Source organism: Tistrella mobilis KA081020-065 (assembly GCF_000264455.2).
GTDB classification, from domain to species: domain Bacteria; phylum Pseudomonadota; class Alphaproteobacteria; order Tistrellales; family Tistrellaceae; genus Tistrella; species Tistrella mobilis.
In genome coordinates this window covers 280108-336630 of the sequence record NC_017956.1, presented here as the reverse complement: position 1 = coordinate 336630, position 56523 = coordinate 280108, and the positions used below count along the sequence as shown (strand labels likewise).

At 66.6% G+C, this 56523-nt stretch carries 54 protein-coding genes and 1 tRNA gene (2 of these 55 cut by a window edge); 32 read left to right on the top strand and 23 right to left on the bottom strand.

Features of this window, described 5'->3' with window-relative positions:
• Both TMO_RS01625 and TMO_RS01620 read right to left on the bottom strand, forming a co-directional pair.
• Window positions 1-285, bottom strand: partial view of a DMT family transporter gene (locus tag TMO_RS01625; protein ID WP_014743835.1) — the beginning only. 633 nt of this gene lie to the left of the window's left edge; only the first 285 of its 918 coding nucleotides appear in the window; it begins with the start codon at window positions 283-285; the stop codon falls past the left edge of the window.
• 5 nt (window positions 286-290) lie between these two features.
• Window positions 291-647: an accessory factor UbiK family protein gene (locus tag TMO_RS01620; protein WP_014743834.1), complete on the bottom strand. Its 357-nt coding sequence runs from the start codon at window positions 645-647 to the stop codon at window positions 291-293.
• A 367-nt stretch (window positions 648-1014) separates the two neighbouring features.
• On the opposite strand from TMO_RS01620, the gene lgt reads away from it, so the two are divergent.
• From lgt to ychF, 9 genes are all read left to right on the top strand, one after another.
• Window positions 1015-1833 (top strand): prolipoprotein diacylglyceryl transferase, encoded by an 819-nt coding sequence (lgt, locus tag TMO_RS01615; protein ID WP_014743833.1) that lies wholly within the window; start codon window positions 1015-1017, stop codon window positions 1831-1833.
• The gene (locus tag TMO_RS01610) at window positions 1830-3008 is read left to right on the top strand and encodes a class I SAM-dependent methyltransferase (protein ID WP_014743832.1); all 1179 of its coding nucleotides are present in this window, start codon (window positions 1830-1832) and stop codon (window positions 3006-3008) included. Before lgt ends, TMO_RS01610 begins: the two co-directional genes overlap by 4 nt.
• A gap of 23 nt (window positions 3009-3031) precedes the next feature.
• Window positions 3032-3850: a peptidoglycan editing factor PgeF gene (gene pgeF / locus TMO_RS01605; RefSeq protein WP_014743831.1), complete on the top strand. Its 819-nt coding sequence runs from the start codon at window positions 3032-3034 to the stop codon at window positions 3848-3850.
• 118 nt (window positions 3851-3968) lie between these two features.
• Entirely contained in the window at window positions 3969-5723 is a 1755-nt protein-coding gene (ade, locus tag TMO_RS01600; RefSeq protein ID WP_014743830.1) for an adenine deaminase, read from the top strand.
• Between the two features lie 224 nt (window positions 5724-5947).
• Window positions 5948-6442, top strand: coding sequence for a DUF2165 family protein (locus TMO_RS01595; protein ID WP_014743829.1), 495 nt, complete (start codon window positions 5948-5950; stop codon window positions 6440-6442).
• A 314-nt stretch (window positions 6443-6756) separates the two neighbouring features.
• Window positions 6757-7689: a ribose-phosphate pyrophosphokinase gene (locus tag TMO_RS01590; protein ID WP_041604782.1), complete on the top strand. Its 933-nt coding sequence runs from the start codon at window positions 6757-6759 to the stop codon at window positions 7687-7689.
• A 144-nt stretch (window positions 7690-7833) separates the two neighbouring features.
• Window positions 7834-8448: a 50S ribosomal protein L25/general stress protein Ctc gene (locus tag TMO_RS01585; protein WP_014743827.1), complete on the top strand. Its 615-nt coding sequence runs from the start codon at window positions 7834-7836 to the stop codon at window positions 8446-8448.
• Between the two features lie 5 nt (window positions 8449-8453).
• Window positions 8454-9104, top strand: a complete 651-nt coding sequence (gene pth / locus TMO_RS01580) for an aminoacyl-tRNA hydrolase (RefSeq protein WP_014743826.1) — start codon at window positions 8454-8456, stop codon at window positions 9102-9104.
• Window positions 9105-9108: 4 nt separating this feature from the next.
• The gene (gene ychF / locus TMO_RS01575) at window positions 9109-10209 is read left to right on the top strand and encodes a redox-regulated ATPase YchF (RefSeq protein WP_014743825.1); all 1101 of its coding nucleotides are present in this window, start codon (window positions 9109-9111) and stop codon (window positions 10207-10209) included.
• A gap of 92 nt (window positions 10210-10301) precedes the next feature.
• On the opposite strand, the gene TMO_RS01570 is transcribed toward ychF, so the two are convergent.
• On the bottom strand, window positions 10302-10817 hold the full coding sequence (locus tag TMO_RS01570) for a DUF1266 domain-containing protein (protein WP_014743824.1): 516 nt from the start codon (window positions 10815-10817) through the stop codon (window positions 10302-10304).
• A gap of 54 nt (window positions 10818-10871) precedes the next feature.
• Window positions 10872-12020, bottom strand: a complete 1149-nt coding sequence (locus TMO_RS01565) for a hypothetical protein (RefSeq protein ID WP_014743823.1) — start codon at window positions 12018-12020, stop codon at window positions 10872-10874.
• A 297-nt stretch (window positions 12021-12317) separates the two neighbouring features.
• Between TMO_RS01565 and TMO_RS01560 the strand changes: the two genes are divergently transcribed.
• Complete coding sequence (locus TMO_RS01560; RefSeq protein WP_014743822.1) at window positions 12318-13028, top strand: dienelactone hydrolase family protein; 711 nt, start codon at window positions 12318-12320, stop codon at window positions 13026-13028.
• A gap of 76 nt (window positions 13029-13104) precedes the next feature.
• On the opposite strand, the gene TMO_RS01555 is transcribed toward TMO_RS01560, so the two are convergent.
• The 4 genes from TMO_RS01555 to TMO_RS01540 form a co-directional block, all read right to left on the bottom strand.
• Complete coding sequence (locus TMO_RS01555) at window positions 13105-13968, bottom strand: VOC family protein (protein WP_014743821.1); 864 nt, start codon at window positions 13966-13968, stop codon at window positions 13105-13107.
• A gap of 181 nt (window positions 13969-14149) precedes the next feature.
• Window positions 14150-14992 (bottom strand): pyrroline-5-carboxylate reductase, encoded by an 843-nt coding sequence (gene proC, locus TMO_RS01550; RefSeq protein ID WP_014743820.1) that lies wholly within the window; start codon window positions 14990-14992, stop codon window positions 14150-14152.
• 6 nt (window positions 14993-14998) lie between these two features.
• Window positions 14999-15499, bottom strand: a complete 501-nt coding sequence (locus tag TMO_RS01545) for a YbjN domain-containing protein (RefSeq protein ID WP_014743819.1) — start codon at window positions 15497-15499, stop codon at window positions 14999-15001.
• A 429-nt stretch (window positions 15500-15928) separates the two neighbouring features.
• On the bottom strand, window positions 15929-16543 hold the full coding sequence (locus TMO_RS01540; RefSeq protein WP_014743818.1) for a pyridoxamine 5'-phosphate oxidase family protein: 615 nt from the start codon (window positions 16541-16543) through the stop codon (window positions 15929-15931).
• A gap of 144 nt (window positions 16544-16687) precedes the next feature.
• On the opposite strand from TMO_RS01540, the gene TMO_RS01535 reads away from it, so the two are divergent.
• The 14 genes from TMO_RS01535 (at window position 16688) to TMO_RS01470 (ending at window position 31460) form a co-directional block, all read left to right on the top strand.
• The gene (locus tag TMO_RS01535) at window positions 16688-17668 is read left to right on the top strand and encodes an NAD(P)-dependent oxidoreductase (RefSeq protein ID WP_014743817.1); all 981 of its coding nucleotides are present in this window, start codon (window positions 16688-16690) and stop codon (window positions 17666-17668) included.
• A 238-nt stretch (window positions 17669-17906) separates the two neighbouring features.
• Window positions 17907-19046, top strand: coding sequence for a P1 family peptidase (locus TMO_RS01530; RefSeq protein WP_014743816.1), 1140 nt, complete (start codon window positions 17907-17909; stop codon window positions 19044-19046).
• A 6-nt stretch (window positions 19047-19052) separates the two neighbouring features.
• A complete protein-coding gene (locus TMO_RS01525) occupies window positions 19053-20543 on the top strand; it encodes an ABC transporter substrate-binding protein (protein WP_014743815.1) in 1491 nt (496 codons plus the stop codon).
• A 112-nt stretch (window positions 20544-20655) separates the two neighbouring features.
• On the top strand, window positions 20656-21612 hold the full coding sequence (locus tag TMO_RS01520; protein WP_014743814.1) for an ABC transporter permease: 957 nt from the start codon (window positions 20656-20658) through the stop codon (window positions 21610-21612).
• A 16-nt stretch (window positions 21613-21628) separates the two neighbouring features.
• On the top strand, window positions 21629-22507 hold the full coding sequence (locus TMO_RS01515; RefSeq protein WP_014743813.1) for an ABC transporter permease: 879 nt from the start codon (window positions 21629-21631) through the stop codon (window positions 22505-22507).
• 71 nt (window positions 22508-22578) lie between these two features.
• Window positions 22579-23616 (top strand): ABC transporter ATP-binding protein, encoded by a 1038-nt coding sequence (locus TMO_RS01510; RefSeq protein WP_014743812.1) that lies wholly within the window; start codon window positions 22579-22581, stop codon window positions 23614-23616.
• Complete coding sequence (locus TMO_RS01505; RefSeq protein ID WP_014743811.1) at window positions 23613-24641, top strand: ABC transporter ATP-binding protein; 1029 nt, start codon at window positions 23613-23615, stop codon at window positions 24639-24641. The genes TMO_RS01510 and TMO_RS01505 overlap by 4 nt, the downstream gene beginning before the upstream one ends.
• Window positions 24642-24775: 134 nt before the next feature.
• Window positions 24776-24852, top strand: a tRNA-Arg gene (locus TMO_RS01500).
• Between the two features lie 364 nt (window positions 24853-25216).
• Window positions 25217-26557, top strand: coding sequence for a glutamine synthetase family protein (locus tag TMO_RS01495; protein ID WP_041604780.1), 1341 nt, complete (start codon window positions 25217-25219; stop codon window positions 26555-26557).
• 244 nt (window positions 26558-26801) lie between these two features.
• Window positions 26802-27941 carry a polyamine ABC transporter substrate-binding protein gene (locus tag TMO_RS01490; protein WP_014743809.1) on the top strand — a complete coding sequence of 380 codons (1140 nt, stop codon included), beginning with the start codon at window positions 26802-26804 and terminating at the stop codon, window positions 27939-27941.
• A gap of 154 nt (window positions 27942-28095) precedes the next feature.
• Window positions 28096-29253 (top strand): ABC transporter ATP-binding protein, encoded by a 1158-nt coding sequence (locus TMO_RS01485; protein WP_041605254.1) that lies wholly within the window; start codon window positions 28096-28098, stop codon window positions 29251-29253.
• 67 nt (window positions 29254-29320) lie between these two features.
• The gene (locus TMO_RS01480) at window positions 29321-30259 is read left to right on the top strand and encodes an ABC transporter permease subunit (RefSeq protein ID WP_014743807.1); all 939 of its coding nucleotides are present in this window, start codon (window positions 29321-29323) and stop codon (window positions 30257-30259) included.
• Window positions 30260-30277: 18 nt separating this feature from the next.
• Window positions 30278-31099, top strand: a complete 822-nt coding sequence (locus TMO_RS01475; RefSeq protein ID WP_014743806.1) for an ABC transporter permease subunit — start codon at window positions 30278-30280, stop codon at window positions 31097-31099.
• 145 nt (window positions 31100-31244) lie between these two features.
• Window positions 31245-31460, top strand: a complete 216-nt coding sequence (locus TMO_RS01470) for a hypothetical protein (RefSeq protein ID WP_041604779.1) — start codon at window positions 31245-31247, stop codon at window positions 31458-31460.
• Window positions 31461-31571: 111 nt separating this feature from the next.
• Here the strand turns inward: TMO_RS01470 and TMO_RS01465 are convergent, their stop codons facing one another.
• The gene (locus TMO_RS01465) at window positions 31572-32420 is read right to left on the bottom strand and encodes an enoyl-CoA hydratase-related protein (RefSeq protein ID WP_014743805.1); all 849 of its coding nucleotides are present in this window, start codon (window positions 32418-32420) and stop codon (window positions 31572-31574) included.
• Between the two features lie 247 nt (window positions 32421-32667).
• Here TMO_RS01465 and TMO_RS01460 point away from each other — a divergent pair, with 247 nt between their 5' ends.
• The 7 genes from TMO_RS01460 (at window position 32668) to TMO_RS30160 (ending at window position 39517) form a co-directional block, all read left to right on the top strand.
• The gene (locus TMO_RS01460) at window positions 32668-33708 is read left to right on the top strand and encodes a phosphotransferase family protein (protein ID WP_041604778.1); all 1041 of its coding nucleotides are present in this window, start codon (window positions 32668-32670) and stop codon (window positions 33706-33708) included.
• Window positions 33709-33789: 81 nt separating this feature from the next.
• Window positions 33790-34884 (top strand): TRAP transporter substrate-binding protein, encoded by a 1095-nt coding sequence (locus TMO_RS01455; RefSeq protein ID WP_145978047.1) that lies wholly within the window; start codon window positions 33790-33792, stop codon window positions 34882-34884.
• A gap of 102 nt (window positions 34885-34986) precedes the next feature.
• Complete coding sequence (locus TMO_RS01450; protein WP_014743802.1) at window positions 34987-36294, top strand: TRAP transporter large permease; 1308 nt, start codon at window positions 34987-34989, stop codon at window positions 36292-36294.
• A 5-nt stretch (window positions 36295-36299) separates the two neighbouring features.
• Window positions 36300-36848 (top strand): TRAP transporter small permease, encoded by a 549-nt coding sequence (locus TMO_RS01445; protein ID WP_014743801.1) that lies wholly within the window; start codon window positions 36300-36302, stop codon window positions 36846-36848.
• A gap of 111 nt (window positions 36849-36959) precedes the next feature.
• Entirely contained in the window at window positions 36960-37688 is a 729-nt protein-coding gene (locus TMO_RS32750) for a FadR/GntR family transcriptional regulator (RefSeq protein ID WP_014743800.1), read from the top strand.
• A gap of 149 nt (window positions 37689-37837) precedes the next feature.
• On the top strand, window positions 37838-38107 hold the full coding sequence (locus tag TMO_RS01435; RefSeq protein ID WP_014743799.1) for a hypothetical protein: 270 nt from the start codon (window positions 37838-37840) through the stop codon (window positions 38105-38107).
• A 108-nt stretch (window positions 38108-38215) separates the two neighbouring features.
• Window positions 38216-39517 (top strand): glycosyltransferase, encoded by a 1302-nt coding sequence (locus TMO_RS30160; RefSeq protein ID WP_187297802.1) that lies wholly within the window; start codon window positions 38216-38218, stop codon window positions 39515-39517.
• A gap of 55 nt (window positions 39518-39572) precedes the next feature.
• On the opposite strand, the gene TMO_RS01425 is transcribed toward TMO_RS30160, so the two are convergent.
• From TMO_RS01425 to TMO_RS01380, 10 genes are all read right to left on the bottom strand, one after another.
• The gene (locus TMO_RS01425) at window positions 39573-40874 is read right to left on the bottom strand and encodes a polysaccharide pyruvyl transferase family protein (RefSeq protein ID WP_051045284.1); all 1302 of its coding nucleotides are present in this window, start codon (window positions 40872-40874) and stop codon (window positions 39573-39575) included.
• A 2-nt stretch (window positions 40875-40876) separates the two neighbouring features.
• The gene (locus TMO_RS01420; protein WP_014743796.1) at window positions 40877-42343 is read right to left on the bottom strand and encodes a lipopolysaccharide biosynthesis protein; all 1467 of its coding nucleotides are present in this window, start codon (window positions 42341-42343) and stop codon (window positions 40877-40879) included.
• Window positions 42344-42866: 523 nt separating this feature from the next.
• Window positions 42867-44234: an aspartate aminotransferase family protein gene (locus TMO_RS01415; protein ID WP_014743795.1), complete on the bottom strand. Its 1368-nt coding sequence runs from the start codon at window positions 44232-44234 to the stop codon at window positions 42867-42869.
• Between the two features lie 55 nt (window positions 44235-44289).
• Entirely contained in the window at window positions 44290-45318 is a 1029-nt protein-coding gene (locus TMO_RS01410) for a histone deacetylase family protein (protein WP_014743794.1), read from the bottom strand.
• Window positions 45319-45357: 39 nt separating this feature from the next.
• Window positions 45358-46329, bottom strand: coding sequence for a 2-hydroxyacid dehydrogenase (locus TMO_RS01405; protein WP_014743793.1), 972 nt, complete (start codon window positions 46327-46329; stop codon window positions 45358-45360).
• On the bottom strand, window positions 46326-47981 hold the full coding sequence (locus TMO_RS01400) for an ABC transporter ATP-binding protein (protein WP_014743792.1): 1656 nt from the start codon (window positions 47979-47981) through the stop codon (window positions 46326-46328). The genes TMO_RS01405 and TMO_RS01400 overlap by 4 nt, the downstream gene beginning before the upstream one ends.
• An 11-nt stretch (window positions 47982-47992) precedes the next feature.
• Complete coding sequence (locus TMO_RS01395) at window positions 47993-48832, bottom strand: ABC transporter permease (protein ID WP_014743791.1); 840 nt, start codon at window positions 48830-48832, stop codon at window positions 47993-47995.
• A complete protein-coding gene (locus tag TMO_RS01390; RefSeq protein WP_014743790.1) occupies window positions 48829-49806 on the bottom strand; it encodes an ABC transporter permease in 978 nt (325 codons plus the stop codon). Before TMO_RS01390 ends, TMO_RS01395 begins: the two co-directional genes overlap by 4 nt.
• 121 nt (window positions 49807-49927) lie before the next feature.
• Entirely contained in the window at window positions 49928-51475 is a 1548-nt protein-coding gene (locus TMO_RS01385; protein WP_014743789.1) for an ABC transporter substrate-binding protein, read from the bottom strand.
• Window positions 51476-51621: 146 nt separating this feature from the next.
• Window positions 51622-52401, bottom strand: coding sequence for a class II aldolase/adducin family protein (locus tag TMO_RS01380; RefSeq protein ID WP_014743788.1), 780 nt, complete (start codon window positions 52399-52401; stop codon window positions 51622-51624).
• A gap of 179 nt (window positions 52402-52580) precedes the next feature.
• On the opposite strand from TMO_RS01380, the gene TMO_RS01375 reads away from it, so the two are divergent.
• Window positions 52581-53297, top strand: a complete 717-nt coding sequence (locus TMO_RS01375; RefSeq protein WP_014743787.1) for a GntR family transcriptional regulator — start codon at window positions 52581-52583, stop codon at window positions 53295-53297.
• Between the two features lie 31 nt (window positions 53298-53328).
• Here TMO_RS01375 and TMO_RS01370 read toward each other — a convergent pair whose 3' ends face one another.
• The 4 genes from TMO_RS01370 to proS all read right to left on the bottom strand — a co-directional run.
• Window positions 53329-53775 carry a MarR family winged helix-turn-helix transcriptional regulator gene (locus tag TMO_RS01370; RefSeq protein ID WP_014743786.1) on the bottom strand — a complete coding sequence of 149 codons (447 nt, stop codon included), beginning with the start codon at window positions 53773-53775 and terminating at the stop codon, window positions 53329-53331.
• Window positions 53776-54027: 252 nt separating this feature from the next.
• Window positions 54028-54453: a DUF983 domain-containing protein gene (locus TMO_RS01365; RefSeq protein WP_014743785.1), complete on the bottom strand. Its 426-nt coding sequence runs from the start codon at window positions 54451-54453 to the stop codon at window positions 54028-54030.
• A 147-nt stretch (window positions 54454-54600) separates the two neighbouring features.
• On the bottom strand, window positions 54601-55056 hold the full coding sequence (locus TMO_RS28930) for a PAS domain-containing protein (RefSeq protein WP_014743784.1): 456 nt from the start codon (window positions 55054-55056) through the stop codon (window positions 54601-54603).
• Window positions 55057-55265: 209 nt separating this feature from the next.
• Window positions 55266-56523 carry the 3' portion of a proline--tRNA ligase gene (gene proS, locus TMO_RS01355; RefSeq protein WP_014743783.1) on the bottom strand. It continues 266 nt past the right edge of the window, so 1258 of the gene's 1524 nt are visible here — the last part of the coding sequence; its start codon lies off the right edge, out of view; the stop codon is at window positions 55266-55268.

Sequence of the window (56523 nt, the reverse complement as noted above, 5' to 3'; positions counted from 1 at the left end):
GAGCGAGCTGATCCAGGTCGCGAAATGCAGCGCCAGAAAGGCGCCCGACACCACCGCAATCAGCAGATGGCGCCGGCCGAGCGTGCGGATCGCACTGCGATGACGCATGCCCATCAGCGGCAGGATCAGCAGGCTGGCGATGGCGAGACGGCCGGTGGCGATCACCAGGGCCGGCGCATCCGCCAGACGCGCGAAAATCGCCCCGGTCGACACCGCCAGCACCCCCACCCAGAGGGCGGCGGCGGCCATGCCGGAGCGGGCCGGCACCAGTCCGGTACCGGGCATCGCGGTCAAGAGGCCGACCGTTCGTCCGGGGCGTCAGCCTGGGGAGCATCGGCCTGGGGAGCATGGGCCTGGGGAGCATGGGCCTGAGGGGCATCTGCCTTGGGGGCATCGGCGACCGGGCCCGCCGCCGCTTCCAGCGCCGCAATCCGCGCCTCGAGTGCCGTGATCCGCTCGGCCTGGCCTTCGGCGAGTGCCCGCAACGCATCCGCCTCTTCGCGGGTCACGGCGCCCATCTCGGCCAGCATCCGCTCAACACGTGAGCGGACCAGCTGGTCCATTTCCTGGCGCAGACCGGCAAAGCCGCTCATGGCACCGCTGGCGACACGGGCCATGTCGTCGAAGAAGGGGTTATTGCTCTGCATCGGCGATCTCCCGGACGGCCGGTGGCCGAAGACAGGACCGGAAACCGGGCTTGCGCCCGGACGGCCCGGCCGGCGGACACGGACCTGGAGGACGTGTACATTGGCTTGCAGGACTGAGGGTCCGCGCCTTCCGGCGACACCCGACAGAACGGGCGACGCACGTGGTTCGGACCTTGCGGATCCATAACATGGTCACCGCTTCGTTAACAGTATCACATTCACATGCCCGGCCTGCAGTTATCGTCGGGTCTCGAAGATGTCACCACCCGCGTGACACACTCTCGGGCGGCACTGCTTGAGCGGCAGGGGCGCCCCCCTTAGACTGCCGCCGACACCCGATCCCGAACCTCCGCGAGGCCCGCTGCCGATGACCGGCCTGACCTTCCCCGACATCGATCCGGTTGCGATTGCCATCGGCCCGATCGCCATTCGCTGGTACGCCCTGGCCTATATCGCGGGTCTGCTGATCGGCTGGCGCTATGTTGTGGGCCTGACCCGGCGCCACGCCCTGGGCCTGGACGAACGGTCGATCGACGACCTGCTGGTCTGGGTCGCCTTCGGCGTCATCCTGGGCGGCCGGTTCGGGTACGTGCTGTTCTATCGCCCGGACTATTATGCCCAGCATCTGCTGGAGATCCCCATGGTGTGGAAGGGCGGAATGTCCTTCCATGGCGGGCTTCTGGGCGTGGCCGTCTCGCTGGCCCTGTTCGCCCGGACCAAGGGCGTCAATCCGCTGACCGTGGGCGATCTGGTGGCCGCGGCCGCGCCGATCGGCCTGTTCTTCGGCCGGATCGCCAACTTCATCAATGGCGAACTCTGGGGGCGCCCCACCGATGTGCCCTGGGGCATGATCTTCCCCATGGCCGGTCCGGAACCCCGCCATCCGAGCCAGATCTACGAAGCGCTGCTTGAAGGCCTGCTGCTGTTCGTCGTGCTGTGGTTCATTGCCCGCCGCCGGGAAACCTGGGCCCGCCCGGGCCTGCTGGCCGGCTATTTCCTGATGGGCTATGCCATCACCCGGTCGATCGCCGAGCTGTTCCGCATGCCCGATGCCTTCCTAGGCTTTCTGGCGGCGGGCCTCACCATGGGACAGCTGCTGTCCCTGCCCATGTTCCTGATCGGCGTCTATCTGGTGCTCCGCGCCCGCGGCCGGACCGACGCCGCGACCGGACCGGGCCGCGAATGACCGACGCCACCCCCCTCCCCCCTGCGGATACCCCGCTCGGCCGGATCATCGCCGGACGCATCGCCGTCGATGGGCCGATGACCCTCGGCACCTATATGGGCCTGGTGCTCGGCCATCCGCAGCACGGCTATTACACGACCCGCGAGCCCTTCGGGGCAGATGGCGACTTCGTCACGGCCCCCGAGATCAGCCAGATGTTCGGTGAACTGGTCGGGCTGTGGCTGGCGGTCGCCTGGGATGAAGCCGGCCAGCCGCCGGCGGTCACGCTCGCCGAACTCGGCCCCGGCCGCGGCACGCTGATGGCCGACGCGCTTCGGGCGATGAAGATGATGCCGGGGCTTCTGGATCGGGTGTCGCTGCATTTCGTGGAACAGAGCCCGCGCCTGCGTGAGGCCCAGGCCCAGGCGGTCGCCGATGCCGGCCTCTCCCGGCCGCCAGTCTGGCACGATACGGTCGACGGCCTGCCCGATGACCGGCCGCTGCTGCTGATCGCCAACGAGTTCTTCGATGCCCTGCCGGTCCGCCAGCTGGTCCGGCGCCCCGACGGCCTGTGGTCGGAACGGATGATCGACCTCGATCCCGACCGCCCGGGACGGTTCCGCTATGGCCTGTCGCCGGATCCAAGCCCGGCCGCAGCCCTGCTGACCCCGCGCATCGCCCGGGCCTCGCTGGCCGAGATCCCGGCCGGAGCGATCGCCGAGGTCCAGCCGGCATCGATTTCGATCGCCGGCACCATCGGCACCCGGCTTGCCGCGCTCGGCGGTGCGGCACTGATCGTCGATTACGGCCATGGCATCAGTGCCCCCGGCGACACCTTCCAGGCAGTGAAGGCGCATGCCCATGCCGACCCGCTGGAAGAACCGGGGCGCGCCGACCTGACCGTTCATGTCGATTTCGAGCGTCTGGCCGCGGCCGCGGCCGCCGGCGGCGCCCTGGCCCATGGCCCCGTCGATCAGGGCAGCTTTCTGGGCCGGCTCGGCATCGGTGCCCGTGCCGAACGCCTGGCCCGCGGTGCCCGTAACGGCGGCGAGCGCGCCCAGATCGCCACCGCCCTGAAGCGCCTGACGGCCCCGGAAGAGATGGGGCGCCTGTTCAAGGTGCTGGCCCTGACGCCACCCGGCCGGCCGGCACCGCCCGGCTTCGCACCGGTGCCCGGCTTCGACGCCGATCTTTAAGCCCCCCGCGAGGAGGCAACCTGATGCCCCAGTCCCTCATGCATGACCGGCCGCCCCATGACCGCCACGATCTGCTCGACCTGCCCGGCATCGCCCACGGCTTTTTCGGCCGGCAGGGCGGCGTCTCCACCGGCCTCTACACCAGCCTGAACTGCGGCCCGGGCAGCGCCGACGACCCGGCCGCCGTCGCGGAGAACCGCCGCCGCGTGGCTGCCGCGCTGACGCCCGCACCCCGGCACCTGCTGACCAACCACCAGGTCCATGGCCGCCGGGTGATCACGGTCGACGAAGACGGGCTGGCGCTTTATCCCGAAGCCGATCGCGGTGCCGAAGGCCGCCCCCATGCCGACGGCATGGTCACCCGGCTGCCGGGCATCGTCCTCGGCGCGCTTGCCGCCGATTGTGCGCCGGTGCTGTTCGCCGACGCCGAAGCCCGGGTGATCGGCGCCACCCATGCCGGCTGGAAGGGCGCGGTCGGCGGCGCCACCGACGCGACCATCGAGGCCATGGAGGCGCTGGGCGCCAGCCGCAGCCGCATCCGCGCCGTGATCGGCCCCTGCATCGCCGGCCCGAGCTACGAGGTGGGGCCGGAACTGCGCGACGCCGCCATGGCCGCCGATCCGGCCGCGGCCGGCTTCTTCAGCCCGGGACGCGACGACCGGCTGCATTTCGATCTGCCCGGCTATCTGCTCACCCGGCTGAGGCGGAACCGGATCACGGCGGACGCCATCGGTACCGACACCTATGGTGCCATCGACACCCTGTTCTCCTATCGTCGTACCACCCACCGGGGAGAGGCGGATTACGGCCGCCAGGTCTCGGCGATCGTGCTGCTCGATTGAGCCGCACGCGACGCACTGACGCTTGCAGCCCCTGCCCCGCCACACCAGATTCCACCGAACCCCGCGCGGCTCTTTCATGCGGTCGCAGGGATCCTGCACGCATCCGGAGGCAAAGCCGATGGCCAGCGCCACCCCCCGCGAGACCGGGGCCTCCCACGCCACCCGCGATCACACCAAGGCCGTCCTGAAGCGCCGGATCGATCAGGCCCTCGGTCGCGAGGCAGCCGATCTGGTGATCCGCGGCGGTCGGGTGCTGAACCTTGCGACCGGTGCGCTGGAGGTGGCCGACGTCGCCGTCGCCGGCGACATGATCGTCGGCGTCGGCCCCGGCTATCGCGGCCGACGCGAGGTCGACGCCCGCAACCGGGTGATCGTGCCGGGCTTCATCGACACTCATGTCCATGTCGAAAGCACGCTGGTGACACCGGCCGAATTCGACCGGCTGGCACTGGCCCGCGGCACCACCACCGCCATCTCGGACCCTCACGAGATCTGCAATGTGCTCGGCACCGAGGGGTTGCGCTACTTCCTGGATGCCAGCCTGCACACGGCCCTGGACCTCAGAGTGCAGCTTTCCTCCTGCGTGCCGGCGACGGGGCTCGAGACCTCGGGCGCCCGGCTGAGCGCCGATGATCTGGTCGCCTTCCGCGACCACCCCTCGGTGATCGGGCTTGCCGAGTTCATGAATGTGCCGGGCGTTCTGCATCTGGACGACGAGGTGCTGGACAAGCTGGCCGCCTTCGACGGCACCCATATCGACGGTCATGCTCCTCTGCTCTCGGGGCGCGACCTCGATGCCTATCTCGCCTGCGGCATCCGCAACTGCCACGAATGCACCAACCGTGCCGAGGCGCTGGAGAAGATCGGCAAGGGCATGCAGGTGCTGATCCGCGACGGCAGCGTCTCGAAGGACGTGGCCGCGCTGGCACCGCTGCTCGACTGGCGCAACTCCCCCTTCTTCGCCTTCTGCACCGACGACCGCAACCCGCTCGACATCGCCGAGGAGGGCCATCTCGATCATCTGATCCGGGCGGCGATCAAGGCAGGCGCACCGACAGGCGCCGTCTACCGCGCCGCCACCTGGTCGGCCGCCCAGGGCTTCGGGCTCAAGGACCGGGGGCTGGTCGCGCCGGGCAGGCGGGCCGATATCGTCGTGCTCGACGACCTGGAGCATTGCGCGGTCGCAACCGTCATCCGCAACGGCCGGGTGGTGGAAGACGGGATCTTCGATCATGGCGCCATGCCGGCGCCGGTGGGCTTCGGCTCGGTCCGGCTGCCGCCGGTCACCCCCGACATCTTCCGGGTGCCTGCCCAGGGGCCGGGGGCGCCGGTGATCGGCATCCGCCCGGGCAGCCTGATCACCGATCACCTGACCATGGCGCTGCCCTATGCGGGCGGCGAGCGGCGGGCGGATCCGTCGCGCGACCTGCTCAAGGTCGCGGTGCTCGCCCGCCACGGTACCAACCGCAATGTCGGCCGCGGCTTCGTCACCGGCTTCGGCTTCCCCGACGGCGCCATCGCATCCTCCGTCGGCCATGACAGCCATAATATCTGTGTGGTGGGGGCGGGCGATGCCGACATGGCGGTGGCGGTCAACCGGCTGATCGCCATGGGCGGCGGTTTCGTGGTGGTGCGCGATGGCCGGGTTCTGGCCGATCTTGCCCTGCCGGTCGCCGGGCTGATGAGCGATGCCGGCGCCGACCATGTCCGCGACCGGCTGGTGGCGCTGCGTGCGGCCGCCCGCGCCATCGGCTGCCGCCTGGCCGAACCCTTCCTGCAGCTCGCCTTCCTGCCGCTGCCGGTGATCCCGCATCTGAAGATCACCGATATGGGGCTGGTCGACGTCGACCGCTTCCGCCTGCTCGCCGCCTGACCTTCTCGCCGCCCGAACCGCCCGGCCGGCGCCTCACAAGAAACCGGCGCCCCACAAGAAAGCCGCACGCGTGCCCCATCTGATCATCTTCACCTTGGTGCTGCTTCTGGGCATGATGGCCAGTTGCATAATGATGTGAGGCGGACCCCGTTCCGGGACAGGGACCTCCGGTCAGGAGTGTCCGGACCGGGGGCAAACCGCCCGGTCCCAGGGAGCGAGCGTTCATGCCTGCTGCGTCGCGTGTGGCCAAGATCGTGATGGTGCTTGGCCTCTCGGCCTTCGCCTTCCTCGTCACCTTCAACAATCTGACCGACTACGGATCGAATTTCGCCTTCGTGTCTCACGTTCTGGCGATGGACGACACCTTCCCCGGCAATGCGCTGATGTGGCGGGCGATCACCGATCCGATCTTCTGGCATATCGGCTACTGGGCGATCATCGCCGGCGAAGGCATCACCGCGGCCCTGTTCGCCGTGGGCGGCATCGCCATGCTGCGCCGGGTCAACGGCACGGCCGGAGAATTCGGCCGCGCCAAGCGAATGGTCCATTTCGGCGCCGCCATGGGCTTTCTGGTCTGGTTCGTGGGCTTCATGGTGATCGGCGGCGAGTGGTTCGCCATGTGGCAATCATCTACCTGGAACGGCCAGGCACCGGCTTTCCGGTTCTACATCACGATCCTGGCGGTGGTGATCTATGTCGGCCAGCCCGACCCGGACTGACCGTACCCGGCGGCGGTACCGTGTCATTCCGGCCATGCATGCAGCGGGCGGGCACGCGCCCCCCGCCGCCTGCATGTTTACAGCTTCGAGACGCCTTGCTATTTTGCGCCCGCGCAAAGGCAGGCCCGGAGGACGTCGAACAACGTCTTGCGGTCGCTTGCCTTTTCTCGCACAGTTCGCACGGACGGCCGGCGCGACCAAAGGTTGAACCGACCATCGGCATGCAAAGCCCACGGGGATGATCCCACGGGCGGGACGTGCGTCCTCATCTTCCTCATCCGGACAGTCGGACAGATCATCGCGGGGCAGTGTCGATGAAGGTTATCGCTTGCAACAGCAACCGGCCGCTGGCCGAAGCCATCGCGACGTTCCTGAACCTTCCCCTGACCAAGGCGAATATCCGCCGGTTCTCCGACATGGAAGTGTTCGTCGAGATCCTGGAGAACGTCCGTGGCGAGGACGTGTTCGTCATCCAGTCGACCAGCCACCCGGCGAACGACAATCTGATGGAGCTGCTGGTGACGCTGGACGCGCTGAAGCGCGCCTCCGCCCGCCGGATCACCGCCGTCATCCCCTATTTCGGCTATGCCCGCCAGGATCGTAAGCCCGGTCCGCGCACGCCGATCTCGGCCAAGCTGGTCGCCAATCTGATCACCACCGCCGGCGCCGACCGCGTGCTGACGCTGGATCTGCATGCCGGCCAGATCCAGGGCTTCTTCGACATCCCGGTCGACAATCTCTATGCAGCACCGGTGATCGTGCGCGACATCCAGGAGAAGTCGGCCGGCCGCAACCTGATGGTGATCTCTCCCGACGTGGGCGGCGTGGTGCGCGCCCGTGCGGTCGCCAAGCGCATCGATGCCGATCTCGCCATCGTCGACAAGCGGCGCGAGCGCGCCGGCGTGTCCGAGGTGATGAACATCATCGGTGACGTCGAGGACCGGGACTGCATCCTGATCGACGACATCGTCGACAGCGCCGGCACGCTGTGCAACGCCGCTGCCGCCCTGATGGCGAACGGCGCCCGCTCGGTGAAGGCCTATGTCAGCCATGGCGTGCTCTCGGGCGGCGCCGTCGCCCGCGTCACCTCCTCGGCACTGGAAGAGCTGATCGTGACCGACTCGATCGCCGCCACCGAGGCGATGCGCGTGTCCCGCAACATTCGCAGCCTGAGCATCGCGCCGCTGATCGGCGAGGCGATGCGCCGGATTGCCGACGAAAGTTCCGTGTCCAGCCTGTTCGACTGACGTCCCGGACACCTGACGGTATCGAGGGCGGGCACCCCTGGAGGCCCGCCCTGCCGTATTTCCGGACCAAGGCATCAGCGAACCGGCATAACCCCCCGGCGGGCCGTACAGACAGGCACCGCCGGCCAGCAGGAGACCATCCTCATGACCACTCAGCCCGTGCTGAATGCGACGGCGCGTGACCGCGGCGGTAAGGGGGCCGCGCGTCAGGCCCGCCGTGACGGCCTCGTCCCCGGCGTGATCTACGGCGGCAAGCAGCCCGCCCAGATGGTGTCGTTCAACGCCCGCGAGTTCGGCCTGTTCTTCAACCGTACCCCGGACCTCGCCTCGACCGTGATCGAGGTGAAGCTGGACGGTGAGAGCATCCGCGTGCTGGCCCGCGACGTGCAGCTCCATCCGGTCACCGACGTGCCGCTGCATGTCGACCTGCTGCGCCTGACCGGCGATCACGAGATCCGCGTCGAAGTGGCCGTGCACTTCGTCAACGAGGCGACCTGCCCCGGCATCAAGAAGGGCGGCGTTCTGAACGTCGTCCGTCACGAGGTCGAGATGATCTGCGCCCCCGACGCGATCCCGCAGTCGATCACCGTCGACCTGGCGAACGCCCAGATCGGTGACAGCATCCACATCAGCGCCGTCGAGCTGCCGAAGGGCACCCGCCCGGCGATCAGCGATCGCGACTTCACCATCGCGACGATTGCGGCACCGGCCGGCCTCTCCGAGGACGCCGGTGAGGCCGAAGGCGACGAAGAGGCCTGACGATCATGTGGTTGCTGGTCGGTCTGGGCAATCCCGGCCCCGAATACGCCGGCAATCGCCACAATATCGGCTTCATGGCGGTGGACGAAATCGTCCGCCGCCATGGCTTCTCCCCCTGGCGCCGCAAGTTCCAGGGCGAGATTTCCGAAGGCCGCATCGGCCCCGAGCGCGCGATCGCGCTCAAGCCCCTCACCTACATGAACGAGAGCGGCCGTTCGGTCGCCGAGGCCGCCCGCTTCCACAAGATCGAGCCGGGCCGCATCGTCGTGTTCCACGACGAGCTTGACCTCGCCCCCTCGAAAATGCGGGTGAAGACCGGCGGCGGCCATGCCGGCCATAACGGCCTGCGCGACATCACCCGCCATATGGGGGCCGATTTCGTGCGCGTGCGGCTGGGCATCGGCCATCCGGGCGACAAGGCCCGGGTCCATGGCTGGGTGCTGGGCGATTTCGCCAAGGCCGAACAGGATTGGCTCCGCGATCTGACCGATGCGGTGGCGGTGCATCTGCCGCTGCTGCTGGCCGGCCGCGAGAGCGATTATATGAGCAAGGTTGCGGGTGCCGTCCGGCCGCCGAAACCGCTGAAGCCGGCAAAGCCGGCGAAGCCGGATGCCGCGGGTGCCCCGCCCGCGGGTGCGACCGGCGGCGAGGAGTAATCCCATGGGCTTCAAATGCGGCATCGTCGGCATGCCGAATATCGGCAAGTCGACCCTGTTCAACGCGCTGACCAGCACCGCGGCAGCGGAAGCGGCGAACTATCCGTTCTGCACCATCGAGCCGAATTCCGGCCGGGTGATGGTGCCGGATGCGCGCCTCGACAAGCTTGCCGCCATCGCCGGCTCGAAGCAGATCATCCCGACCCAGCTCGACTTCGTCGACATCGCAGGCCTGGTGCGCGGCGCCAGCCGGGGGGAAGGTCTGGGCAACCAGTTCCTGGCACATATCCGCGAGGTCGATGCCATCGCCCATGTGCTGCGCTGCTTCGAGGATGACGACATCACCCATGTCGAGGGTGGCGTCGATCCCTTGCGCGATGCCGAGACCATCGAGACCGAGCTGATGCTGGCCGATCTCGAAAGCCTTGAGAAGCGCATGGCCGGCATCGAGAAGCGCGCCAAGGGTGGCGACAAGGACGCCAAGGCCCAGATCGAGCTGATGGGCCGGGTGCTGACCGCTCTTCAGGATGGCCGCCCTGCCCGGACCGTGAAGATCGACGCCGAGGAGCGCCGTGCCTTCCAGCTGCTTCAGCTGCTGACCGCCAAGCCGGTGCTCTATGTCTGCAATGTCGACGAGAGCGCCGCCGCCGAGGGCAATGAGCTGTCGGCCCGGGTCTTCGCCCGCGCCGAGGCCGAGGGCGCCGCGGCCGTGGTGGTCTCCGCCAAGATCGAGAGCGAGGTCGCCATGCTCTCCGACGAGGCAGAGAAGCGCGATTTCCTCGAGGCGCTGGGGCTTGAGGAAACCGGCCTCACCCGGGTCATCCGCGCCGGATACAGCCTGCTTGATCTGCTGACCTTCTTCACGGTCGGCCCCAAGGAGGCCCGCGCCTGGACCGTCCGCAAGGGCGCCACCGCCCCGCAGGCCGCCGGCGTGATCCACACCGATTTCGAGCGCGGCTTCATCCGCGCCGAGACCATCGCCTTCGACGACTACATCACCTGCGGTGGTGAAAGCGAGGCCCGCGCCGCCGGCAAGCTGCGCATGGAGGGCAAGGAATACGTGGTCCGCGACGGCGACGTCTTCCACTTCCTGTTCAACGTCTGACGGCCCGTCCCGTCCGACCACCGCGCCTGACACGAAACGCCCGGCATGATGTCATGCCGGGCGTTTCACATAAGCGATGACGGAATGGTCGGTCACCAGTCCTTCTCGAGCGGCAGATCCCAGGGCAATCGGTTCCAGGGGCCGTCGGCGTCGGCGTTGAGCCCGGCTGCCGCCTTCTCGAAGACCGGTTGATCGGCGTCCGCACCACCCGACCACAAGGCCCGCCCCTCCAGATAGGCCGCCGCCATATCGGTCCACGAGCCATAGGCGCTCTGGATCTCGCGCGCGATCGGCAGCATCCGCATCCAGGCATCATCGGCATCGATCCAGCCGGCCATGTGGCCCCAGCGGATCAGCATCAATGCCCGGCCGAAGTCCCAGGCCATATGCCGGTCATGGGTGACGGCGCCGGGACCGGCTGCCTCCAGGAGCCGCAGCCGCCCCAACTCCTCGGCCGGGAAGTCGGGATCGGCCAGCTGATGCAGGAAGATCCGGAGTTGGACATAGAGCTCGAGCGCCCCCGGAACCTCGATCACGTCGCGCGTGAAGGCCGCACGCCAGGCGTCGAAGGCACCCACCCCCTCGTCGCCGAATTCCGCCCCGACCATCTCGCGTGCCCGCGCCCAATGGGGTTCGAGCTCCGCCGCATCGACCTCCGGATCTCAGAGCGGGCCCAGCATGGCGGTCTCCGCCAGCTCGACCACGGCAGGGTCGGTCTCGGGAGCACGGCGCAGCACGCCGCCCATCACCTGCAAGCCCTGGGGGCCATAGCGCAGGGCGATCAGGTCGGCGAGCGCCCGCCGCCGGGCGGCGGGATCACCCGCCAACCCGCTGTCGGTGAGGGCGTGGAGGGCCCGACCATAGCGTGCCCGCTCGCCCTCCGACAGCTCTGCGACACGGGCGGTGAAGCCGAAATCCTCGCGGTGCCCCCGGGTGATCAGGGACATGACTTCGCGGTCGACATCCTCGCCGCCCGAAATGCCCCAGCCCTCGCGCAGCAACGCCACGGCCTTGCGCCGGCCAAGCGCCCCGAGCGGCCCCGACACCTCTCCCAGCCGATCGACCGGGTGGCCGTTGGCGCGGGCGAAGATCGCGCCGGCGCCGATGATCCAGCCCTGGACCGGGGTCAAACGCCCCGGCGCTTTCGGAAGATCAGCGGAAAGGCCGGTCCCGGCACCGGTGGTCTGCCGGGGTGCAGAGGCGGGGCCTGCAGGCCGCGTGAAAGCTGCGGACCGCGTGAAAGGCAGCCGCCGTTCCAGCAGCTCGACCAGCCGCGCCCGGACGGCCTGCGCCGCCTCCATCTTCGCTGCCGGGAAATGCGCCAGGCGCCGGTTCAGATCCGGATGCTCCAGGCTGAGCGCCACCCCGTCGTCATCGGGCGTCAGCTCCAGCTGGGCGGGCAGGATCCGGTCGAAAGGCAAGCTTGCCCCGCCATGGATCACGGCCCGCTGCCGCAGATCGAAATGCGTGCCCGAGCGCGGCGCCGCCCAGAGGGCCAGGCAGAGCAGGACAAGCGCCAGGGCAAAGAAGCTCCAATCCGGCAGGGAAAGACCAAGGAGCGCCAGATCGTTGATCAGAAACAGCGAGACGACGCCGGCCACCAGGGACACCGCCGCCAGGATCACGATCACGGCGAGCATCCCGTCGCCATTGGCGCTGCCGAAGGTCAGCCTGACCGCCCGCCGGTCGTAGTCCAGCCGGCCGTCATCCATCGCCCGCGCGAAGCCCAGCAGTTCGGCCGCGACCTCGGCGATGCTCCGTTCGTGGCGGCCGCCCGATTGCGCGGCCGCCGTCATCGTCTGACTACCCATAAGTCCCGTGCTCCGACCAAGAGATCCCCTCTCAAAGGGTCCGGTCTCCACGGGTGCCGTCCGATCCATCATCGTCGACCGCCGGCCGTACAGATCTTCTGCGGCAAGCGGTGGTCTTCTTCCGAAGATCTCTCAAGGCATCATGACGGCAGAGGGGCAGCCGGTCATGCGACCAGACGGTGTCAATCCTGGTTGCGGCATACCCGTCTCTTCCGTTCCCCAACATCATGTCGTATCTGAGAGGAGGCTCCGGAGCGTCCCGGAGCCCTGCCGCAACATCGTCACGAGGTTTCGCACATGGGTGAGTTCATCCGTCTGGATGCCGCTACCGGCACGTCGATCTCGGCCTGGCATGCCACGCCCCGCCAGCCCGCGCGGGCCGGCCTGGTGGTCCTGCAGGAGATCTTCGGGGTGAATGCCCATATCCGGGGCGTGGTCGATCGCCTTGCCCTGCCGGGCTATGAGGTGGTGGCACCGGCTCTGTTCGACCGGGTCGCGCCGGATACCGAACTCGGCTATGGCCCCGAAGACCTGAAGCGCGGCATCGAGCTGAAGGGCCAGGTGCCCGACGACGAGGCCCTGACCTATGTCGCCGCCGCGGTGGATCGGCTGCGTGCCCGCCACGGCGCCGCCTTCCCCGTGGGCGTGGTCGGCTTCTGCTGGGGCGGCAGCCTCGCCTATCTGGCCGCCGCAAAGCTGTCGATCGACGCAGCCGTCAGCTATTACGGCGGCCAGGTGCCGAAATATCTGGACGAGGGCATCAAGCCGGTGGCGCCGCTTCTGGTCCATCTGGGCGGGCGCGACGGTCATATTCCGGCGGGCCCCACCGCCGATAAGCTGCGCGTGGCGGCACCCGGTGCCGAGATCTACGTCCACCCGCAGGCCGGCCACGGCTTCAATTGCGAGGCCCGCCCGGACTATCGACCGGAAGAGGCCCGCTATGCCATGGAAGTGACCCTGCGCTTCCTGGACCGCCGCCTGTCGGGGCCGCGCCGGCCGCCGATCTGAAGATCCCGCGCCTGAACCGACAAAGGGCGGCCTCGACGGGGCCGCCCCTTGTCATGTTCCGGCGCAGATCCGTCGGTCAGACGGAGGTAAATTCGATCAGCACGCCGCAGGCCTCTTCGGGGCCGACGATAAGATCGCCATTCTGCTCGCGATCGAAGGCCACCCCGTTCTCCTCGAGCACGGCCGCCGTACGGTCGCGATCGGCGACGCCGATCTGCAGCGCCACCAGGCCGTGATCATGGGCGCGGGGCTCGTCGTCGAGATCGGGATGCAGATTGGGCAGGTCGTAGGGCGTGGCGAACATCAGCACCCCCCGGCCGGTATGCACCGCGATCACGGTATCGGTGGGGGTGACCGCACCGCTGCCGAACAACCGGGAATAGGCCTCGGTCGCCGCGTTCACATCGTCGACCACGATGGTGGCCGACAGAATGCAGCGGGCGGTGTTGGGATGGGCCAGCCAGTCCGGGCGGCGCATCTTCTCGGGCGTCAGATGCTGGCAGAGGAAGGCCGGAATGCCCGGCGTGGCCCCGTCCGCCAGATGGACGTTGCGGAAGGCGAGTTCCACCGGGCCGCCATCCGGGCCGTTCTCGATCACCCGGCCCAGATTGCGCAGCGCATTTTCGGGCGCGACCAGCCCGGCCGCGCCCAGCAGGGCATGCGAGGCCTCGGCATCCGGGGTGGAGAACACCACGCCAAGTCCGCCCTCGCCCTTTTCAAGAAAACGATCCAGGCCGTTGGTGAAGGCGGCGGGGTCGATCAACCCCAGCAGTTCCAGATAGTCGTCGTCGAACATGACGCAGTAATTCGCCGTGCCCCAGCCGACATGGCGTCCGCGGTCGGTGACGGCAAAGCCAAGCCGCCGAAACCGCTCCCGTGCCGCTTCCAGGTCGGCGACACCGATGATGGCATGATCGATGCCGTTGATCGCGTGGGTCATCTCTCCGGCGCTCCGCTTTTGTGGGGCTTTGCCGATTAGTGACCCGAACCGGGCTGCGGGGCAAGACCCATGCGTGGGCCGGTCCGTCATGCGGCCCTGATTTCCCCACCTCGGGCGCACGAAAAAGGGCGGCCGCAGCCGCCCCCTCGTCTCTCAACCCGAGGTTCCCGACCCCGGATCGTCAGCCTGCCAGCTCCCGGCCGCGGTCGCGTGCGGCGGTGACCGCGCGCGCCATCAGCGGCGGCAGCCCCACCTGCCGGTCCATCAGCACCGACAGGGCCGCGGCGGTGGTGCCGGCCGGGCTGGTGACGGCTTCCCGCAATGCGGTCTCGGTCTCGGACGAGGCATCGGCCAGCGCTGCGGCGCCGATCACGGTCGCCCGCGCCAGCCGCCGGGCGGTTTCGTGGGGCAGCCCCACCTCTTCGCCGGCCAGGGTCATCGCCTCGATCATGTGGAAGACATAGGCCGGTCCGCTGCCCGAAACGGCGGTCACCGCATCGATCAGCCCTTCATCCTCGATCCAGACCACCTCACCCACGGCCGAAAGCAGTGTCTCGGCCAGGGCACGATCACCGCCCTCGGTCTCGGGGACCGCATAGCAGCCGGTGATGCCGCGACCAATTGCCGCAGGGGTGTTCGGCATCGCCCTGATCACCTTCCGCGGATGGCCGAGAAGGTCGCGCAGGGTCTGCACCGTCTTGCCGGCGGCGACCGAGACCACCAGGGTTTCAGGCCCGACCAGAGGGGCTGCAGGCGGCAGGGCCGCCTCGAAGTTCTGCGGCTTCACCGCCACCACCAGCACGTCGAAACCGCCATCGGGCATGGCCACCGCATCGGCATCGGCGGCAACGCGCACACCCCGGGCCTGCAGCCGGGCCCGGCCGTCGGCAGAGGGGTCGATCACGGTGATGCTATGCGGATCGCGGCCACGGGCGATCCAACCCTCGATCATCGCCCCGCCCATCCGGCCGGCGCCGATCACGAGAAGCTGACCGGCCGTCCCGGCTTCGGATGCGCTGGTCATCGGGAATCAGGCCTCGCCGACGGTTTCGAACATGGCGGCGGTGATGGCCTCGTCGGCCGTCTTGCCGCCCCAGATCACGAACTGGAAGGCGGGATAGGCGCGCTCGCATTCCGAGACCGCGATGTCCACCACCTCTTCCACATGCTCAGGGGTCAGCGGACCGCCGCGGACCAGCAGGGTGTGGCGGAACAGCGGCACCGATTCCTCGGTCCAGAGATCGAAATGGCCCAGCCACAGGCGCTCGTTCAGCTGCGCCAGCAGCGGGTAGATGTTCGCACGTCGGCCGGCCGGCACCTTCATGTCCAGTGCGCAGGACAGATGCAGCGCGGCAGTTTCCGGGCGCCAGGCGAACCAGAGGCGGAAGTCGCAGAACTTGCCGGTGATCTCGACGGCCATCTCGTCTTCGGTCTGGCGGTCGAACGGCCATTCGTTGGCGATGACGATCTGTTCAACGAGATCGAGAGGATTGGCCACGACGTCTTCGGCTTCCGCGATGATGAAAGACATGCTCGATCGCCTCCTTGGGCGGGCGGCTGCGGGCCGCGGATCCCGGCGGCGGTCTCGAGGGACACCGCCGCTGGCGCGAAGGTGGGGGCGAGAACACAACGACCTGCCGGACCTCCGCAGGAGCACGAGTTCATCGTCACTCCAGCGGTGCGGCGGCCTGCCGTCGGGTTCGAGGCGGCTACCACATCTTGTGGCGCAGACGGCGCAAACCGACTACGTCGGCAGCGTGCACGAAGCCCCGGTCAGCCGCAAGGCCCGTTGTTTAGCCATAATGGCGGGGCGGATGCAACGTCTTTCCGCAATGCACCCGCCGCGACCGGAAAATCCCGTGGGCTCAATACCCTGGCCGATGACGGGGCATCGGCTGGGGGACGCGAAAAATCTGCCGGAAAAATCGATCCCGTCCCCTGCCCGTCGGCCCCGGCCGGATCAATAGAGGGTGCGCGGCAGGCGAGTGACGGCCTCAGAATCGTAGCTGGCGGCGTCGAAATCCTGACGGGCCGCCTTCAGCATCTGCCCGGCGGTGGGCAGGGTTTCAGTGACCGGCCATGTTTCGGGGGTCCACAACCCGGACCTGATGAGCGCCCGCGCGCACTGGAAATAGACCGTGTCGATGGCGACCAGGATCACGGTGCGGGGCACGTGTCCGTCGACCGCAAAACTCTCGCACAGCGCCGGATCGGTCGAGATGCAGGCCCGGCCATTGATCCGCAGCGCCTCGCCCTTGCCGGGGATCAGGAACATCAGGGCGACACGGGGATCGCGGACGATGTTGCGCAGGCTGTCGATCCGGTTGTTGCCGCGCCGATCCGGGATGGCCAGCGTCCGGTCGTCCAGCACCCGCACGAAGCCGGCCGGGTCGCCGCGCGGCGAACAGTCGAGCCCCTCGGCCGCGACGGTGGCGAGGGCGAAGAACGGGGCCGCCTCGACGAAGGCGCGATAGGGCGCGGTCAACCCTGAGACTTCCTTGATCAGCGACGCCTCCACCGGGGTACCATAAAGTTCATCGAGTTCGGCTTCGGTGGTCACGACATGCCCGGTCATCGCATCCTCGGTTTCTGTCAGGGACGGCCGCCATCCGGGCCAGCGGATGAAGCCGTCGTTGAGCCCGGGGCCGAGCTTATACCATCATGCGGTGATCCGTCGCCCCGCGACATGTCACGCCCCCCTCCCTGCCGGAGCCAGCCGATGACCAGCGCCCCCGACCGCTTTGCCCCGCCCTCCCCGTCAGGAGACGGGACCGCCGATCACCCGCGACTGGATGGCCGGCGGATCGCCATGCTCGGTCTCGGACTGATGGGGCGGCCGATGGCGATCAATCTGGCGCGAGCAGGCGCCGATCTCAGTGTCTGGAACCGCAGCCCGGCCGCGGCGGATGAGGTCTCGGCAGCAACCGGTGCCCGTGCCGCCGCAAGCCCGGCCGAGGCGGCCGCCGGCGCCGACATCGCCATTATCTGCGTCACCGACACCGCGGCGGTCGAAGCCGTGCTGTTCGGCGCCGACGGCATCACGGCGGCCCATCCCGCACCGCGGGTGGTGATCGACATGGGCACCACCGACCCGCTGGCGACGCCCGATATCGGCCGCCGCCTGGCCGAAGGTTGCGGCGCCAGCCTGATCGATGCCCCGGTTTCCGGCGGCACCCGCGGCGCCGAAGCGGCGACGCTCTCGATCATGGCCGGCGGGGAAGATGCGGCCTTCGAGGCGGCCCTGCCGGTACTGCAGGTGCTGGGCAGCCGGATCACCCGCATCGGCGGCCCTGGCGCAGGCCAGGTCGCCAAGGCCGCGAACCAGGTGGTGGTCGGCGTGGTGATCCAGGCGGTGGCCGAAGCCCTGGCACTGGCCGAGGCAGCCGGCGTCGATCCGGCCCGGGTGCGCGAGGCGATGATCGGCGGCTTCGCCGACGGCACCATTCTGCGTCAGCACGGCGAACGCATGGTCGCGGGCAATCTGGTCCCGGGCGGCAAGTGCCGCATCCATCTGAAGGACATGGTGCAGGCCACCCGGCTGGGGGATGCCAATGGCCTGACCATGCCGGCCTCGACCCTGGTTCGCGATGCCTTCGCCCGGCTGGTCGAACAGGGCCGCGGCGAGCTTGATCACAGTGCCCTGCACCTGCTGCTCACCGATACGTTCCGCGCCTCTGGCGATGATGTCGCGGCACGATAGGCCACCAGAAATCCTCAAGACAATATCAGAAACGAAACATCCACGAGAAGAAACAAGATCAAATCTTTCCAAAGAGTTGACCGGGAAAAAATGTATCGCTAGGCTTCCCGACTTGATGAAGGGGGGAAACAATCGGACGAAGCCTGCCGACAGGCGGGCTTCACATGTCGGGACTTGCCATCGCCGCCGGTCCCGAAACCGTTCCGCCCTCTCGATTTTCAGGAGCGCTTCCCGAAACATGACCCAGTTCCGCCCCGGTCCGCTGAACGCGATCACCGACGTCCCCGGCATCAAGGTCGGACAGGCGCATGACGACCGGCTGTGGAGCGGCGTCACCGTGATCGTGCCGGACGAGCCGATGCTGGCGGCAGTGGATGTGCGCGGCGGCGGCCCCGGCACCCGCGAAACCGATGCCCTCAATTCGGCATCGATGGTGCAGAAGGTGCATGCGGTCGTCCTCTCGGGTGGGTCGGCCTACGGGCTGGATGCCGCCTCGGCGGTGATGTCGCGGCTGGCGGCCGAGGGGCGGGGCGTGAAGATCGGCGATGCGATCATCCCGATCGTGCCGTCGGCCATCCTGTTCGACCTGGTCAATGGCGGCGACAAGAACTGGGGTGCGGAGCCGCCCTATCGGGCGCTGGCCGGCCAGGCGATGGATGCGCTTGGCACGACCGTCGCCGAGGGTAATGCCGGTGCCGGTTACGGCGCCAAGGCGGGCGCCTACAAGGGTGGCCTCGGTACCGCATCGATCGTGACGGCCGAAGGCCACACGGTGGGGGCGCTGGTCGCCTGCAATGCGTTCGGCACCCCCGTCATCCCGGGCACGCCCTGCTTCTGGGCCTGGCCCCATGAGATCGACGACGAATTCGGCGGGCAGCCGCTGCATCAGCTGGCCAAGCCCTCCACCCACGACTTCACCTTCACCCCAGGGCGCCCAGGCGTGCCGGGAGAGGTGCTGGACACCACGGCTGCCGGGGAGAGGGCGGCCGGGGTGACGAAGATGCCGGCGGATCTGGACGGCGGCGACCCCGTCGCAGCCACCGCCGGCGGTAACACCACAATCGGCATCGTCGCCATCGATGCGGATCTGACCCGCGGAGAGGCGGAGCGCATCGCGATCATGGCCCAGGATGGCTATGCCCGCGCGGTGCGCCCGATGCACACGCCGTTCGACGGTGATACGATCTTCGTCCTCGCCACCGGCAAGCGACCGCTTGCAAATCCGGTGGTGGACGTCGCGCGGCTCGGCATGCACGCGGCCGACTGCGTCGCCCGTGCCCTGACCCGCGGCGTCTATGCGGCCGAGACGCTGGGACGCTATCCCGGCTATCGGTCCGTTCACGGGCATCGGCTCAATCGGGCCGCGCAGGGAGGCTGAAAAAACATGGGCACCATCAAGCCGTGGCTCGCCGCGGCGCTTCTTGGCACGGCGGTCGCCTTCGGGCCGGCCGCGGCCTTCGCCGCGAAAGACACCTTCTCGATCGGTGCGGTGCTGGAACCGCCGCATCTCGATCCGACCGCGGGTGCCGCGGCGGCGATCGACGAGGTCGTCTTCATCAACGTCTTCGAGGGTCTGGTCCGTCTGGACGAGGGCGGCCACATCCAGCCGCTGCTGGCCGAAAGCTGGACCATCTCGGATGACGGCCTGACCTATACCTTCAAGCTGCGCCAGGGCGTCAAATTCCACGACGGCACGAGCTTCGATTCGGCCGACGTGAAGTTCAGCTTCGAGCGGGCGATGGCGCCGAACAGCGTCAACGCGCAGAAGAGCCTGTTCGCGCCGATCACCGCGATCGAGACGCCGGATGCCTCGACGGTCGTGCTCAAGCTGTCGAAGCCGGCCGGTCAGATGCTGTTCAACCTGACCTGGGGCGACGCCGCGATCGTGGCACCCGAGAGTGCCGGCGAAGCCGAGAAGACCCGGCCGGTCGGCACCGGCCCGTTCAAGTTCAAGCAGTGGGTCAAGGGCGACCGGGTCGAACTGGTCCGCAATGACGATTACTGGGGCGACAAGGTCGCGCTGAAGGAAGCCACCATCAAGTTCATCGCCGATCCGGCCGCCGCGCTGCAGGCGATCCTGGCGGGCGACCTCGATGCCTTCTCGAACTTCCCGGCGCCCGAGAACCTGCCCCAGCTGGAGGCCGACCCGCGCTTCAAGGTCGCGATCGGCACCACCGAAGGCGAGACCATCCTGGCGATGAACAACGGCGTCAAGCCGTTCAACGACATCCGCGTGCGTCGCGCGGTGTCTCATGCCATCGACCGCCAGGCCGTGATCGACGGCCAGTTCGGCTATGGCACGCCGATCGGCAGCCACTTCTCGCCGAGCGCGCCGGGCTATGTCGACCTGACCGACCGCTACCCTTACGATCCGGCGAAGGCCAAGGCGCTGCTCACCGAAGCCGGCTATCCGGACGGCTTCAAGACCGCGCTGATGCTGCCGCCCCCGGGCTATGCCCGCCGCGGCGGCGAGATCATTGCGGCCATGCTGGCCGAGGTCGGCATCAAGGCCGAAATCGTACCGCTGGAATGGGCGCAGTGGCTGGACCAGGTGTTCAAGAACAAGGCTTACGGGATGACGATCGTCTCCCACACCGAGCCGATGGACATCGGGATCTATGCCCGCGACAACTACTACTTCAACTACAAGAATCCCGCGTTCAACGAGCTGATGGCAAAGCTCGACACGACCACCGACCAGGATGAGCGCATCAAACTCTATGGCGATGCGCAGCGGATGCTGGCAGAGGATGCGGTCAACGCCTTCCTGTTCGAGCTGCCGCAGTACGGCGTGTGGAACGCCAAGGTCGAAGGCCTGTGGACCAACCGTCCCTTCCAGGTCAACGACCTGACCAAGGTGCACTGGACCGAGTGACCGGTCTTCGCCCTGCGGCCGGACTGATCCGGCCGCAGGGCGGCCAGCACCGCCTGCCCGACGGCACCATCACTTCCAGACCGACACTTCCACCCGAGGACGCGCCGGCTCCATGGCCCTGTTCCTGTTCCGACGGCTGATCACACTGATGCTGACCCTGCTGGTCGCGGCAACGGTCGTGTTCGTCGTGCTCGAAATCCTGCCGGGCGATCCGGCCTCGGTCATGCTCGGCCTGAATGCCGAGCCCGACACGGTGGCGGCGCTGCGCGCACAGCTCGGGCTGGACCAGCCGCTCACCGACCGCTTCTTCGGCTGGCTGGGCGGCATGATCGTGGGCGATTTCGGCCGCTCCTATACCTATAGCGTGCCGGTGACCGAGCTGCTGGCCGATCGCGTCGCGATCACCGTGCCGCTCGCCCTGTTCGCGATCACGCTCTCCACCCTGATCGCCATCCCGCTCGGCGTGTTTGCCGCCCGCAACCACAATAAGCTGGGCGATGTGGGCGTGATGGGCTTCTCGCAGATCGGCGTGGCCGTGCCGAACTTCTGGTTCGCCCTGCTGCTGATCATCCTGTTCGCGGTCAATCTGGGCTGGACGCCCGCCGGCGGGTTCCCCGGCTGGGATGCCGGTATCGGTCCGGCGCTGGTCGCGCTGCTGCTGCCCGCCATCGCCCTCGCCCTGCCCCAGGCAGCCATCCTTGCGCGCATCACCCGGTCGTCGGTGCTGGAAGTGCTGCGCGAGGATTATGTGCGCACCGCCCGCGCCAAGGGGCTGGACCGGCGCGCGGCGCTCTGGCGCCATGCCGTGCCCAATGCGCTCATCCCCGTGGTCACCATTCTCGGCCTGCAGATTTCGTCGCTGCTCGCTGGCACGATCATCATCGAGAACGTCTTCGCCCTGCCGGGCGTCGGCCGGCTGATCTTTCAGGCGATCGCCCAGCGCGACCTGATCACGGTCAAGAGCCTGGTGGTGGTCATTGCCGCCGTGGTGGTGTTCGTGAACTTCCTGGTCGACCTGTCCTATGCCGCCCTCGACCCGCGTCTCCGGCGCGGCGGCGACATGCTCTGAGCCGGTGGAGGATCCCATGAGCCAGACCACCACCGTCACCATCCGCCGCCCCTCGGCCTCAGCCGAGATCTTCCGCCGGGCGCTGGCCAGCCGGAACTTCGTCGTGGGCGGCGTGATCACCCTGCTCTTCCTCGGCATCGCGGCGACCTCGCTGTTCTGGACGCCGCTCGATCCGACCAAGATGAATGTCCGCGCCCGTCTGCAGGCGCCGTCGGCGGCCAATCTCTTCGGCACCGACCAGTTCGGCCGCGACATCCTGTCGATGATCATGACCGGGGCGCAGAACTCGATCCTGGTCGGCGTGGTGGCGGTCGGCATCGGCCTGACCATCGGCACCGCGCTCGGCTGCCTCGCCGCCGCCCGGCGCGGCTGGATCGAAGAGCTGGTGATGCGCTTCAGCGACTTCGCCTTCGCCTTCCCGGCCCTGCTTTCCGCGGTGATGATCACCGCCCTGCTCGGCCCCGGCGCGGTGAACTCGATCCTGGCGATCGGCATCTTCAACGTGCCGGTCTTCGCCCGCATCACCCGTGGTGCCGCCCTCGCCGTCTGGTCGCGCGAATACGTCATGGCCGCGCGGCTCGCCGGCAAGGGGCCGGTGCGGATCACGCTGCACCATGTGCTGCCCAACATCCTGTCGATCATCATCGTGCAGGCGACCATCCAGTTCGCCCTCGCGATCCTGGCGGAAGCCGGCCTCAGCTATCTGGGCCTCGGCACCCAGCCGCCCACCCCCAGCTGGGGCCGGATGCTGAACGAGGCGCAGACCTTCATCTACATGGCGCCGCAGCTGGCGATCATCCCGGGTCTCGCCATCGTCTTCACCGTGCTTGGCCTGAACCTGCTGGGCGATGGTCTGCGCGACGTGCTCGACCCCAAGCTCCGGCGGGCCCGCTGATGCCAGGCTTCCGGTTCGCCACCCCCGCCCATCCGTCCAACCCCGCCCGTGCCTGAAGGACCGCCAGCCCCATGACCGCAACCGACGAGCCTCTGCTCTCGATCGCAGATCTCCGGGTGACGCTGCCCACGCCCGACGGCCCGGCGCCGATTCTGCGCGGCGTCAGCTTCGACGTCGCCGCCGGCCAGATGCTGGGCCTGGTGGGCGAAAGCGGCTCGGGCAAATCCATGACCGCGCTCGCCATCATGGGCCTGCTGCCCGACAAGGCGATGGTCGAAGGATCGATCCGGCTGGCCGGCGAGGAACTGACCCGGCTGTCGGAGCCCGAGCTCTGCAAGCGCCGCGGCCGCAACATGGCCATGATCTTCCAGGAGCCGATGACCGCGCTCAACCCGGTCAAGACCATCGGCCAGCAGGTCTCGGAAGGCATGCGCCTGCATCTCGGCATCGGCCGGGCCGAAGCCGACGGCCGCGCCCGGCGGCTGCTGGAACGGGTGGGGCTGAATGCGAAGCGCTTCCCGCTCGACCTCTACCCCCACCAGCTTTCGGGCGGGCAGCGCCAGCGCGTCATGATCGCGGCAGCCCTTGCCTGCGAGCCCAAGCTGCTGATCGCCGACGAGCCGACCACCGCGCTCGACGTCACCATCCAGGCCCAGATTCTGGATCTAGTGGTGGAGCTGGTCGAAGAGATGCGCATGGGGCTGGTGCTGATCACCCATGACCTGGGCGTCATCGCCGAGACGGTCGACAAGACCGCAGTGATGTATGCGGGCGCGATCGTCGAGGCCGCACCGACCGAGCCGCTCTTCGCGCAGATGGGCCATCCCTATACCCACGGCCTGTTCGCCGCCATTCCCCATGCCCACGGGCTGGAACATGCGGCCGATGGCGACGGTCCGGCCCATACCCGGCCGCGGCTGGCGACCATTCCCGGCACGGTGCCCGATCCGCGGCGCCTGCCGCCCGGCTGCGCCTTCGCCGGCCGCTGCCCGCGGTCGGATGCCGCCTGTGCCGGCGACATCCCCTGGGTGCCGCTTGCCCCCGATCACGGCGTCGCCTGCGTCCACCCGGTGGCCAAGGGTGAGCATATTCCGGAGTTCGCCGCATGATCGCCGCAGAGACTGCCTCCCGGCCCGCAGCCGATGCCGCCCGGACGCCCCTGCTGCGCATTCAGGGGCTGGTGCGCGAATACCGCCTGCCGCGCGAGCGGCTGACCCAGGCGCCGCCGGTGCTGCGGGCGCTTGACGGTGTCGATCTTGAGATGGCGCCGGGCGAAAGCGTCGGCATCGTGGGCGAGTCGGGCTGCGGCAAGTCGACCCTGGCCCGCACCGTGGTGGCGCTGGAAGCCCCGAGCGCCGGCAAGGTCTGGTTCGACGGCGACGACCTGTTCACGCTGAAAGGCCGCGACCTGCTGAAGCGGCGCCGCGACCTGCAGATGGTGTTCCAGGATCCCTATGGCTCGCTGGATCCGCGCCACAAGGTGGAGCGGATCATCGCCGAGCCGATGGAGGGGCTGCATGTCGGCACCCGGGGCGAGCGCGCCGGCCGGGTTGCCGAGGCGCTGGCCCAGGTGGGCCTGCGCCCGACCGATGCCGACCGCTACCCGCATGAGTTCTCGGGCGGCCAGCGCCAGCGCATCGCCATCGCCCGGGCCCTGATCACCCGGCCGAAGCTGATCGTGGCCGACGAGGCGGTCTCCGCACTCGACGTCTCGGTACAGTCGCAGGTGCTGAACCTGATGATGGACCTGCAGGCGGCCGTCGGCATGGGCTATCTGTTCATCAGCCATGATCTGGGCGTGGTCGGCCATGTCACCGACCGGGTGGCGGTGATGTATCTCGGCCGGATCGTCGAGACCGGGGCTACCGCCGAGATCTTCCGCGCGCCGGCCCACCCCTACACGCAGATGCTGCTGGGGGCGGTGCCGGTGCCCGATCCCGCCCGCAGCCGCAGGCGGCGCGCCCGCCAGACGGCGGATCAGGGTCCCGCTCTGCAGCCCCAGGCGGCCGGCCAGTCGAAGCCGGCCTGCGCCTTCATGCCCCGCTGCGCCCGCGCCACGGCCCGCTGCGGCACGGAACGCCCGGAGCTGAAGCCCGTGGCCGGGGGGCGCCTGGCCGCCTGTCATCACGTCTGACGCCGGCATGGCGGGGGGTTCAAGAAATCGCCACATTTCGCTTGCATTCCCCGCCGCCCCGCCTTAAGTTCCGCCCGTCCCGACGAGGTGGCCCGGACGATGCTCCGAACACCACCGAAGATGAGGACGGATACGCACCGGTAGCTCAGTTGGATAGAGCATCAGACTACGAATCTGGGGGTCGGGAGTTCGAATCTTCCCCGGTGCGCCATTCAGGGGACCAGCCGAGCAGGCTGGTCCCCTGTTTCTTTTGGGGCACCGGCTTTGCGGGCCCCTTGCCAGCCCGATCGCGGCCGGCTTATCCTTGACGGGTAACGTGTCGGTCCGCCAGGCCCACCGTCCGGACGCCCGGTCCAGTTCTTCTTCAGGTTTTTCCGGCCGCCCGGCCCCCTTACGCGCCCACCGCACCCGGCGGACAGGCCCCTCGCATCCACGTCCTCCCCGACGGCCGGTCCGATCCGGCTGCCCTTCGGCGGGAGCACGGTATGCGGCCGGATGACGGCGCCTTCGTGGGGAGGCGGGCGGCGCCGGTTGCATGGCACCGGATGCGGGGTTCTCTCAGCTTCGGGTGGTTCATGGACAGCCTTGCGGACTGGCTCAAAGCCAACGCGATCACCGAAATCGAATGCCTGGTGCCGGATCTGAGCGGGGTGGCCCGCGGCAAGATCCTGCCCGCCGACAAATTCGTCCGCAGCCTGACGAGCCACGGGCTCCGGCTGCCGGAACCGGTCTTCACCCAGACGGTCACCGGGGAATACCCCGACGAGGACATCACCGACGAGGCGATGCCCGATGTCTGGATGAAGCCCGACGAGAACTCCATCCGCAAGGTTCCCTGGTATGTCGACGCCACCGCCCAGGTGCTGTGCGACTGCTATTATCTCGACGGCCGCCCCTGCGACATCGCCCCACGCTACGTGCTGCGCCGGGTGCTTCAGCGCTTCGCCGACAAGGGCTGGGCCCCGGTGGTGGCGCCGGAGCTGGAATTCTTCCTGGTCAAGATCAACCACGACCCCGACTACCCGCTGGAGCCGCCGGTCGGCCGCAGCGGCCGGCCCGAGACCGGGCGCCAGGCCTTCGGTATCGATGCCGTCAACGAGTTCGATCCCCTGTTCGAAGAGATGTACGACTTCTGTGAAGCGCAGGAGATCGACATCGACACCCTGACCCACGAGGCGGGTGCCGCACAGATGGAGATCAACTTCAACCACGGCAACCCGCTGGAGCTGGCCGACCAGACCTTCCTGTTCAAGCGCACCGTCCGCGAGGCGGCGATCCGGCACAAGGTCTATGCGACCTTCATGGCGAAGCCCATGCAGCGCGAGCCGGGCAGCGCCATGCACATCCATCAGTCGCTGACCGATGTCGAAACCGGGCGGAACCTGTTCGTCGGTGAAGGCGGAGCCAGTTCGGAACTGCTCTACGGCTTCATTGCCGGCCTGCAGAAATACCTGCCGGCGGTGATGCCGCTGATCGCGCCCAATGTGAACAGCTACCGTCGGCTGATCCGCCATTCCGATGCGCCGATCAATGTCGACTGGGGCTACGAGAACCGGACCTGCGGCCTGCGCGTGCCGCATTCAGAGCCCGATGCCCGGCGGATCGAAAACCGGGTGCCGGGTGCTGATGCCAATCCCTATCTCGCCATCGCCGCCAGCCTGGCCTGCGGCTATCTGGGCATGATGGAGGGGCTGACGCCCACCGAACCGCTGCGCGGATCGGCCTATGTCCGTGCCCATGGCCTGCCCCGCCACCTGCCCGATGCGCTGTCGCAGCTGGCAGATTGCGATCCGCTGGTCGAGCTTCTGGGCGAACGCTTCGTGAAGGTGCTGATCGCCGTCAAGGAGGCCGAATACGACGCCTATTCCAGCGTGATCTCCTCGTGGGAACGGGAGTGCCTGCTGCTCAACGTCTGATCGTTCGTCATTGCAAGACGAATTTTTTCGGAAAACGTGACGAGCGGCGTCCCTCTTCCCCCGGCCGCGGTTGACCGCGGCGGGCGCCTTGTCGAAAAATGCCGGTCGGAGCGCGGTGTCCCGCCGTGCTCCGGCTCGCCCCGAAGTGCAGGCGGCGGCGGTCGTTCACGACGGCCCGCGGTCTGCCGTTGCGGAACCGAGCGCGGACAGACGCCCGCGCATGATAAGGATGAGGCGCCGCCCGATGACCAACCGACGCACCCGTCGCCCGACCACCGGATCTGCGGCCGTCACCGGCCTTGCCGCCGGTATCGCGCTTCTCGCCCTGGGCAGTGCCCAGGCCGCCGAAGAGAAGGTCCTGAACGTCTATAACTGGTCGGACTACGTGGCCGAGGATACGGTCCCGAATTTCGAGCAGCAGAGCGGCATCAAGGTCAATTACGACGTCTATGACACCCAGGACGTGCTGGAGTCGAAGCTGCTCGCCGGCCGTTCCGGTTACGACGTCGTGGGCCCGACGCTCGCGCCCTATGCGGCACGCCAGCTGAAGTCGGGGATCTATCAGAAGCTCGACAAGTCGAAGATTCCGAATTTCGGCAATCTCGACCCGAAGCTGATGGCGCGGGTGGCCAAATACGATCCGGGCAACGAGCATCTGGTGCCCTATATGTGGGGCACGACCGGCATCGGCTACAACGTCAAGATGGTCAAGGAACGGCTGGGCGAGAACGCTCCGCTCGACAGCTGGCGGCTGATCTTCGACCCGGAAGTGGTCTCGAAGCTGGCCGATTGCGGCGTCTCGGTGATGGACAGCCCGGACGAGACCTTCCCGGCCATGCTCAACTATCTCGGCCTCGATCCCGACGGTCATAAGGTCGAGGATGTGGACAAGGTGGCCGAGGCCTACATGAAGATCCGGCCTCATATCCGCAAATTCCACAACAGCCAGTACATCAACGACCTGGCCAATGGCGAGGTCTGCGTGGCCATGGGGTATTCGGGCGACATCCTTCAGGCACGCGACCGCGCCCAGGAAGCCGATAACGGCAACGAGATCGTCTATGTGATCCCGAGCGAGGGCGCCCAGCTCTGGTTCGACATGCTGGCGATCCCGGCCGATGCGCCGCACCCCGAGAACGCCCACACCTTCATCAACTACATCCTCGAGCCCAAGGTGACGGCGGCGATTTCGGACTATGTCGCCTATGCCAACGCCAATGCCAAGGCGACCCCGCTGGTCTCGGAAGACGTGCGCAACGACCCCGGGATCTATCCCTCGGAAGAGACGATGAACCGGCTGTGGGTGGTGACCCCGCACGACCTGAAATACGAGCGGGCCCGCACCCGCGCCTGGACCCGGATCCGCAGCGGCAGCGAAGGCTGAGCTTTCATGATCGATCGGGGCGGTCGTCTTGTCCGACAGGGTCGAGGCGGTCGCCCCGTTCGCGTTCCGGCAGTGACGGCCCGGCCCGGACATGGGGATGTCGGTCCGGGTCGGGCAGATCCCGCAGCTTGCGGAGGGAATGTTCCCGATGACCATGGAACAGCGCGAGCGGGCCACGCGCCCCGCCCGGCCGGCCCCGTCCCAGCCCTGGGCGGATGACGATGCCGTGCCCTATGTGCGGATCGTCGGCGTCACCAAACGCTTCGGCGATTTCGTCGCGGTCGACGACCTGTCGCTCGACATCTATCGCGGCGAGTTCTTCTCGCTGCTCGGCGGCTCCGGCTGCGGCAAGACCACGCTGCTGCGCATGCTGGCCGGTTTCGAAACGCCGACCGCGGGACAGATCCTGATCGACGGCGTCGACGTCGCCCAGGTGCCGCCCTATCAGCGGCCGGTGAACATGATGTTCCAGTCCTACGCCCTGTTCCCCCACATGACCGTGGAGCAGAACGTGGCGTTCGGGCTGAAGCAGGAAGGGCTGCCCAAGGCGGAGATCCGCGAGCGGGTGGCCGACGTCCTGACGCTGGTCCAGATGCAGGACTTCATGCGCCGCAAGCCCGACCAGCTGTCGGGCGGCCAGCGCCAGCGGGTGGCCCTGGCGCGCAGCCTGGTCAAGCGGCCGAAGCTGCTGCTGCTCGACGAGCCTCTGGGCGCGCTCGACAAGAAGCTCAGGGAACGCACCCAGCTGGAGCTGGTCAATATTCAGGAATCGGTCGGCGTCACCTTCGTCATGGTCACCCACGACCAGGAAGAAGCGATGACGATGTCGAGCCGGATCGGCGTGATGCGCTCGGGCCGGATCGACCAGATCGGCACCCCCAACGAGATCTACGAGTACCCGACCAGCCGTTTCGTCGCCGACTTCATCGGCTCGGTCACGATGTTCGAAGGCTACATCGCCGAAGAACACTCCGACGGCGCGGTGATCGACAGCGAGGAGACCGGCGGCCGGATTCAGGTCGCACACGGGGTGTCTGCGACCGAGAACCAGACGCTCTGGGTGGCCATCCGCCCCGAGAAGGTCCGGCTCAGCCTGACCGCCCCCACCGATACGCCCAATGTGTACAAGGGCGTGGTGCAGGACATCGTCTATCTGGGCGATGTGTCGACCTATCACGTGCGCCTGGCGAGCGGGAAGATGGTGCTGGCCACCACCCACAACATGCTGCGCCTGGCCGAGCCCGAGATCTCGTGGGATGACGAGGTCTACATCTCCTGGCATCCCGGCAATGCCGTGGTGCTGATGGCCTGACGGCCGCCCCTGCCCGGGGCGCACCGCCCGTCTCCTTGCTTCTTCCCGAGCCGAAGGGACCGACCGGATGGCCGATCTCGAAACGCCCGCAGCAACGCCCGATGCCGGCCGTCGCCTGCGCCTGCCGATGCCCGGCAAGGGCATCGTGGTGGCGATGCCCTATGTCTGGCTGCTCGCCTTCTTCCTGCTGCCCTTCGTCATCATCCTGAAGATCAGCCTCGCCGAGGCGATCATCGGCCAGCCGCCCTACACGCCGCTGCTGGAATGGGTCGACGATCTGGCGCTGACCATCACGGTCAATCTCGGCAACTACGCCTATCTGCTCGACGATCCGCTCTATATCCACGCCTATCTGAACAGCGCGGAACTGGCGGCGGTCTCGACCATCGTTTCGCTGCTGCTCGGCTATCCGCTGGCCTATGCGATCGCCCGCAGCGACCAGAAGATCCGACCGCTGCTGCTGCTGCTGATCGTGCTGCCGTTCTGGACCTCGTTCCTGATCCGGGTCTATGCCTGGATCGGACTGCTGCAGAGCAACGGCCTGATCAACAACGCCCTGATGTGGGCGGGCGTGATCAGCGAGCCGCTGCCGCTGATCAACAACAACTTCGCTGTGGTGATCGGCATCGTCTACAGCTACCTGCCCTTCATGGTGCTGCCGCTTTATGCCACGCTCGAAAAGATGGACCTCAGCCTTCTGGAAGCGGCGGCGGATCTGGGATGCCGGCCGGTGAAGGCGTTTTTCGCCATCACCCTGCCGCTTTCCATGCCGGGCGTGATCGCCGGCGCCATGCTGGTCTTCATCCCGGCGATGGGCGAGTTCGTCATCCCCGACCTGCTGGGCGGGCCGGACACGGTGATGATCGGCCGGGTGCTGTGGAACGAATTCTTCCAGAACCGCGACTGGCCGGTGGCCTCCGCGGTCGCCATCGCCATGCTGCTGCTGCTGGTGGTGCCGATCATGATCTTCCAGAACGTACAGGCGCGCGGCGCCGGGCGCGGGTAAGGGGAGCGACAGAGCATCATGGCCACCCGTTTTCCCTGGTTCCGCCTCACCTCGCTTCTGGTCGGCTTCCTGTTTCTCTATGTGCCGATCCTGCTGCTGATCGTCTATTCCTTCAACGAGTCGCGCCTGGTCACCGTCTGGGCCGGGTTCTCGCCCAAATGGTATGGCGAGCTGCTGCGTGACGATGCCATCCTGAACGCGGCCTGGGTCAGCTTCCGGATCGCCGCCATCTCCGCCACGCTGGCCCTGATCCTGGGGACGATGGCCGCCGTGGCGCTGGTGCGCTTCGGCCGGTTCCGGGGCCGGACCCTGTTCTCGGGCATGATCAGCGCGCCGCTGGTGATGCCCGAGGTGATCACCGGCCTGTCGCTGCTGCTGCTGTTCGTGACGCTCGAACAGATGATCGGCTGGCCGGCGGGCCGCGGGGTGATGACCATCATCATCGCCCATGTCACCTTCTCCACCGCCTATGTCGCGGTCATCGTCCAGTCACGGCTGGCGAGCTTCGACATCAGCCTGGAAGAGGCGGCGCTGGATCTGGGCGCCCATCCGGCCAAGGTGTTCTTCGTGATCACCCTGCCGATCATCGCCCCAGCACTGGTGGCGGGCTGGCTTTTGTCCTTCACCCTGTCGCTCGATGATCTGGTGATCGCAAGCTTCGTCTCAGGCCCTGCCTCCAGCACCCTGCCGATGGTCATCTTCTCGAGCGTGCGCCTGGGCGTCAGCCCCAAGATCAATGCCCTTGCCACCATCCTGGTGGTGCTGGTGACGATCGCTGTGATCGTCGCCGCACGGATGATGCGCAAATCGGGCGGTCTGGCGCAGTCGGCCCAGAATTAAGGGGGCCAGGGGAAGACGATCGAGGGCTGTGGGGCGCGCAGGGCAGCCGCGCGCCAGGGGCTGGCGGAATCTTGCCGGCCCCCTCTGCACAAGCGGGCGTTTGTGCGCTATCTTCCTCTCATCGTCAACCACCAAAAGGTGTCTCGTGCGTCTTGCACATTTGTTTGCCCTGCCCGGCGGGTTCGAAGGCCGCGCGCTGATGGCGCAGCCGCTTCCCCGGTCCGAGTCGGTCGAGAGCCGTCTGCGGGGCAACGCCATGGGATCGCGCAACATGCGGCCGGTGAACCGGCTGCTCGGTCCCGCCACCCTGGGAGCCACTGCCTCGTCCTGGACGCGGCGCCGGCGCACCAGCGAGGTCTGATCGTCGCGTCTGCGACGCTCGGTAGGCAAAGGGGGCTGCCCGGGAAGGGGGGGCCCCCTTTTCGATTTCAGGGTTCAGTTTCAGGTCTTCAGTTTCAGAACCTACCCTGCCTCAAGCCTTGAGATCGGGCCACCAGGCGGTCATGTAGGGCGCATCGGCCAGCCCGTCGCCGAAGCGCGGTGCCCGGCGCTCCTTGAAGCTGTCGACGCCCTCGCGCACATCGTCGCTCGCCATCCGGGCCGCGACCGCCCGGCTCTCCAGCGCGTGCGCGATCTCAGGATGATCCGCCCCCATCATCCGCCACAGCAACTGGCGGTTCAGCGCCACCGAGACCGGGGCGCAGTTCTCCGCGATGTCCAGCGCCAGCGCCCGTGCCCGCGGCAACAGGTCTTCGGCGGCCAGAAGCTCATGGACCAGCCCACGCGCCAGGGCTTCAGAGGCCGGGAAGGTTCGCCCGGTCAGCATCCAGTCCTGGGCGGTCTGCATGCCCACCAGTCGGGGCAGGAACCAACTGGAACAGCTCTCGGCACAAATGCCCCGCCGGGTAAAGGGAAAGGCGAATTTCGCCGTCGCCGCCGCCAGCCGGATGTCCATCGCCAGGGTGAACGTAGCTCCGAAGCCCGCCGCGGCCCCGTTGATCGCCGCAATCACCGGCTTGCGCATCCGGAACAGCCGCAGCACGGTCACGCCGCCCACATCCGCAGGCACCCCATCCCCCGTCGCCGGATCGCCGCCGGCCGGCAGGCGAAAGCCGTCCGAGATGTCGGTGCCGGCGCAGAAGGCCCGGCCGGTGCCGGTCACGATCACCGCACGCACGGCATCGTCCCGATCCGCTGCATCCAGCGCGGCCTGCAGCTCCAGATGGGTCTCGTTCCGCGCCGCGTTCATCACCTCCGGACGCGCGAAGCTGATCGTCGCGACCGGGCCGTCCACCGCATAGGCGATGTCCTCGAAGACCATGGGCTTCCTCCTTCGGGCCGGATTCTGTGCGGCCTCGATTCGTCTGTTTGTCGGACAATCCGATTGACAGAAGGATATCCCTCCTCCTAGCTATAGTTCAACGACGATGTCGCGCCGGTCAGGCGCAACGCCGCTCCCGACACCTCCCGTCCAGATGGTCCCTCGCTCAGGCCCCTCGAGGCCCGCGATGGAACCGCTCTCGCATGACCGCCGGCATGTCCGGCCGACGTCCGGACCCGTTTCCGCCATGACCTCCAGCACCACGTCCTCTGCCGATATCGACACCCGGGCCCTGGCCGCCTATCTGGCGGCACGGGTCGACGGCGCCGGCCCCGCCGTCAGCCTCACCCGGCTCGGCGGCGGCCAGTCCAACCCGACCTATTTCCTCGACACCGGCAGCCGGCGTCTGGTGCTGCGCAAGCGGCCGGCGGGCACGCTGCTGCCGTCGGCCCATGCGGTCGATCGGGAATACCGGGTGCAGGCCGCGCTGGCCGATACCGGTGTCGCGGTGCCGCGCATGGTCCATTTCTGCGACGATCCTGCCGTCATCGGCACCCAATTCTATGTGATGGAGCGGGTCGACGGCCGCGTGCTGCACGATAACAGCCTGCCCGGCATCCCGATCGGTGAGCGCAGGTCGTATTTCGATGCCCTCGCCCGCATGCTGGCCGCCATCCACGCGGTCGATGTGAATGCAGCCGGCCTTGGCAGTTACGGCCGCAGCGGCGGCTTCGCCGCCCGCCAGATCGCCCGCTGGACCAAGCAGTGGCAGCTCTCGGCCACCGCCGCCGATCCGGCGATGGAGCGGCTGATCGACTGGCTGCCCCGCAATCTGCCCGAGGATGACCGCACCACCCTGGTCCATGGCGATTTCCGCCTGGGCAATGTGATGTTCCACCCGACCGAGCCCCGCATCGTGGCGGTGCTCGACTGGGAGCTGTCGACCCTGGGCCACCCTCTCGCCGATCTCGCCCACAGCTGCATCTACACCTGGATGATGCGGCCGGAAGAATACGGCCGGGGCCTCGCCGGGCTCGACCGCGCAGCGCTGGGCCTGCCCGAGATGGACGCCTTCTGCCGGGCCTATTTCGAAGCCTCGGGCCAGGCCGGCCCGCTCACCCGCTTCCATCTGGTGCTCGCCCTGTTCCGCAATGCGGTGATCTTCGAAGGCATCGCCGCCCGTGCCCGCCAGGGCAATGCGGCATCCGATGACGCCGCCGAAGTCGGCCGGCTGGCGCCGGCCCTGGCTGCAAGGGGTGTGGCCCTCATCGAAGAGGCCACCGCCTGACAGCCGCATCGCCGCCATCCGGCGACCCGACAGATGAAGATCCGGACGCCTGACGATCCGGACGCCAAGGGAGGACTGCCCATGAACCGCTTCGCCGTGACCGCCCTCGCCGGCTGTCTCTCCGTCGCCGCCACCGGTGCCCAGGCCGGCGCCGATCTGATCATGGCGTCATCGCTGCCCCAGGTGCATTTCTGGGTCGGCAAGCACATGGACCTCTTCGCCGACGCGATCGAAGAGCGGAGCCATGGCGACATCGCCTTCACCCGCTTCTACGCCGGTGAACTCACCTCGGTCGGCCGTGAACTCGATGCGCTGCAGGGCGGCGCCATCGACGTGGCGGCCCCCCTGCTCGCCCCCTATCACGAGGGCGCCTTCCCGCTCTCCGACGTCACCCAGCTGCCGACGGTCGGCACCAGCTCCGTCACCCAGACCAAGGCCTTCCTGGCGCTGATGGACAGCAAGACCGAACTGGTCGACGGCAAGACCTTCTACGACTACGAAATCGCCGCCAAAGGCATCCATGCCTGGCCGGTCGGCACCACGGCGGCCTATGCGATCAGCTTCGCCAACAAGACGCCCAAATCGGCCGCAGACCTGAAGGGCATGCCGCTCCGCGCCGGCTCCGCCCTGCACACCATTTTCCTGAGCGAGCTTGGCGCCACGCCCGTCACCATGCCGTCTTCGGCCTCCTATGAAGCGCTGTCGCGCGGCACGGTCGAAGGCACCATCCTGTCGATCGGCGACTGGCGGTCCTATTCGCTGCAGGATGTGCTGACCTATACCGTCACCGGCGTCGCCGTCGGCCATTGGGGCAGCTATCTCGCCATCTCGGACACCGGCTGGACCGGGCTTTCCGCCGATGAGCAGAAGCTCTGGGCCGATACGGCGCGCGAGATCGCGCTGCGCAATGCCGAGCTGATCGAGGCGCAGGACACCGAAGTGCGCGAAGCGGCCGCCGCCAAGGGGTCGACTTTCGCCGATCTCTCGACCATCGCCCCCGATCTCAAGGCCGCCATCGAAACCGCCTCGACCGCGACCTGGCGGCGCTGGGTGGAGCAGACCGAGGCCGCCGGCCATCCGGGCCTCGCCACCGCCCGCCTCTGGGCGAAGCTGGTTCAGGACCAGGGCGGCAAGCTGCCCGAGGGCGTGGCCGCCTATCTCGAAAAGGGGGCCTGATCCGCTGGCCGGCCGGACCCGCTAGCGGGCCCGGCCCTCCCCCTCCCCTCTCCCGCCGGCAACACCGGCGGGCCTGAAGGTCTCGTGCAAGGCCCGGATCCCATGTCCCACGACATCATCCTGCTGATCGTCGCCGGCTGGTTCGTCTTTTTCCTGCTGCTCGGCCAGCATGTCGCCACGGTCCTGCTGGGGACCGGCATCGTCGGCATCCTGCTCTGGACCGGCCCGCGGGTGCTGAACGGCGTGCTCGGCCAGGACGTGTTCTACACGGCGTCGAACTATTCGCTGTCGATCATCCCGCTCTACCTGCTGATGGCCCAGCTGCTGCTCCGCGGCGGGCTGGTGCTCGACCTGTTCCGCGTCGGCCATCGCATGGCCGGCTACCGGCGCTTTCCGCTCGGCGTCGCCACGCTGGTGATCGGCGGGCTGCTGGGCGCGGTCTCGGGTTCGGGGGCCGCCTCCGCCGCCTCGCTCGCGACCCTCTCGGCCCCGGAACTGGAACGTGTCGGCTACAGCCGCCGTTTCGCGATCGGCCTTGCGGCGGTGGCGGGTTCGCTCTCGGCGGTCATTCCGCCCAGCCTGATCGTGATCATCTACGGCGCCATCACCTCGGTGCCGATCGGCGCCCTGTTCATCGGTCTGCTCGGCCCCGGGCTGCTGTGCATGCTGGTCTATATCGGCTGCCTCGCGCTGTTCGAGGAACTGCGCCCGGAAGGTGCCGCCCCCGGCGCCCGCCCCGATCAGCCCTCCGAACTGGAGCGGGGCGCACTCGGGGCCTCGCTGTTCATGATGGCCCTGATGCTGGTGGTGTTCGGCGGGATCTATACCGGCATCATCACCGTGGGTGAGGCGGGGGCCGTCGGCGCCTTCACCGCCCTGGTCGGTCTCACCCTCATGCGCCGGATCGGCTGGCGCGATCTGGCGGCGGCCCTGGCCGACAGTGTCAAGATCTCGGCCATGCTGATGCTGATCGTGATCGGGGCTCAGATCTTCGCCCGCTTCCTGGCCTTCTCGCGCCTGCCCCGCGATCTGCTGGCGCTCGCCGAGCCGCTGGTCGGCTCGCCCGGCCTGCTGGTCGCGGTATTGATGGCGGTGCTGTTCATCGCCGGCATGATCCTGGAGAGCGCCGCGGTGATCCTGCTGATCGTGCCGATCGTGCTGCCGATGCTGGAGGCCGCCGGTATCGACCTGCTCTGGTTCGGCGTGCTGGCCAGCTTCATGATCGCCCTCGGCCTGCTGACGCCCCCGGTCGGCCTTTCGGCCTATGCCGCCGCGGCGGCACAACGTCATCCGGTGGCAGAAGTCTTCCGCCCGGCCGGCAAATTCGCGCTCGCCTCGGCCGTGATCGTCATCGGCGCCACGATCCTCTTCCCCGGGATCGTCACCTGGCTGCCCGGCAACCTTCGGTGAGACCCATGACCAGACTTCACGGCCTGCTCGGCCGCTTCGAATGGGGGCTGGCCTCGATCGGCGCCGGGCTCTGCCTGTTCGCGGTGATGATCCTGACCGTGCTCAGCGTCTTCGGCCGCTATGCCCTGCATACGGATCTCGTGCCGGGCGCCTATAACATCATCGAACGCATGCTCTTTCCGCTGATGGTGTTCTGGGCCCTGCCGCTCGCCCATCGTGACGGGATCTTCCCCCGGCTGGAGGTGATTGCGACCACCCTGCCCCGGCGGGCCGGATCGGCAGTCGCGATCCTGATGCTGGTGGTCGAGCTTGCCATCTTCCTGTTCCTGTTCTGGTACCTCGCCCAGTATGCGGCCACCGGCCTCAGGACCGGGCGGACCATGCAGCTGGGATCGGATTTCTTTCCGGTCTGGCCGTTCATCATGATGGTGCCGCTGGCGCTCGGGCTGATGGCGATCGAGATGGTCTGGCAGATCGCCCTGCATGTCCGCCATTTCGCGACCGGCACGCCGCTGCCTGCGGCAGAGGCCGACCCCACCGCCGGCGGGCAATAGCCCCGCCGGGCGGTTTATGGGTAAATTGCGGAACCGGAACGGCTTTCCCCCGCCCGGCGGTTCGGTTACACCGATGCGGCGCGTTTTCACCCCGGATGCTGGACGGTCGTCATGCTCGAGATCGCGAAACTGAAGATCCCGCCGGCCTATCAGGTCGTCTCGAAGGAGCTCCAGCGCCTCATCGTCGACGGCCGGCTGAAGCCGGGCGAACAATTGCCCAGCGAAACCGAACTCGCCACCCGTTTCGGCGTCAACCGCTCCACCATCCGCGAGGGAATCCGGCAGCTGGAAAGCGAAGGGCTGCTCCGGCGGGAGGGCCGCAAGCGGCTGGTGATCGCCATACCGGGGCAGGAGGACATCTCGCCCCGGATGGAACGCGCGCTGCTGATGCATGACGTGAAGTTCAAGGAACTCTGGGAAGTCGCCCGGGTTCTGGAACCGCTCGCCGCCTCGCTCGCCGCCGCCCGGATCACCGATGCACAGATCGACGCGCTGGAGGTGAACCTGGATGCCACCGCCCATCTGGTGGCGGCGGGGGAGCCGACCGACGGTGTCGATACCGAGTTCCATACCATGCTGGCCGAATTCTCGGGCAACCGCGCGCTGATGCTGTCGCGCGAGCCGATCGGCCAGCTGCTGTTCCGACCCTATGTCGAACTCGGCAAACAGGTGAAGCAGGCCCCCCGCCGCAATCTCGAGGCCCACCGGGCGATCGTGGCCGCCCTGAAACTCAGGGATGCCGACGAGGCATCGACCTGGATGGCCCGCCATATCGAGGATCTGCGCCGCGGCTGGCTGCTCTCGGGCCGGGCGATCGAGGACCGCATCGAAGAACGTTGAGAGGCGGAACATCGACAGACCGGCCGACATGTCGACGAGGGCTTGCCCTTTGACATGTCGCCCGCGAACATCACCTGAAAGGGGAACGGCACCGCCGGACGAACCGCGTCCCGGCACGGATGCCGTCACCACAGGGGATCGATCCGCGGATGGCCGTCTATCTGGTGACCTATGAACTCCGCGCCGAAGGGCAGAGCTACGACCGCCTGCACAAGGCGCTCGCCTCGGTGGCCCATGCCCATGCGCTGGAAGATGCCTGGCTGATCGACCTCGAGGCCTCGGCCGAAATGGTCCGCGGCTGGCTTGCCCAGTATATGGACGACGAACTCGACCGGCTGATGGTGGTCGAGGTGAAGGGGGATCTGGCCGCCCTCAATCTGGGGCGCGGGGCAGAGGCGTGGCTGCAGAAGCGGGTTTGACAACCCGCCATACGTCCAGCCGGAGGGCATGTGGACAGCAGGATGTGGCCGCCGCTACAGTGGGCGCCGCCAGCCCTCGTCCCGCACCGTCGAAAGCGTTATGAACGTATGACCCGTCCGCTGGATCACATGACTGCGGCCAACGCAACATCCGCCGAGCGCGAAACACTTCCACTCAAAAAAGTGAAAGTACTCTATGTCGTGTCCGAGATGCCCATCCCGGCCACGAGCGGCGGAAAGATGGCCCTCACCAATCATTTGCGTGAAGTTGCCACCGATGCCCGGCTCGAAGTCACCGTCCTTGCGATCGATGTTGGCCTGCAGGGGCTGGGCACGATTGAATGGCAGAAGGAAATGGGCATCCAGTCAATCGAGTTCGAGCGCTCGCTGCCCCGGCTGCAAAGCATCCCGGCTATTCTGAAGGCCATAAAGCAGGTCTTGTTCTCTTCTCTGCCAAGAGATCTTGAGCTAAGAGCCAATCCAAAGGCTCTTTCTTTCGTGTCAAATGCCCTTAAAAATCGCACCTTTGACGTAATCGTCATCGATCACTATGGTGGCGTCCCGCTTATCGACGGACTCGAACACGACGTTCCCGTGCTGTATATCGCGCATAATGTCGAACATACAATTACCCGCCAAAAAGTCGATATGACGGGCCGATTCAATCCCCTACGTTATCTCCACTATTGGGAGCATCGCAAAGCCAAGCAAGCGGAGCTGCGCTTGATCAAACAATCAGATCGTATTCTCTGTATCGCCACTACGGATATTCCTGAACTGCGCCGGCTCAAGGGCTCCGATACGGAGAAGGTCAGTGCACTCCCCGAATTCCTCCCGCGCGCGCCAATCCGATGGAAATACTCAGGGACACATTCTCTACTTTTTGTCGGGTCATCCGGTTATTTTCCCAATCATGAAGCGATCCTCTGGCTGGTACAGGAGCTCGCCCCCCGACTCACGACACTAATTCCATCACTCCGAATCATCCTTTGCGGTACATCACAGCCCGATATCGCTGCGGAACGGCACCCCAATGTCCACTATCAAGGCTTCGTGTCGGAGGAAAGGCTGCAGCAGCTTCATCTCGAATGCGACGCATTCATCTGCCCGATCGAACTGGGATCCGGGGTCAAAATGAAAGTGCTTGCTGCACTCGCCCACGCTATGCCAGTGCTCACAACACAGAATGGTGCTGCCGGCCTGCCCTGGATGCCCCAGGATGCAATCTTTGATCGCAGCGACGCCGTGGCGGCTGCAGCCATGATCGCCGGTATGCTGCAAAATCCTGAGGCTCTTGCAGATCTGGCGCAGCGACAGTTCACCGCCTATGAAGACCAACTCCGTCGGCGGGAGGGACTGCTCGCCCACACCATCATTGAGATGGCCCACAAAGATCAGCCCGCAGCCTGATGTCATCACAGCACGCGGTGCTCGAACCAGCATCGCGTGCTGTGGATCAGGCTGTCTAAAGGATCGACGAAAAATTGTCACGGGAGAGGTCTTTTACGGCCCCTGCCCGGCTCTCAACGATCGCCGTGACCTGATCGATTTCATCGACGAAACGAGTCAGCGCCGCTTCAAAGCTGCCCGGTGTGAGATAGCGCTGAGGGGACAACAACATCCAATCGGGCAGGCCGAAATGTCGGTAAAGCCCCTCGAACTTGTCCTGGTAAGTCACGCTGACCGTCGGCGTCCCCTGCCCAAGGCTGCCGATGGCAAGATGCATGCGGCCAGTGACAATGCCGTCCAGGATACCAGCCAGCCCCTTCAGATCCGCGGCCAGATGCATCCCCTCCAGGTAACGTACCCGTTCCCCCAGTCTTCCGCTGATCGCATTGCGGATCGGCTCCAGGCAACGCGCATCACCGAGCTCACCACGATAGTCGTGCGGGAGCAGGAACCACGAAACCGGCCGCTTTGCAGCGACGGCAAGCAATGCCTCCGCTCCGACCCGAACAATCTCGTTCACCTGCTCCGGTGTCGCATTGCGAATCAGCATAGGATGGAGATTGACGCCGATCACTCTGTCGCCGGCAGCCCGCCTCGCAGCAATCCAGTCCGCCTCAGCCTGTGCCGGTTCTGATGGAACGAGCATGAACGCAGAATCCGCGACGAGACGAGCCGGATGCGAGGAAAAACGCCGAAACCGCTCGAGTGAAATCTCGTCCCGCAGGCAGACCTGAACATCAGAATGCATGCGGTCGAACGCCTCGCTGAGTCCCGGATGAGGCGCATTGTTGAAACTGAATCCGAGAATTGTGGCAGGGATCCCGCATCGGCAAGCGAGGTCCATCACCGCTGCAATTCTTGCAGGGACAATCGGACTGTAATAGCCGTCCATAACATCAGCCCCCAAGGCAAAGGCTGCATCGATATCGCCGGCATTCAGGATCTTGACGATTTCTCCCATAAAATCTGGCGCACCCCAGATATCGAGCGGAACCAGCCCTCGCGAGCGAGCAGTGGCAGCGGCGGCTGCCCCCTGGATGACAATAACGATCTCCACCGTCGGACTGACGGACCGACACATGCTGCCGATGGCGGAGATCATTGCATCGTCTCCGAGAGCGCCGATCAGGGTTTCCGTGTCGCTCGGCACAACCAGTACCCTGCGTACAGGACGCTGAACGTCCCGCTGCACCACTCTCGCCGTTGCCTTATCCCAGTCGGAAAGGGTGGCTTCAAACCTGGAGGCAGTTCTCGCCGCCGAAAGTCTCTTCATCAACGGCGTTGGAATGAGACTCTTGACGAGGGCCTTCACCGACATGACTACCTCGAATTCATTCTGTTGCGCACGAAGGTCACAATGGTTTTTACCTGCCTGTACCCCAGGCTGCAACTTATCATGCCATACACAGCGAAATAAGACGCCCCGAGAACGATTCCCATCAGAAATACGGAGTCAATACTTGAAGACAGGTGATCACGAAGCGCATCTACAGCAAGATCCGCCGCCACACAGCCCAGCACCGCCGGCGCCGCGTTCAGGATGACCCTGAGGATCGGGACTTTCAGTTCGCGCGCGGTAAGCCCAAACGAAAAGGGCGTCCCCAAAAACTGCGAAAAGGCCCAGATCATTGCCACATCGGCGACCCCGGCGCTCGGAATGGTCAGAAGAGCGATTGGCGCGGCCAGGTTCTTGATCGCTGACACATACATTACCAGCGACGGCCGCCCCATGGCGCTCAGAAAGGGGCCGTTCATGAACTGGCTGCATTGCACTGCACCCAAGATCATCAGCGGTCGCATAATATCCTCGACCCCCTCCCATTTCGCGCCAAACAGAATCAACGAAATCTCCGGCGAGAGAGCCGCCACGAAGCAGAACACCGGCGCAAACAGGAAATTGGAAATCACAATGGTTTTGAGGTACAGCTCGGCCATCTTGGCCCGGTTATGGGCAATTGTGGACAGCACAGCGAGAGAGGCATCACTCAGCGCCCCTTGCAAAAGCTGCATCATGATCTGATAAACGCGGGCGCCGACAGCATAAAGACCGAATATGGCCACCCCATAGCGGCCGATAACAAAGAACTCGACAAATCTCTGGGCCAGAAAATCGAAGACCCGCATCGTGACGACAGAGAACCCAAAGCGGGCGAGTTCCCGGAATGCCTTGAAGTCGAGCGTAAACGTCGGCTTCCAAACTGGCATTGACCAAAGCCAGATCAGACTGACCAGAATGGTGACATACATCTGCACAACAAGCGCCCAAATGCCAAACCCGGCCAGGACGGTAGCGATAGATGCAGCTCCCGCTATGATATTCGCGACAAACACGCGGAAGGCGAGTGCCTTGAAACGAAGCTGTTTACGATAATTGTATTCCTGAAATTGAGAAAGAGTCGTCAGGGGTGCAATGAAACAGATCGTGGCTAGAACGATCTCAACGCCCTCTACGTTAAGCCAACCGCTCACGATCTCTGCATTCATCGAGACCACAAACGCCAGAGTCAGCGACATGAATAGAGAGAAAAAAAATGGCAAATTGACGTCAGTGTGCTTCATGTTCCGGCGCTGGACGATGGCTTCACCGAAGCCAAAATCCGAAACCATCGCAATAAAAAGCAAAACTATATTCGCCGCAGAGACAACGCCAAAGTCGTGTGGCGTCAGGAGTCGCGCAAGTACGACGAACAAGGCGAACGTAAAGAATCGTCCCCCCCAATTCTGAGCCATCGACCATCCGACACTGCGAGTGGCAGTCTTGCCAATTCCTTCCACAGGCTCAGTCATGCGGATATCCACTGTGTCTCGATCGCATCTTCCGGCAGCGCCCCGGTTGGCGTCCGCTCATTTCCGTCCTGTCAGGGCGCAAGCGGAGCATCGCTAGATAGCATGATCGCGCCGTGAAATGCGACATGTCTCGGCCCCCTGCCGCATTGCAGCGCGACATGGAATACGACACACAACGGAACGACTCATCAAGTTCCTGCACATGATGTCGAAAATATGCGCCAGGCTACACATGGCCGATCAGAGATAGATCACCTCCCTCGGCGAGATCAGGGGGCCGCGGTACCGGGCTCCGCCACGGAAACGCCGGCATCGGCCTGGCCAGAAATCGCGGCCCCGCGCCTACCCGAGGCTGAAAGCCGCTCCCTATGCCTTCGGCCGGAAGTGCGCCCCATCTTTTGGGCTGCAAGGCGCTTCACCCGCAGTCAGACGGATGAAACAGCTCGCTCTCAATGGGAAACGCCCGGCTGTCGCATTCTCGACTGCCGGGCGTGTCCCGTTTCCTCTTTTTCCGTCAAGCGGATCAGAGGACCTCGGCCGCCACGTCGTTCAGCACGGCCTCGAAGCGATCGGCGATCATGTCGACCTCTTCGGCCTTGATGATCAGCGGCGGGCAGAAGGCGATGGCGTCGAGCATGTTGCGCACGATCACGCCACGCGCCTGCAGGGCGGCCGCAACCTTGCCGCCGAGCGCGCCGGGGGCCTCCAGCGCGGTCTTCGCCTCCTTGTTGGTCACCAGTTCGACCGCCGCGATCAGGCCGACGCCGCGGACCTCGCCGACCAGCGGATGACCTTCGAGGGCATGGAAGCGACCGCGCAGGCGCTCACCCATCTCGCGAGCATTGGCGACCAGATCGCGCTCTTCGATGATCTTCAGGTTCTCGAGTGCCACGGCCGAGGCGACCGGATGACCGCCGGCGGTGAAGCCGTGGCCGAGCACGCCGATGCGGTGGCTCTCGTCAGCGATCGGCCCGTAGACCTTCTCGTTGATCATGAAGGCCGAGATCGGCAGATAGGACGAGGACAGCTGCTTCGACATGGTCATGATGTCGGGGCGCATGTCGTAGGTCTGGCTGCCGAACATGTTGCCCGTCCGGCCGAAGCCGCAGATCACCTCGTCGGCGATCAGCAGGATATCGTATTTCGCCAGAACCGCCTGGATCTTCTCCCAATAGGTCGCGGGCGGCACGACCACGCCGCCGGCGCCCATCACCGGCTCGCCGATGAAGGCCATGATGGTTTCCGGCCCCTCGGCCAGGATCATCGCCTCCAGCTCTTCGGCGCGGCGGGTGGCGAAATCCTCTTCGCTCTCGCCCGGGTTCGCGTCCTTCCAGTGATGCGGCGAGCCGGTATGCAGCACGTTCGCGATCGGCAGATCGAAGGAGCGGTGATTGTTGGGCAGACCGGTCAGGCTCGCCGAGGCGATGGTGACGCCGTGATAGCCGCGGACCCGGCTGATGATCTTCTTGCGCTGCGGCTGGCCCATGGAATTCGAGCGGTACCAGAGCAGCTTCAGGATGGTGTCGTTCGCCTCGGAGCCCGAATTGGTGAAGAACACCTTGCTCATCGGCACGGGGGCGAGCGAGATCAGCTTCTCGGCCAGATCGATCACCGGGCCGTTGGACTTGTAGCTGAAGGTGTGGGCGAAGGGGAGCTTCGCCATCTGGCGCGCGGCGGCATCGGCCAGCCGCTTCTCGCTGAAGCCCAGCGCCACGCTCCACAGCCCCGCCATCGCTTCGATGTAGCGGTTGCCGTGGATGTCCTCGACGAAGACCCCGTCACCCTTCTCCAGGACCACCGAGCCGGTCTCTTCATGCCGGCGGGCATCGGTATAGGAATGGAGGTGGTAGGCGATGTCGCGGGCTTCCGGCGAGTTCGGACTGTAGGCCATGATCCGGCTCCTGGGGTGGGATCGGGGGGGAACTGTCGATGAAACGATACGCCGGTCAGCCCAGCGCCGCATCACAGGCGTTGAGGAAGACGACGGCATTGTTCGAAAGCGAGGGGCCCAGATAGCCGCCTTCCTGCACCAGCACGGTGGGCAGGCCCATGCGGGTGATCTTGGTTGCCGTCGCGGCAAAGCCCTCGGCCGTGCAGCGGACCACCGAAAGCGGGTCGTCATGGGCCATGTCGAAGCCGAGCGAGACCACCAGCGCCTCGGCCCCGTAGTCCCGGATCGCCTCCAGCGCCCGATCGACCGCCGCCCCGATCTCGGCATCGCCCGATCCCGGTGCCAGGGTCAGGTTCAGATTGGCACCCGCGCCCTCGCCGCGGCCGGTCTCGTCGGGATAGCCGACGTAATAGGGCACGTAATCGGTGGGATCGACATGGATCGAGGCGAAGAACACGTCGCCGCGCTCGTAGAAGATGTCCTGGGTGCCGTTGCCGGCATGGGTGTCGACATCGATGATCGCCACCTTGCCGAACCGGCGCCGGAGATGATGGGCGGCCGCGGCGGCATTGTTGAAGAAGCAGAAGCCGTTGCTCGCATCCCACGAGGCATGATGGCCGGGCGGGCGCGACAGGCCATAGACCATGCGCTCGCCCGCCATCACCCGCTCGGCAGCGTCCAGCGCCGACTGGGCCGACCAGTAGATCGCCTCCCAGGTGCCCTCGGTCACGGGGCAGGCCGTGTCGGTGGAATAGTAGCCGAGCTGGCCGATCACGCCTTCGGGCCGGCGTGCATCACGCCGTGTGGTGTGATAATTGGGCACGGCCGGGTTGGTGCTCCCGGTCGCCTCCACCCACCGCGCCCAGGCGGTGCGGAAGAAATCGACATAGCCCTGATCATGAACGGCATAGAGCGAGTCCAGGCCGTGATCCGCCGGCGTCACGATCTCGTGGCCGGCACCGGCCAGCGCGTCGCGCAGCAGGATCGCGCGCAGCGGCTGCTCGGGATGGGGAATGAAGGCACCACGGCGGAAATACTGCTCCGGCGCATGGGCGGTCTGGCGGGGGTCGAAGACGACTTTCATGAGGCACACGTCCCGAAAGGAGTGCAGGAACCGGAGCGATCAGTATCCGGCGCCGCGATCGACCGAGGTCTCGACCGGCAACCCCCGGTCCAGACGCTCCGCCGCCGCGGCGATGTGACGGGCAAGCGCCCCGGCATCCGGCTCGCTCGCTTCATGCGGCGTGATCAGAATGCGCGGATCGCGCCAGAAGGGGTGATCGGCCGGCAGCGGCTCGACCTGGAAGACATCGAGCGAGGCCGCCGACAACTGCCCGGCATCCAGCGCCGCCAGCAGATCGGCCTCGATCAGCTGTTCGCCGCGACCAAGCTGGATCAACACGGCCCCGGCCGGCAGTTTCGCGAAGAAATCCGCCGCCAGCAGGCTGCGGGTGTCCTCGGTCAAAGGCAGCAGGTTGATCACCATATCCGCCGCAGGCAGCAGGCGATCGAGCGCATCGGGCCCGGCCTCCACGGTCACGCCATGGGGCACCAGGGCGGGATCCGGCGCCCGGCGGGCCACCGCCCGCACGTCATAGCCGAGGCCCGAGAGCACGCCGGCCGCCACCCGCCCCATATGGCCGAAGCCCAGGATCAGGATCCGCACCTCGCGCGCCGGCTGCTTGCGCAGCTTGCGTCGCCAGACGCCCTCGCGCTGCTGGGCCAGATAATCGCCCATGCTCCGGTGATGCCAGAGCACGTGCCAGGCCGCGAACCCGGCCATCATCCGTGCCTGATCGTCATCCCGCACCCTCAGCACCGGCAGCCCCTGGGGCAGGCTGGGGCAGGCCAGAATGTTGTCGACCCCGGCTGCGATCGACGATACGAAGGCAAGCCTCGGGAAGGGGATGAAGGCATCGGCCGCCGGCTTCCAGGCCAGGGCGAAATCGACCGAGGCCGGGTCCTCCGCCGCGGTGACGGCGTCGACCAGTTCGATATGCGGCGCATGGGCCCGGAAATCGGCGCCGAAGATGGCGCCGAGATCCAGGGTGGCACTCAACCAGACGCAACGGCGCGCCCGCGGCATGGTGGTCATGCGCCGGCACCTGCGGCGAAGCGCTTGAGCGGCGTGCCCGGGCCACGGCCCGGAATGGCCGCCAGCAGGTCGCGGGTGTAGTCGCTCTTCGGCGCGCCGAACACCTCGGCCACCGGACCGAGTTCAACGATGCGGCCGCGCTGCATCACGGCGATGCGGTCGCAGATCTGCGCCGCGACGCGCAGGTCGTGGGTCACGAACAGCATGGACAGCCTGAGACGGGTCTTGAGTTCGGCCAAGAGGTCGAGCACCTGGGCCTGGATGGAGACGTCGAGGGCCGAGACCGCCTCGTCGGCGATGATCAGCTCAGGATCGAGCGCGAGCGCCCGGGCAATGCCGATACGCTGGCGCTGGCCGCCCGAGAATTCATGCGGAAAACGGTCGGCGGCAGAGGCATCCAGCCCCACCACTTCCAGCAGTTCCCGCGCGCGTTTGCGCGCCTCGGCGGCCGACACACCGGCCGCGATCGGGCCTTCGGCGATGATCTGCCCCACCCGCGTGCGGGGATTGAGCGAGCCGTAGGGGTCCTGGAACACCATCTGCACCCGCCGGCGTTCGCGGCGGAGGGCCGCCCCGTTCAGGGTTGCGAGATCGACCCCGCCGATCTCGGCCGAGCCGGTCTCGGGGTCGATCAACCGCACGATGCAGCGCCCGAGGGTCGACTTGCCCGATCCGCTTTCGCCAACGATGCCCAGCGTCTCGCCACGGGCAAGATCGAAGGAGATGTCGTCTACCGCCTTGACCACCCGTGCCTTGCGGGTCAGCCCGCCCTTGCCGTGATAGGTCTTGGTCAGCCCGCGCACCTTGAGCAGGACCTCGCCCTCTACCGGCTTGCGATCGGGCACGCCCATGCCCGGGATCGCATCGATCAGCCCGCGGGTATATTCATGTTCCGGCGCGCCCAGAACCTTCGCGGCCGTGCCGATCTCGACCACCTGGCCATAGCGCATCACGCAGACACGGTCGGCGATCTCGGCCACCACGCCGAAGTCGTGGGTGATGAACATCACCCCCATGCCGTGGCGGCGCTGCAGGTCGCGGATCAGTTCCAGGATCTGGGCCTGGGTGGTGACGTCGAGCGCCGTGGTCGGCTCGTCGGCAATCAGCAGCCGGGGCTCCAGCGCCAGCGCCATGGCGATCATCACCCGCTGGCGCTGACCGCCCGACAGCTGAAAGGGATAGGCGTCGATCGCCCGTGCAGGATCCGGGATGCCGACCTCGGTCAGCAGATCCAGGGCCCGGGCACGCCGCTCCCTGGGCTTCAGCCGGTTATGGCCCTCAAAAACCTCGGCGATCTGCTCGCCCACCCGCATCAGCGGGTTCAGCGCGGTCATCGGCTCCTGAAAGATCATCGCCACGCGGGCGGCACGCAGTTCGCGGAACCCGGCCTCGTCGAGGGCGAGCAGGTCGCGGCCGTCGAACAGGATCTGTCCGCCCGCCGGCTTCACCCCCGGCGGCAGCAGTCCCATCACCGCATTGGCGGCCATCGACTTGCCGGAGCCGCTTTCACCCACCACGCACAGGATCTCGCCGGCCTTCAGGTCATAGCTGACCCCGTCGACCGCGAAGGGCCGGTCGGCCCCCTTGGGCAGGGCCAGCTTCAGGTCGCGGATCGAAAGGAGGACATCCTCGGTCATCTGGGCCTCGGTCATCTGGGCCTCCCTCACCCGTCCTGCCGCGCAAGGCGCGGGTTGAGCGCATCGTTCAGGCCTTCGCCGACCAGGTTCAGCGCCAGCACCGTCAGCAGAATGGCGACGCCGGGGAAGAAGCTCAGCCACCAGGCCTGGCGGATCACGGTCCGGGCGGCGCCGATCATGTAGCCCCAGCTCATCACATTGGGATCACCCAGCCCCAGGAAGGAGAGCGAGCTTTCGAGCAGGATCGCGGTCGCCACCATCAACGAGGCCAGCACGATGATCGGCGACAGCGTGTTGGGCAGGATCTGCTTCAGAATGATCGTGGTGTTCGACTGGCCGGCGAGCATCGCCGCCTCGACATATTCGCGGGTCCGCAGCGACAGCACCTCGCCGCGGACCAGCCGTGCCACGGGTGGCCAGCTGACGACAGCAATCGCGATCACGATCGAGGTGATACTGGGCTGGAAGATTGCGACCAGCACGATGGCGAGCGCGAAACTCGGCACCGTCTGGAAGAACTCGGTGAAGCGCATCAGCGCGTCGTCGACGATGCCGCCGTAATAGCCGGCCACGGCCCCGAGCGGCACGCCGATGGCCAGTGCCACCACGGTGGAGACCAGGCCGATCAGCAGCGAGACCCGCGCCCCATGGGCCAGGCCGGCTGCGACGTTGCGGCCCAGCGTGTCGGTTCCGAAGGGCAGGCCCGCCACGTCGAGCGGCGGCAGGAAGGGTCGCTGCACCATCTTCCAGGGCGAGACCGGGTAGATCAGCGGCGCGATGATCGCAAGCACGATCACCGCCAGCAGGATGATCATGCCGACGACCGCACCGCGGTTCTGCGCGAAGCGCACGAGGAACTTCTTCATGCCCCCACCTCGATCCTGGGATCGGCGACCCGGTAGATCAGGTCGGTCACCAGGTTGAACAGGATCACCATCGCCGCCGAGACGAAGAAGATGCCGAGCAGCAGGTTGTAGTCGCGCTGCAGCAGGGCCTCGAACATCAGCCGGCCGATGCCCGGCCAGGCGAAAACGGTCTCGGTGAGGATGGCGCCGCCGACCATCTGCCCGGCCTGGAGGCCGGCCAGGGTGACGATCGGCAGAATGGCGTTGCGCAGCACGTGGCGGCGCTGGATGACGGCGGGCTTCAGCCCCTTGGCACGTGCGGTTTTCACGAAATCCAGCCGCGAGACCTCCAGCATCGACGCACGGGTCATGCGGGTGTAGACCGCCATGAAGAACAGACCCAGGGTGAAGGCCGGCAGGATCAGGTGTTCGGCGACATCGAGCACATGGCCGAAGCCGGTGGCATCGCCCCCGACCGTTTCCATGCCGAAGCCCGGCAGCCAGCCGAGTTCCACCGAAAAGAGCAGCACGGCCATCAGCGCCACCCAATAAAGCGGTGTCGCATAAAAGATCAGGGCGGCCGTCGTGATGGCCGTATCCGACCACTTGCCGCGGCGCATGGCCGCAACCGCTCCGGCCGCGACGCCCATGATCAGCGAGATCACGAAGGCGGTGCCGGTCAGCAGCAATGTCGCCGGCAGGCGGTCCATGATCAGATCCAGGACCGGCATCTGCTGACGATAGGAATAGCCGAAGTCGAGCGTGACCACGCCCGAGAGGTAGATCCACAGCTGCACATGCAGCGGCTGATCGAGGCCGAAGCGCTCGCGCAGCTGCTGGATGAAAATCTCGTCGGCGGCACCGGCTTCGCCGGCCATGACCGCCGCCGGATCACCCGGCGCCGCATGGATCAGAAAGAAGTTCAGCACCAGAACCGCAAGCAGCACCAGGGCGGCCTTCACCAGCCGGCCAAACAGGAAGCGTGCAAGCGCCATCGACAGGTCTCCTCGACGGGGCGCCCGGAAGGGAATGGCAGGAACGGGACGGATGCGACGGCCGGCCCGGCGGGACCGCTCCCGGACAGAGCGGTCCCGGCCGGCCGTCACATCCCGCCGGTCACTCGATCCAGGCGTCCTTGAAGCCGTCGTTCACGCCGATGCCCGTGGTGATCAGGTTCTTCACGTTGCAGCGGGTGATGGTCGGGAAGCCGAGTTCCAGCAGCCAGGCCACCGGCACGTCTTCGACCAGCTTCTTCTGGACGACCTTGTAGACCGCCTCGCGCTTCTTGTCGGAGAAGGCGCTGGCCCCCTCGTGGAACAGCTTGTCGATCTCGGGCGAGACATAGCCCTCGACATTGTTCCAAGGCGAGCCCTTGGCGATGTTGGTCGAGACATAGGTCCGCGACACGCCGAGCGCCGGGTCGCCATACTGGTAGAGATAGGTGAAGGCGAGGTCGTAATCCCAGTCGGCGACCTTCTGGTTCCAGCCGGCGACGTCGGTCGCGACCAGTTCGACCTTGATGCCCACCTCTTCCAGATTCTGCTTCACCGCTTCCGCCCAGCGCTGCCAGGTCTCGCCATAGGGCAGCGGCAGCAGGCGGACGGGCGTGCCGTCATAGCCCATCTCCTTCAGCAGCGCCTTGGCCTTCTCGGGGTCGTGCGGATAGGGTGTGACGTCGTCGGAGTAGAAGCGGATCTTGGACGAGAACGGACCCGTGGCCACGTCACCCAGACCGTTCCAGAGCACGTCCTTGGCGAATTCGCGATCCATCGCGTACATGATCGCCTTGCGGAAGCGCACGTCCTTGGTCGGGCCTTCACGGTTGTTCAGCCACAGCCAGGACAGGGGCGAGAAGAACTCCCAGCCCTCGTCGGTGACGCAGACATTGTCCATCGCGGTCAGCCGCGGCACGTCGAAATTCTCGACCGAGCCGCCCGGCAGGATGTCAACCGTGCCGTTTTCGAAGGCGACGGCGCGCGAGGCCGCATCAGGGATTACATGCCAGTAGATCTCGTCGAGATGGGGCTTGCCCTTCTCGTAATAGTTCTCGTTCTTGACCAGCAGGATATGCGAACCCTTGACCCATTCCTTGAACTTGAACGGGCCGGTGCCGATCGGCGTGTTGTTCGCAGGGTTGGTCTTGTAGTCGGTGCCTTCATAGATGTGCTTCGGCACCATCGGCATGGTGCCGACCTCAAAGATGCCGAGGAAGGGACCGAAGGGCTCTTTCAGCTTGAAGATGACGGTGTGGTCGTCCGGCGCCGAGATGTTGTCGACATAGGCGAGTGAGGCGCGCAGGCGCGCATGGGTCTCGCGCAGGAACTTGTCGACCGAGAAGACGACATCGGCCGAGGTGAACGGCTTGCCGTCATGCCAGGTGACACCCTGGCGAAGCTTGAAGGTGTAGATCGTGCCGTCGCCGGACACGGTCCAGCTCTCGGCGAGCTGCGGCATCGGCTTCAGCGATTTGTCGTAGCGCAGCAGGCCTTCATAGATGTTGCCGGCCACCATCTGCGTCGGGCCGTTCTGGATCATGCCCAGCATCAGTCCCGGCGGTTCGGGCTGGATCACCACATTGGCCCGTCCTCCCTCGACGGGTGCTGCGGTGGCCGCGAAGATCCACGACAGCGCTGCCACGCCGCCGAGCAGAATTCCCCTGATCATTCCTGTTCCCCCTGACGTCTCGGTTTTACGTCGGTCTTCGGACGTGGCTCATCCCGTTCTGGTGTCGTTGGTTTCGATCTGTCGTCGAACGGCCACGAAATCCGCGCCCGGCCTCCCTGCCGGGCACGAAATCCTGTTCTGGTCGGTCAGTTCTCGAAATCGGGCTGGGTCCGACGGAGGAGGCGCAGATAGGCCTCCCACTCCGGGTCGGGCCGGTTGTGGCCGTGCTTGTCGCTCCAGCCCGAATACTGGGCGGCGGTCTTGCGCGCCACCTCGTCGCTCGGGCGATGGACAGGCGCGCCCGAGGCCTGCAGGGCAAGCTGCGCCTTGCAGCTGCGCTCCAGATTGTACATCAGCTTGAACGCCTCCGCGACCGTGGCGCCGCAGGTCATCAGGCCGTGATTGCGCAGGATCATTACCTTGCGGTCACCCAGATCGTTCACCAGCCGCTCGCGCTCGTCCAGATCCAGCGCGATGCCTTCGTATTCATGGAAGGCGATGCGGTCGTGGAACTGCAGCGACCACTGGTTCAGCGGCAGCAACCCCTCTGCCTGGCATGACACGGCGACACCGGCGACGGTGTGGGTGTGCAGCACGCACTGCACGTCGTGACGTGCGGCGTGAACGGCGCTGTGGATGGTGAAGCCCGCGGCATTGATGCCGGCGCCATAGGGGTCGTCGATGATCCGGCCGTTCAGATCCACCGTCACCAGGTTCGACGCCGTCACCTCGTCGAAGCGCAGGCCGTAGGGATTGATCAGGAACCGCCCGGTCCCGTCCTCGGCATCGGCCACGCGCGCCGAGATATGGGTGAAGATGCTGTCGTCCAGGCCGAAATGCGCGACCAGCCGATAGGCCGCGGCCAGATCGACCCGGATCTTGTCGGCGGGATCGGAAACGGGATGGAGCTGGGATGCAGGCTGCATCGGGCGGACCTCGCGCGGAGATGACGAATGCGACGCCCCGGCAACAGGGGCGGAAACGGCGGTCGACGAGCCTCTGGTTCAGCAAGCGCGAAGCGGGGGCGGCGGAATGTCGCGTTGCAAATTGTCGACAATCGACATTCGACCATGTTTCGGGCATAGTCGCAAGGGAGAGGTGACATATGACCGCAACCGGACCGACACGCCCCCCGCATAGTGCCCCAGGTACCCAGGCCACGCCGCAGCTTGCGGCGCTGACGCAGGACGACCTGGTCAACCGCATCGCCCAGGTCCTGACCGAGGCGATCATGAAGGGGGGATTTGCCCCTGGCGCCCGGTTGACCGAGGCGACCATCGCGCGCGATCTGGGGGTGAGTCGCGCGCCAGTACGCGAGGCGGCCCGCCTGCTGGAAAACCGGGGGCTGGTGGTCGCGGTGCCGCGCCGGGGCTTCTTCGTCCGCAGCTTCGATGCGGCGGATCTGGACCAGATCTATGATCTGCGCATGTGCCTGGAACGCCATGCAGGCGGATTGCTGGCAGGCCGGTTGACGCCCGAAATGGATACCGCCCTGTCGGCCCAGGTGCAGCTGCTCCATCGTCTGGCCGAGGCAGGTGATGGCGACCGTCAGATCGAGGAGGATCTGAAGTTCCACCGCATGATCTGCGTCTTCGCCGGCAATCGCCGCCTGCTCAAGGTCTTCGACGAGCTGACCGCCGAGACCCGCTATGGCATTGCCATGATCGGCCGGCTTTACGACGACCCGCACGAAATCGCCCGCACCCACGAGCCTTTGCTCGACGCGCTCCGGTCAGGCGACGCGACGAGTTTCGCGGAGGCGAGCGACTATCATATCGGCACGGCCCGGCAGAGGGTGGTCGCGATGTTCGGTCCCGGCTGAGCGTTTCCCCCGGCTGAAGGTGAGGCTCCCCTCAGCGCCGTTTCTGCAGAGCCCGGCCGGCCGGCCGGTCACCGACCAGCTGCCAGAGGGCGTGTGTTACGTGCTCGAGATCATCACCGTTCAACCGGCGCGACATGTCGGCGTGATACTGACGGTCGATATCGGTCAGCCGCTGGACCTGGGACCGGCCGCGGTCGGTGAGGGTGAGCGTGATCATCCGACGATCGGTGTCGGAACGGTCCCGGCGCACCAGGCCGTGTTCGACCAGACCATTGACCAGCCGGCTGGGGCTGCCGGTCTCGCAGACCAGCAACTCGCCCAGATCGACCAGTGACAGGGGCTCACGCTGGGCCAAGACCGTCAGCACCTCCGCCTGGGAGGGCGTAAGGCCGAGCGGCCGCAGCCGGTCGGCGAGCTGACGGTAGGCTTCGCGCTGTGCCGCCAGGATCAGATAGCGAAGCTCTTCGACGGGCTGCATCCTGCCTCCCTCTGGTTCGAGGACGAATTCGAGGATGGGTACGTCATTCGGACGGGATGCCGCGGCCGATCGTGATCTTCTCGGGAGATCCCCGATCGGAAACCGCATCCCCATGACCTAGACATAGGTCCTGCGTCACCGATTACCAAGCCGCCGAATGCGGAAGTGCCGGTCAAACCACGAAAAAACGCCCATGCCCCTCAAAAAGGACACGGGCGTTCCGGGAACCCGGACCTGCGCGGGCAGAGGGTTCTAGTGGATACCCAGATGGACCATCGCCCCCAGCACCGCCCCCTTGATGCGGGGCAGGAACAGGAAGGTCAGGATCAGGCTGAGCGGAATCCAGAGGAGGACATGCACCCAGAGATCGGGCATCCAGTCCTTCTCCACCCACAGCATCAGCGGCACCACGATGTGGCCGACCAGGAAGATGGTGAAATAGGGCGGCGCGTCGTCGGCACGGTAGCTGCCCAGCGCTTCGCCGCAGTGATCGCAGTGATCGCGCACCTTCAGATAACCGTCGAAAGCCGGCGCCTCGCCGCAACGGGGGCAGCGGCGGGCAAAGCCGCGACGGAGCGCGCGCCAGAAGCCCGGCGGCGCCGGCTCGGCGGATGCCTCTTCGGTCATTGCATTGGTCCAGACCATTTCTTCCTGGCCCGACATGTTCTGGCCCGGCATGGGCTCTTCTCCTCGGGGCTGGGGCGCATCGCTGATGGGAACGGGACTGCGGAAGGGATCCCGGAAACTGGCGGGACGGATGCGCAATCCTCAATATGGGCGCACGTTTCGTCGCGTGACACGCGACACGACGTCGCGGCCTCCACATCACCCCATCCAGTAATGGGCGGCACCGAACAGGGCATCGACACGATCGCCGGCATCGCTCACCGGCAGCAGGATGCGTTCATAGGTCACGTAGTCCTTGCCGATGGCGAAACCAGAGCGGCGGGCGAAATTCGGCCGCCCGGTGCGGACCACGCCGTGATAATCCTCTTCGATTCGCGACCACTGATCGCCATGGACATCGCGCAGCAGCCGCCCGCGATGATCGCCGCCATGGGCTTCTGAGATCCGCGTCCCGACCAGACGGAAGCGGTAGTCCCAGCTGCCATCCTCTGCCCGGACGACGTCATAGATGAACAGGTTCGGCAGCAGCCGGCGCAGATCGAGCGGATCGATCTGGCGCCGCAGCGGCATGCCGGCGTCGCCGCAGAGCCCACGCCAATAGGCGTAGGCCAAGCGAAGGATGTCGGTTTCGAACTGACGCGCGAAATCGTCCATATTGCGGATGCCTGCCTGGCGGTCGCACGGCCGGTCATGGCCTTCTGCAACGATAGCAGCCCCCGCCCTGCCCGTCCGGAGGATTTTTCCGGATCGCAAAGAAAAAGCCATTCCTCGCGGAATTTCCGAAGGAATGGCTCTGGTGCAGCGCAATATTACTGCGGCGATGCAGGGTCACCGCAGGGCCGTGCCGATCAACAGGACGCCGATCAGTAGGACTTGGCGAAGATGGCTTCCACGGTCGCAGGCGCACCGGTCAGCACACAGGCCTTGCCCGCCACATCACCCTGGTCATAGGGCAGGCAGCGGATGGTGACGCCCAGATCGTCGAGCTTCGCCTCGCTTTCCCGCGTCCCACACCAGGGGGCCCGCACGAAGCCGAGCCCGCCGGTGAAGTCGCTGCCCTCCTTCGAGAAGAAGGCGCGGAAGGCCTCGTAATCGGTGATGTCGGTGCGGATCCGGGTCTCGCGGAAGGCGGCCGCCTCGTCATAGAGCCGCTTCTGGATCGCCGCCAGCCGGTCCGACATGCCCGAGACCAGCTCGTCCTGCGGCAGGATCGCCTTCTTCTGGTCGAGCGCCGTACGCTCGGTGACCGCGACCGAGCCCGAGGCGACGTCGCGGGGGCCCACTTCCAGGATCACCGGCACGCCGCGCTTGATCCACGACCAGCGCTTCTCACCGGCATTCATGTCGCGGCGGTCGACCTCGACCCGCACCGGGAGGTCGAGATAGCGTTCGCCCGACAGCCGCTTCGCCAGCGCCTCGACCGCCGGCATCACCTGGGCTTCGCTCGCCTCGTCGCGGATGATCGGCAGGATCACGATCTGCGCCGGCGCCACGGCCGGGGGCAGCCGCAGGCCGTCATCGTCGGAATGGGTCATGATCAGCGCACCGATCAGCCGGGTCGAGACACCCCACGAGGTGGTGTAGGCGAATTCGAGCCCGCCATCCTTGGTCTGGAACTGGATATTGGCGGCCCTGGAGAAATTCTGCCCCAGGAAATGCGAGGTGCCGGCCTGCAGCGCCTTGCCGTCCTGCATCATCGCCTCGATGCAATGGGTCTCCACCGCGCCGGGGAAGCGCTCGCTCTCGGGCTTCTCACCCGGGATCACCGGCACCGCCAGCCAGTCCTCGACCACCTCGCGATAGACTTCGAGCATGGTCGCGGTCTCGTCCATCGCCTCCTCGCGGGTGGCATGGGCGGTATGCCCCTCCTGCCAGAGGAACTCGCTGGTCCGCAGGAAGACCCGGGGCCGCATCTCCCAGCGGACCACATTGGCCCACTGGTTGATCTTCAGCGGCAGGTCGCGATAGCTGCGGATCCAGCGGGCGAAGGCCTCGCCGATCACGGTCTCTGAGGTCGGGCGGACGACCAGCGGCACTTCCAGCTGTCCGTCGGGGACCAGCTTGCCGTCCTTCTGGACCAGACGATGATGAGTGACGACCGCCATCTCCTTGGCGAAGCCC

What these genes read in the sequence shown, in the direction of transcription:
- TMO_RS01505 (WP_014743811.1), top strand. Translation starts at nt 23,613, where the DNA reads ATGATCGCCGCAGAGACTGCCTCCCGGCCCGCAGCCGATGCCGCCCGG.
- TMO_RS30160 (WP_187297802.1), top strand. Translation starts at nt 38,216, where the DNA reads ATGACCCGTCCGCTGGATCACATGACTGCGGCCAACGCAACATCCGCC.
- TMO_RS01530 (WP_014743816.1), top strand. Translation starts at nt 17,907, where the DNA reads ATGACCCAGTTCCGCCCCGGTCCGCTGAACGCGATCACCGACGTCCCC.
- TMO_RS01585 (WP_014743827.1), top strand. Translation starts at nt 7,834, where the DNA reads ATGACCACTCAGCCCGTGCTGAATGCGACGGCGCGTGACCGCGGCGGT.
- TMO_RS01555 (WP_014743821.1), bottom strand. Translation starts at nt 13,968, where the DNA reads ATGACCCACGCGATCAACGGCATCGATCATGCCATCATCGGTGTCGCC.
- TMO_RS01415 (WP_014743795.1), bottom strand. Translation starts at nt 44,234, where the DNA reads ATGGCCTACAGTCCGAACTCGCCGGAAGCCCGCGACATCGCCTACCAC.
- TMO_RS01425 (WP_051045284.1), bottom strand. Translation starts at nt 40,874, where the DNA reads ATGTCGGTGAAGGCCCTCGTCAAGAGTCTCATTCCAACGCCGTTGATG.
- pgeF (WP_014743831.1), top strand. Translation starts at nt 3,032, where the DNA reads ATGCCCCAGTCCCTCATGCATGACCGGCCGCCCCATGACCGCCACGAT.
- TMO_RS01455 (WP_145978047.1), top strand. Translation starts at nt 33,790, where the DNA reads ATGAACCGCTTCGCCGTGACCGCCCTCGCCGGCTGTCTCTCCGTCGCC.
- TMO_RS32750 (WP_014743800.1), top strand. Translation starts at nt 36,960, where the DNA reads ATGCTCGAGATCGCGAAACTGAAGATCCCGCCGGCCTATCAGGTCGTC.
- TMO_RS01535 (WP_014743817.1), top strand. Translation starts at nt 16,688, where the DNA reads ATGACCAGCGCCCCCGACCGCTTTGCCCCGCCCTCCCCGTCAGGAGAC.
- TMO_RS01475 (WP_014743806.1), top strand. Translation starts at nt 30,278, where the DNA reads ATGGCCACCCGTTTTCCCTGGTTCCGCCTCACCTCGCTTCTGGTCGGC.
- TMO_RS01365 (WP_014743785.1), bottom strand. Translation starts at nt 54,453, where the DNA reads ATGCCGGGCCAGAACATGTCGGGCCAGGAAGAAATGGTCTGGACCAAT.
- TMO_RS01405 (WP_014743793.1), bottom strand. Translation starts at nt 46,329, where the DNA reads ATGACCACCATGCCGCGGGCGCGCCGTTGCGTCTGGTTGAGTGCCACC.
- TMO_RS01560 (WP_014743822.1), top strand. Translation starts at nt 12,318, where the DNA reads ATGGGTGAGTTCATCCGTCTGGATGCCGCTACCGGCACGTCGATCTCG.
- TMO_RS01495 (WP_041604780.1), top strand. Translation starts at nt 25,217, where the DNA reads ATGGACAGCCTTGCGGACTGGCTCAAAGCCAACGCGATCACCGAAATC.
- TMO_RS01515 (WP_014743813.1), top strand. Translation starts at nt 21,629, where the DNA reads ATGAGCCAGACCACCACCGTCACCATCCGCCGCCCCTCGGCCTCAGCC.
- ychF (WP_014743825.1), top strand. Translation starts at nt 9,109, where the DNA reads ATGGGCTTCAAATGCGGCATCGTCGGCATGCCGAATATCGGCAAGTCG.
- TMO_RS01510 (WP_014743812.1), top strand. Translation starts at nt 22,579, where the DNA reads ATGACCGCAACCGACGAGCCTCTGCTCTCGATCGCAGATCTCCGGGTG.
- proC (WP_014743820.1), bottom strand. Translation starts at nt 14,992, where the DNA reads ATGACCAGCGCATCCGAAGCCGGGACGGCCGGTCAGCTTCTCGTGATC.
- TMO_RS01590 (WP_041604782.1), top strand. Translation starts at nt 6,757, where the DNA reads ATGAAGGTTATCGCTTGCAACAGCAACCGGCCGCTGGCCGAAGCCATC.
- TMO_RS01570 (WP_014743824.1), bottom strand. Translation starts at nt 10,817, where the DNA reads ATGGTCGGGGCGGAATTCGGCGACGAGGGGGTGGGTGCCTTCGACGCC.
- TMO_RS01400 (WP_014743792.1), bottom strand. Translation starts at nt 47,981, where the DNA reads ATGACCGAGGCCCAGATGACCGAGGATGTCCTCCTTTCGATCCGCGAC.
- TMO_RS01445 (WP_014743801.1), top strand. Translation starts at nt 36,300, where the DNA reads ATGACCAGACTTCACGGCCTGCTCGGCCGCTTCGAATGGGGGCTGGCC.
- TMO_RS01610 (WP_014743832.1), top strand. Translation starts at nt 1,830, where the DNA reads ATGACCGACGCCACCCCCCTCCCCCCTGCGGATACCCCGCTCGGCCGG.
- TMO_RS01485 (WP_041605254.1), top strand. Translation starts at nt 28,096, where the DNA reads ATGGAACAGCGCGAGCGGGCCACGCGCCCCGCCCGGCCGGCCCCGTCC.
- TMO_RS01565 (WP_014743823.1), bottom strand. Translation starts at nt 12,020, where the DNA reads ATGGGTAGTCAGACGATGACGGCGGCCGCGCAATCGGGCGGCCGCCAC.
- TMO_RS28930 (WP_014743784.1), bottom strand. Translation starts at nt 55,056, where the DNA reads ATGGACGATTTCGCGCGTCAGTTCGAAACCGACATCCTTCGCTTGGCC.
- ade (WP_014743830.1), top strand. Translation starts at nt 3,969, where the DNA reads ATGGCCAGCGCCACCCCCCGCGAGACCGGGGCCTCCCACGCCACCCGC.
- TMO_RS01460 (WP_041604778.1), top strand. Translation starts at nt 32,668, where the DNA reads ATGACCTCCAGCACCACGTCCTCTGCCGATATCGACACCCGGGCCCTG.
- TMO_RS01375 (WP_014743787.1), top strand. Translation starts at nt 52,581, where the DNA reads ATGACCGCAACCGGACCGACACGCCCCCCGCATAGTGCCCCAGGTACC.
- TMO_RS01435 (WP_014743799.1), top strand. Translation starts at nt 37,838, where the DNA reads ATGGCCGTCTATCTGGTGACCTATGAACTCCGCGCCGAAGGGCAGAGC.
- TMO_RS01490 (WP_014743809.1), top strand. Translation starts at nt 26,802, where the DNA reads ATGACCAACCGACGCACCCGTCGCCCGACCACCGGATCTGCGGCCGTC.
- pth (WP_014743826.1), top strand. Translation starts at nt 8,454, where the DNA reads ATGTGGTTGCTGGTCGGTCTGGGCAATCCCGGCCCCGAATACGCCGGC.
- TMO_RS01390 (WP_014743790.1), bottom strand. Translation starts at nt 49,806, where the DNA reads ATGGCGCTTGCACGCTTCCTGTTTGGCCGGCTGGTGAAGGCCGCCCTG.
- TMO_RS01395 (WP_014743791.1), bottom strand. Translation starts at nt 48,832, where the DNA reads ATGAAGAAGTTCCTCGTGCGCTTCGCGCAGAACCGCGGTGCGGTCGTC.
- TMO_RS01525 (WP_014743815.1), top strand. Translation starts at nt 19,053, where the DNA reads ATGGGCACCATCAAGCCGTGGCTCGCCGCGGCGCTTCTTGGCACGGCG.
- TMO_RS01450 (WP_014743802.1), top strand. Translation starts at nt 34,987, where the DNA reads ATGTCCCACGACATCATCCTGCTGATCGTCGCCGGCTGGTTCGTCTTT.
- TMO_RS01385 (WP_014743789.1), bottom strand. Translation starts at nt 51,475, where the DNA reads ATGATCAGGGGAATTCTGCTCGGCGGCGTGGCAGCGCTGTCGTGGATC.
- TMO_RS01380 (WP_014743788.1), bottom strand. Translation starts at nt 52,401, where the DNA reads ATGCAGCCTGCATCCCAGCTCCATCCCGTTTCCGATCCCGCCGACAAG.
- TMO_RS01540 (WP_014743818.1), bottom strand. Translation starts at nt 16,543, where the DNA reads ATGACCGGGCATGTCGTGACCACCGAAGCCGAACTCGATGAACTTTAT.
- TMO_RS01520 (WP_014743814.1), top strand. Translation starts at nt 20,656, where the DNA reads ATGGCCCTGTTCCTGTTCCGACGGCTGATCACACTGATGCTGACCCTG.
- TMO_RS01595 (WP_014743829.1), top strand. Translation starts at nt 5,948, where the DNA reads ATGCCTGCTGCGTCGCGTGTGGCCAAGATCGTGATGGTGCTTGGCCTC.
- TMO_RS01545 (WP_014743819.1), bottom strand. Translation starts at nt 15,499, where the DNA reads ATGTCTTTCATCATCGCGGAAGCCGAAGACGTCGTGGCCAATCCTCTC.
- TMO_RS01480 (WP_014743807.1), top strand. Translation starts at nt 29,321, where the DNA reads ATGGCCGATCTCGAAACGCCCGCAGCAACGCCCGATGCCGGCCGTCGC.
- lgt (WP_014743833.1), top strand. Translation starts at nt 1,015, where the DNA reads ATGACCGGCCTGACCTTCCCCGACATCGATCCGGTTGCGATTGCCATC.
- TMO_RS01420 (WP_014743796.1), bottom strand. Translation starts at nt 42,343, where the DNA reads ATGACTGAGCCTGTGGAAGGAATTGGCAAGACTGCCACTCGCAGTGTC.
- TMO_RS01465 (WP_014743805.1), bottom strand. Translation starts at nt 32,420, where the DNA reads ATGGTCTTCGAGGACATCGCCTATGCGGTGGACGGCCCGGTCGCGACG.
- TMO_RS01620 (WP_014743834.1), bottom strand. Translation starts at nt 647, where the DNA reads ATGCAGAGCAATAACCCCTTCTTCGACGACATGGCCCGTGTCGCCAGC.
- TMO_RS01370 (WP_014743786.1), bottom strand. Translation starts at nt 53,775, where the DNA reads ATGCAGCCCGTCGAAGAGCTTCGCTATCTGATCCTGGCGGCACAGCGC.
- TMO_RS01410 (WP_014743794.1), bottom strand. Translation starts at nt 45,318, where the DNA reads ATGAAAGTCGTCTTCGACCCCCGCCAGACCGCCCATGCGCCGGAGCAG.